The 55234-nt window shown below is 70.2% G+C and carries 60 protein-coding genes, 2 tRNA genes and 1 pseudogene (2 of these 63 only partly in view); 44 read left to right on the top strand and 19 right to left on the bottom strand.

Annotated elements, in window-relative coordinates:
- A protein-coding gene (locus HJG52_RS06560) for a 3-methyladenine DNA glycosylase (protein ID WP_171242660.1) crosses the window boundary here: on the bottom strand, positions 1-344 show its start. The gene continues 544 nt to the left of window position 1, outside the view; 344 of the gene's 888 nt are visible here — the first part of the coding sequence; its start codon is at positions 342-344; its stop codon lies beyond the left edge, outside the window.
- Positions 345-387: 43 nt separating this feature from the next.
- Positions 388-564, bottom strand: coding sequence for a hypothetical protein (locus HJG52_RS06555; RefSeq protein ID WP_171242659.1), 177 nt, complete (start codon positions 562-564; stop codon positions 388-390).
- 94 nt (positions 565-658) lie between these two features.
- On the opposite strand from HJG52_RS06555, the gene HJG52_RS06550 reads away from it, so the two are divergent.
- From HJG52_RS06550 to HJG52_RS06525, 6 genes are all read left to right on the top strand, one after another.
- Positions 659-1612 carry a GlxA family transcriptional regulator gene (locus HJG52_RS06550; protein ID WP_171242658.1) on the top strand — a complete coding sequence of 318 codons (954 nt, stop codon included), beginning with the start codon at positions 659-661 and terminating at the stop codon, positions 1610-1612.
- Positions 1613-1685: 73 nt separating this feature from the next.
- Complete coding sequence (locus tag HJG52_RS06545) at positions 1686-2462, top strand: fumarylacetoacetate hydrolase family protein (RefSeq protein ID WP_171242657.1); 777 nt, start codon at positions 1686-1688, stop codon at positions 2460-2462.
- Between the two features lie 73 nt (positions 2463-2535).
- Positions 2536-4077: a glutamate--tRNA ligase gene (gltX, locus tag HJG52_RS06540; protein ID WP_171242656.1), complete on the top strand. Its 1542-nt coding sequence runs from the start codon at positions 2536-2538 to the stop codon at positions 4075-4077.
- 6 nt (positions 4078-4083) lie between these two features.
- Positions 4084-4842: an HAD-IA family hydrolase gene (locus HJG52_RS06535; protein ID WP_171242655.1), complete on the top strand. Its 759-nt coding sequence runs from the start codon at positions 4084-4086 to the stop codon at positions 4840-4842.
- A 59-nt stretch (positions 4843-4901) separates the two neighbouring features.
- Positions 4902-4976 (top strand) — tRNA-Gln (locus HJG52_RS06530).
- Between the two features lie 118 nt (positions 4977-5094).
- Positions 5095-5170, top strand: a tRNA-Glu gene (locus HJG52_RS06525).
- 189 nt (positions 5171-5359) lie between these two features.
- On the opposite strand, the gene HJG52_RS06520 is transcribed toward HJG52_RS06525, so the two are convergent.
- The gene (locus HJG52_RS06520) at positions 5360-6103 is read right to left on the bottom strand and encodes an IclR family transcriptional regulator (protein WP_171242654.1); all 744 of its coding nucleotides are present in this window, start codon (positions 6101-6103) and stop codon (positions 5360-5362) included.
- A 131-nt stretch (positions 6104-6234) separates the two neighbouring features.
- Here HJG52_RS06520 and leuC point away from each other — a divergent pair, with 131 nt between their 5' ends.
- The 4 genes from leuC (at position 6235) to murA (ending at position 10762) form a co-directional block, all read left to right on the top strand.
- On the top strand, positions 6235-7677 hold the full coding sequence (leuC, locus tag HJG52_RS06515) for a 3-isopropylmalate dehydratase large subunit (RefSeq protein WP_171242653.1): 1443 nt from the start codon (positions 6235-6237) through the stop codon (positions 7675-7677).
- Positions 7677-8270 (top strand): 3-isopropylmalate dehydratase small subunit, encoded by a 594-nt coding sequence (gene leuD / locus HJG52_RS06510; protein WP_171242652.1) that lies wholly within the window; start codon positions 7677-7679, stop codon positions 8268-8270. Before leuC ends, leuD begins: the two co-directional genes overlap by 1 nt.
- 448 nt (positions 8271-8718) lie before the next feature.
- The gene (locus HJG52_RS06505) at positions 8719-9366 is read left to right on the top strand and encodes an HU family DNA-binding protein (RefSeq protein WP_171242651.1); all 648 of its coding nucleotides are present in this window, start codon (positions 8719-8721) and stop codon (positions 9364-9366) included.
- 79 nt (positions 9367-9445) lie between these two features.
- Positions 9446-10762 (top strand): UDP-N-acetylglucosamine 1-carboxyvinyltransferase, encoded by a 1317-nt coding sequence (gene murA / locus HJG52_RS06500; protein ID WP_171242650.1) that lies wholly within the window; start codon positions 9446-9448, stop codon positions 10760-10762.
- A 21-nt stretch (positions 10763-10783) separates the two neighbouring features.
- On the opposite strand, the gene HJG52_RS06495 is transcribed toward murA, so the two are convergent.
- Both HJG52_RS06495 and HJG52_RS06490 read right to left on the bottom strand, forming a co-directional pair.
- Positions 10784-11026 (bottom strand): hypothetical protein, encoded by a 243-nt coding sequence (locus tag HJG52_RS06495; RefSeq protein ID WP_171242649.1) that lies wholly within the window; start codon positions 11024-11026, stop codon positions 10784-10786.
- Between the two features lie 10 nt (positions 11027-11036).
- Complete coding sequence (locus tag HJG52_RS06490; protein ID WP_171242648.1) at positions 11037-11726, bottom strand: CofC family guanylyltransferase; 690 nt, start codon at positions 11724-11726, stop codon at positions 11037-11039.
- Positions 11727-11824: 98 nt separating this feature from the next.
- Between HJG52_RS06490 and HJG52_RS06485 the strand changes: the two genes are divergently transcribed.
- A complete protein-coding gene (locus HJG52_RS06485; protein ID WP_346767598.1) occupies positions 11825-12595 on the top strand; it encodes a lysophospholipid acyltransferase family protein in 771 nt (256 codons plus the stop codon).
- Positions 12592-13590 carry an NAD(P)H-dependent glycerol-3-phosphate dehydrogenase gene (locus tag HJG52_RS06480; RefSeq protein ID WP_171242647.1) on the top strand — a complete coding sequence of 333 codons (999 nt, stop codon included), beginning with the start codon at positions 12592-12594 and terminating at the stop codon, positions 13588-13590. The genes HJG52_RS06485 and HJG52_RS06480 overlap by 4 nt, the downstream gene beginning before the upstream one ends.
- A 151-nt stretch (positions 13591-13741) precedes the next feature.
- Here HJG52_RS06480 and HJG52_RS06475 read toward each other — a convergent pair whose 3' ends face one another.
- Positions 13742-14830 carry an aminotransferase class I/II-fold pyridoxal phosphate-dependent enzyme gene (locus HJG52_RS06475; protein WP_171242646.1) on the bottom strand — a complete coding sequence of 363 codons (1089 nt, stop codon included), beginning with the start codon at positions 14828-14830 and terminating at the stop codon, positions 13742-13744.
- Between the two features lie 69 nt (positions 14831-14899).
- On the opposite strand from HJG52_RS06475, the gene HJG52_RS06470 reads away from it, so the two are divergent.
- The 6 genes from HJG52_RS06470 (at position 14900) to HJG52_RS06445 (ending at position 19718) form a co-directional block, all read left to right on the top strand.
- Complete coding sequence (locus HJG52_RS06470; RefSeq protein WP_171242645.1) at positions 14900-16048, top strand: D-alanine--D-alanine ligase family protein; 1149 nt, start codon at positions 14900-14902, stop codon at positions 16046-16048.
- A 144-nt stretch (positions 16049-16192) separates the two neighbouring features.
- Positions 16193-16711: a GIY-YIG nuclease family protein gene (locus HJG52_RS06465; protein ID WP_171242644.1), complete on the top strand. Its 519-nt coding sequence runs from the start codon at positions 16193-16195 to the stop codon at positions 16709-16711.
- 84 nt (positions 16712-16795) lie between these two features.
- A complete protein-coding gene (locus HJG52_RS06460) occupies positions 16796-17257 on the top strand; it encodes a MerR family transcriptional regulator (protein WP_171242643.1) in 462 nt (153 codons plus the stop codon).
- A 163-nt stretch (positions 17258-17420) separates the two neighbouring features.
- Entirely contained in the window at positions 17421-17816 is a 396-nt protein-coding gene (locus tag HJG52_RS06455) for a (R)-mandelonitrile lyase (RefSeq protein WP_171242642.1), read from the top strand.
- Positions 17817-17861: 45 nt separating this feature from the next.
- A complete protein-coding gene (locus HJG52_RS06450) occupies positions 17862-18902 on the top strand; it encodes an NAD(P)-dependent alcohol dehydrogenase (RefSeq protein WP_171242641.1) in 1041 nt (346 codons plus the stop codon).
- Positions 18903-19028: 126 nt separating this feature from the next.
- Positions 19029-19718: a DUF3885 domain-containing protein gene (locus HJG52_RS06445; RefSeq protein ID WP_171242640.1), complete on the top strand. Its 690-nt coding sequence runs from the start codon at positions 19029-19031 to the stop codon at positions 19716-19718.
- 99 nt (positions 19719-19817) lie between these two features.
- Here HJG52_RS06445 and HJG52_RS06440 read toward each other — a convergent pair whose 3' ends face one another.
- Positions 19818-19958 (bottom strand): YciI family protein, encoded by a 141-nt coding sequence (locus HJG52_RS06440; protein ID WP_171242639.1) that lies wholly within the window; start codon positions 19956-19958, stop codon positions 19818-19820.
- 98 nt (positions 19959-20056) lie between these two features.
- Here HJG52_RS06440 and HJG52_RS06435 point away from each other — a divergent pair, with 98 nt between their 5' ends.
- On the top strand, positions 20057-20272 hold the full coding sequence (locus tag HJG52_RS06435; RefSeq protein WP_171242638.1) for a ribonuclease PH: 216 nt from the start codon (positions 20057-20059) through the stop codon (positions 20270-20272).
- Positions 20269-20751 carry a type II toxin-antitoxin system HicB family antitoxin gene (locus HJG52_RS06430; protein ID WP_171242637.1) on the top strand — a complete coding sequence of 161 codons (483 nt, stop codon included), beginning with the start codon at positions 20269-20271 and terminating at the stop codon, positions 20749-20751. The genes HJG52_RS06435 and HJG52_RS06430 overlap by 4 nt, the downstream gene beginning before the upstream one ends.
- A gap of 13 nt (positions 20752-20764) precedes the next feature.
- Here the strand turns inward: HJG52_RS06430 and HJG52_RS21225 are convergent, their stop codons facing one another.
- On the bottom strand, positions 20765-21235 hold the full coding sequence (locus tag HJG52_RS21225) for a DUF3515 family protein (RefSeq protein WP_346767597.1): 471 nt from the start codon (positions 21233-21235) through the stop codon (positions 20765-20767).
- A 4-nt stretch (positions 21236-21239) separates the two neighbouring features.
- Positions 21240-21473 (bottom strand): Lrp/AsnC ligand binding domain-containing protein, encoded by a 234-nt coding sequence (locus HJG52_RS06420; RefSeq protein ID WP_171243124.1) that lies wholly within the window; start codon positions 21471-21473, stop codon positions 21240-21242.
- A gap of 115 nt (positions 21474-21588) precedes the next feature.
- Between HJG52_RS06420 and thiL the strand changes: the two genes are divergently transcribed.
- Positions 21589-22563, top strand: coding sequence for a thiamine-phosphate kinase (thiL, locus tag HJG52_RS06415; RefSeq protein WP_171242636.1), 975 nt, complete (start codon positions 21589-21591; stop codon positions 22561-22563).
- 127 nt (positions 22564-22690) lie between these two features.
- Here thiL and rpmB read toward each other — a convergent pair whose 3' ends face one another.
- Positions 22691-22885: a 50S ribosomal protein L28 gene (rpmB, locus tag HJG52_RS06410; RefSeq protein WP_055814433.1), complete on the bottom strand. Its 195-nt coding sequence runs from the start codon at positions 22883-22885 to the stop codon at positions 22691-22693.
- 179 nt (positions 22886-23064) lie between these two features.
- On the opposite strand from rpmB, the gene HJG52_RS06405 reads away from it, so the two are divergent.
- Both HJG52_RS06405 and HJG52_RS06400 read left to right on the top strand, forming a co-directional pair.
- A complete protein-coding gene (locus HJG52_RS06405; protein WP_171242635.1) occupies positions 23065-24756 on the top strand; it encodes a DAK2 domain-containing protein in 1692 nt (563 codons plus the stop codon).
- Positions 24757-24758: 2 nt separating this feature from the next.
- On the top strand, positions 24759-26957 hold the full coding sequence (locus HJG52_RS06400) for a DEAD/DEAH box helicase (RefSeq protein ID WP_171242634.1): 2199 nt from the start codon (positions 24759-24761) through the stop codon (positions 26955-26957).
- Positions 26958-27041: 84 nt separating this feature from the next.
- Here HJG52_RS06400 and HJG52_RS06395 read toward each other — a convergent pair whose 3' ends face one another.
- Entirely contained in the window at positions 27042-27953 is a 912-nt protein-coding gene (locus HJG52_RS06395) for a LysR family transcriptional regulator (protein WP_171242633.1), read from the bottom strand.
- Positions 27954-28092: 139 nt separating this feature from the next.
- Between HJG52_RS06395 and HJG52_RS06390 the strand changes: the two genes are divergently transcribed.
- The 8 genes from HJG52_RS06390 (at position 28093) to rsmD (ending at position 35385) form a co-directional block, all read left to right on the top strand.
- Positions 28093-28863, top strand: coding sequence for a 5-oxoprolinase subunit PxpA (locus HJG52_RS06390; RefSeq protein ID WP_171242632.1), 771 nt, complete (start codon positions 28093-28095; stop codon positions 28861-28863).
- Between the two features lie 8 nt (positions 28864-28871).
- Positions 28872-30293, top strand: coding sequence for a purine-cytosine permease family protein (locus HJG52_RS06385; RefSeq protein WP_171242631.1), 1422 nt, complete (start codon positions 28872-28874; stop codon positions 30291-30293).
- A gap of 117 nt (positions 30294-30410) precedes the next feature.
- Positions 30411-30659, top strand: coding sequence for an acetyl-CoA carboxylase (locus tag HJG52_RS06380; protein WP_171242630.1), 249 nt, complete (start codon positions 30411-30413; stop codon positions 30657-30659).
- 5 nt (positions 30660-30664) lie between these two features.
- Positions 30665-32020: an acetyl-CoA carboxylase biotin carboxylase subunit gene (locus tag HJG52_RS06375; protein ID WP_171242629.1), complete on the top strand. Its 1356-nt coding sequence runs from the start codon at positions 30665-30667 to the stop codon at positions 32018-32020.
- Positions 32020-32898 carry a 5-oxoprolinase subunit B family protein gene (locus HJG52_RS06370; RefSeq protein ID WP_171242628.1) on the top strand — a complete coding sequence of 293 codons (879 nt, stop codon included), beginning with the start codon at positions 32020-32022 and terminating at the stop codon, positions 32896-32898. The genes HJG52_RS06375 and HJG52_RS06370 overlap by 1 nt, the downstream gene beginning before the upstream one ends.
- Positions 32885-33898, top strand: coding sequence for a 5-oxoprolinase subunit C family protein (locus HJG52_RS06365; RefSeq protein WP_171242627.1), 1014 nt, complete (start codon positions 32885-32887; stop codon positions 33896-33898). The genes HJG52_RS06370 and HJG52_RS06365 overlap by 14 nt, the downstream gene beginning before the upstream one ends.
- A gap of 112 nt (positions 33899-34010) precedes the next feature.
- Complete coding sequence (locus tag HJG52_RS06360; RefSeq protein WP_171242626.1) at positions 34011-34790, top strand: alpha/beta fold hydrolase; 780 nt, start codon at positions 34011-34013, stop codon at positions 34788-34790.
- A 19-nt stretch (positions 34791-34809) separates the two neighbouring features.
- Positions 34810-35385, top strand: a complete 576-nt coding sequence (gene rsmD, locus HJG52_RS06355) for a 16S rRNA (guanine(966)-N(2))-methyltransferase RsmD (RefSeq protein ID WP_171242625.1) — start codon at positions 34810-34812, stop codon at positions 35383-35385.
- A 1-nt stretch (position 35386) separates the two neighbouring features.
- Here rsmD and HJG52_RS06350 read toward each other — a convergent pair whose 3' ends face one another.
- Positions 35387-36166, bottom strand: coding sequence for a VOC family protein (locus tag HJG52_RS06350; protein ID WP_171242624.1), 780 nt, complete (start codon positions 36164-36166; stop codon positions 35387-35389).
- A gap of 134 nt (positions 36167-36300) precedes the next feature.
- Positions 36301-36627, bottom strand: a complete 327-nt coding sequence (locus HJG52_RS06345; RefSeq protein ID WP_171242623.1) for a Fe-S cluster assembly protein HesB — start codon at positions 36625-36627, stop codon at positions 36301-36303.
- 146 nt (positions 36628-36773) lie between these two features.
- Between HJG52_RS06345 and HJG52_RS06340 the strand changes: the two genes are divergently transcribed.
- The 12 genes from HJG52_RS06340 (at position 36774) to HJG52_RS06285 (ending at position 47832) form a co-directional block, all read left to right on the top strand.
- Entirely contained in the window at positions 36774-37322 is a 549-nt protein-coding gene (locus HJG52_RS06340) for a hemerythrin domain-containing protein (RefSeq protein WP_171242622.1), read from the top strand.
- Between the two features lie 74 nt (positions 37323-37396).
- Entirely contained in the window at positions 37397-37891 is a 495-nt protein-coding gene (gene coaD, locus HJG52_RS06335; RefSeq protein ID WP_171242621.1) for a pantetheine-phosphate adenylyltransferase, read from the top strand.
- Positions 37888-40089, top strand: coding sequence for an acyltransferase family protein (locus HJG52_RS21550; RefSeq protein WP_171242620.1), 2202 nt, complete (start codon positions 37888-37890; stop codon positions 40087-40089). Before coaD ends, HJG52_RS21550 begins: the two co-directional genes overlap by 4 nt.
- 115 nt (positions 40090-40204) lie before the next feature.
- Positions 40205-40777, top strand: a complete 573-nt coding sequence (locus tag HJG52_RS06325) for a YceD family protein (RefSeq protein ID WP_171242619.1) — start codon at positions 40205-40207, stop codon at positions 40775-40777.
- Position 40778: 1 nt separating this feature from the next.
- A complete protein-coding gene (rpmF, locus tag HJG52_RS06320; RefSeq protein ID WP_171242618.1) occupies positions 40779-40973 on the top strand; it encodes a 50S ribosomal protein L32 in 195 nt (64 codons plus the stop codon).
- 40 nt (positions 40974-41013) lie between these two features.
- Entirely contained in the window at positions 41014-41811 is a 798-nt protein-coding gene (gene rnc, locus HJG52_RS06315) for a ribonuclease III (protein WP_171243123.1), read from the top strand.
- 23 nt (positions 41812-41834) lie between these two features.
- Positions 41835-42719 (top strand): bifunctional DNA-formamidopyrimidine glycosylase/DNA-(apurinic or apyrimidinic site) lyase, encoded by an 885-nt coding sequence (gene mutM / locus HJG52_RS06310; protein ID WP_171242617.1) that lies wholly within the window; start codon positions 41835-41837, stop codon positions 42717-42719.
- A gap of 103 nt (positions 42720-42822) precedes the next feature.
- Complete coding sequence (locus HJG52_RS06305; RefSeq protein ID WP_171242616.1) at positions 42823-43119, top strand: acylphosphatase; 297 nt, start codon at positions 42823-42825, stop codon at positions 43117-43119.
- A gap of 127 nt (positions 43120-43246) precedes the next feature.
- Positions 43247-43438: a hypothetical protein gene (locus tag HJG52_RS06300; RefSeq protein WP_171242615.1), complete on the top strand. Its 192-nt coding sequence runs from the start codon at positions 43247-43249 to the stop codon at positions 43436-43438.
- Entirely contained in the window at positions 43435-43755 is a 321-nt protein-coding gene (locus tag HJG52_RS06295) for a chorismate mutase (RefSeq protein WP_171242614.1), read from the top strand. The genes HJG52_RS06300 and HJG52_RS06295 overlap by 4 nt, the downstream gene beginning before the upstream one ends.
- A gap of 182 nt (positions 43756-43937) precedes the next feature.
- Positions 43938-47510 carry a chromosome segregation protein SMC gene (gene smc, locus HJG52_RS06290; RefSeq protein WP_171242613.1) on the top strand — a complete coding sequence of 1191 codons (3573 nt, stop codon included), beginning with the start codon at positions 43938-43940 and terminating at the stop codon, positions 47508-47510.
- Positions 47511-47562: 52 nt separating this feature from the next.
- Positions 47563-47832 (top strand): hypothetical protein, encoded by a 270-nt coding sequence (locus HJG52_RS06285; RefSeq protein WP_171241549.1) that lies wholly within the window; start codon positions 47563-47565, stop codon positions 47830-47832.
- A 78-nt stretch (positions 47833-47910) separates the two neighbouring features.
- Here HJG52_RS06285 and HJG52_RS06280 read toward each other — a convergent pair whose 3' ends face one another.
- From HJG52_RS06280 to HJG52_RS06250, 6 genes are all read right to left on the bottom strand, one after another.
- Positions 47911-50733, bottom strand: a complete 2823-nt coding sequence (locus HJG52_RS06280; RefSeq protein ID WP_240977183.1) for a PEP/pyruvate-binding domain-containing protein — start codon at positions 50731-50733, stop codon at positions 47911-47913.
- 118 nt (positions 50734-50851) lie between these two features.
- Positions 50852-51874: a 4-hydroxy-2-oxovalerate aldolase gene (gene dmpG / locus HJG52_RS06270; RefSeq protein ID WP_171242612.1), complete on the bottom strand. Its 1023-nt coding sequence runs from the start codon at positions 51872-51874 to the stop codon at positions 50852-50854.
- Positions 51874-52821 (bottom strand): acetaldehyde dehydrogenase (acetylating), encoded by a 948-nt coding sequence (locus tag HJG52_RS06265; protein ID WP_171242611.1) that lies wholly within the window; start codon positions 52819-52821, stop codon positions 51874-51876. Before HJG52_RS06265 ends, dmpG begins: the two co-directional genes overlap by 1 nt.
- On the bottom strand, positions 52818-53612 hold the full coding sequence (locus HJG52_RS06260) for a 2-keto-4-pentenoate hydratase (RefSeq protein WP_206069938.1): 795 nt from the start codon (positions 53610-53612) through the stop codon (positions 52818-52820). Before HJG52_RS06260 ends, HJG52_RS06265 begins: the two co-directional genes overlap by 4 nt.
- Positions 53609-54466 carry an alpha/beta fold hydrolase gene (locus tag HJG52_RS06255; protein ID WP_171242610.1) on the bottom strand — a complete coding sequence of 286 codons (858 nt, stop codon included), beginning with the start codon at positions 54464-54466 and terminating at the stop codon, positions 53609-53611. The genes HJG52_RS06260 and HJG52_RS06255 overlap by 4 nt, the downstream gene beginning before the upstream one ends.
- Entirely contained in the window at positions 54463-54894 is a 432-nt protein-coding gene (locus tag HJG52_RS06250; RefSeq protein WP_171242609.1) for a hypothetical protein, read from the bottom strand. The genes HJG52_RS06255 and HJG52_RS06250 overlap by 4 nt, the downstream gene beginning before the upstream one ends.
- A gap of 163 nt (positions 54895-55057) precedes the next feature.
- Here HJG52_RS06250 and HJG52_RS20650 point away from each other — a divergent pair.
- A pseudogene (locus tag HJG52_RS20650) lies at positions 55058-55234 on the top strand (ferritin family protein) (its annotated part continues 300 nt past the right edge of the window); the annotation flags it as partial.

Genomic DNA, 55234 nt, shown 5'->3' with positions numbered 1-55234 from the left:
GGCCGCCCAGCCGTGGCAGTCAGCAGCGCCCGCACGAATTCGACTGTCCCACCACGTTTTTCGAGGTATGCCGCGTGGTCCAGCTCCACGTTCCCACCCACCTGGCGGTAGAAGCGCCAGTCTGCACGCGGCATACCTGCGGCGTCTGCGAGCCGGATGGATGCGCCGGGGTGCCAGCGACGAAGCTGGCCCGGCGAGAAGCGGTAGTAGGTGAAGAGGAAGTCCTCGACCGGGTGGGCGCGGCCATCGGCCCGGCGAGCCCGGTGTGCGGCGGTGAGCCGGTCGGCGCGCGCCGCATGGGCCGCCTCCCGCGTCTGCCAGTCCTCGCGCGCCAACGTCTCCACGGGCACCGAGGCTAACCCGCCACGGTGGGCGCGCGGGCGGCGGTCAGCGGCGGGCGGTCGCGTCGTGCCAGACGCGGTCCCAGTCGTGGTCGAGGTCGGTGAAGGCGATGGTGGAGTCGGCGCCGTGGGGTGCGCGGGGCAGTCCCCAGGTGCGGCGGTGGTGTCGCTCGAGCGAGACGACGAGGGCGGTCACGAGGGCGATGAGGATGAGTGCGGTCATGGCAACAATGCTGCGCCCGCAGCGATCCCGCCACGAGTGGCAGAACTGACGCGTGGGGCAGATTTTCTGCCAGATCCGCGGCATACTGACCGACATGGCTCTCTCCACCATCGCGGCGCTCGTCGCCAACCCCATGGCCATGTTCGAGATGGCGCTCGTCTGTGAGGTGTTCGGGCTCGACCGCACCGACGACGGGGTGCCGCCGTTCACCTTCATCACCTGCGGCGAGGTGGCGGGGGAGCCGGTGCCGACGACCAGCGGCGGCCACTACGTGCCGAGCCACCAGTGGCAGGACGCCATCGACGCCGATCTCGTCGTCATGCCGGCCGGTGGCATCCGCGACGAGTACCCCGCCGAGCTGCTCGACGTGATCCGCGAGGCACACCGCCGCGGTGCGACGATCCTGTCGATCTGCACGGGCGCGTTCGTCCTCGGCGAGACCGGGCTGCTCGACGGCAAGTGCGCGGTGACGCACTGGAGGTATGCCGAGCAGTTCACCCGCCGCTTCCCGCGCACCCGGGTGTCGATGGACGTCCTGTTCATCGACGAGGGCTCGATCATCACCGGCGCCGGGACCGCCGCGGGCATCGATGCGTGCCTCCACCTCGTGCGCCGCGAGCTCGGATCCGCTGTCGCCACAAGGATTGCGCGCCGCATGGTGGTTCCACCGCAGCGCGACGGAGGTCAGCGGCAGTACGTCGAGACGCCCATCCCCGTGACCGAGTGCGAGAGCATGCAACCGGTCCTGGCGCACATCGCCGACAACCTCGACACCCAGCACACCGTGCCCGACCTGGCCCGGCTGGCGATGATGTCCGAGCGCACGTTCGCGCGGCGGTTCGTCGCCGAGACCGGGACGACGCCGCACCGGTGGATCGTCCAGCAGCGGGTGCTGCGCGCGCGTGAGCTGCTCGAGCAGACCGACCTGCCGGTGGAGAAGGTCGCAGCCCACAGCGGGTTCGGGTCGGCGTCGTTGCTGCGCACCCACTTCCAGAGCGTCGTCGGCACCAGCCCGCAGCGCTACCGACGCGAGTTCACCTGCCGCTGAGCTCGAGTTGAGTGCCTGAGAGCGACCTCTGGGGAGTTCTCAGGCACTCGACGTGGGTGGGTATGGTCGAGACGTGCGCATCGCGAGATACACGACAGGTGACGACCCGACGTTCGGTGTGGTCGAGGGCGACCCGGGGCAGGAGGTCATCGCCGAGATCCAGGGCGACCCGCTCTACCAACCCGTCGTCTTCACCGGCCAGCGCGTGCCGCTCGAGGACGCGCGCCTGCTCGCGCCGGTCATCCCGCGCAGCAAGGTGATCGGCATCGGTCGCAACTACGCCGACCACGCCAAGGAGATGGGCGGCGAGCCACCCACGAGCCCGATGATGTTTCTCATCCCCAACACCGCCGTCGTCGGCCCGGGCGATCCCGTCGTGATGCCGGCCGGTGCGCGCGAGATCTCCTACGAGGGCGAGCTCGCCGTCGTCATCGGCCGCATCTCCAAGGACGTCCCCAAGGAGCGCGTCCCCGAGGTCGTCTTCGGCTACACCTGCGCCAACGACGCGACTGCCCGTGACTGGCAGCGTGATGACGGGCAGTGGTCCAGGGCAAAGGGATTCGACACCTCGACGCCGCTCGGACCGTGGGTCAACACCGACCTCGACGTCAGCGACCTGCGCATCACCACCCGGCTCGAGGGCGAGACGGTGCAGGACGGCCGCACGTCGCAGATGATCTTCGACGTGCCGACCCTCGTGTCGTTCGTCAGCTCGGCGTTCACGCTGCTGCCGGGTGACGTCATCCTCACCGGCACCCCCGCGGGCGTCGGCCTCGTCGACCCCGGCCAGCGGGTCGAGGTCGAGATCGAGGGCATCGGGACCCTCACCAACACCTTCGTCCGACGCTGACGAGAGGTATGCCGCGTGGCCCGGCCACGCGGCATACCTCACCATCGCTCGGGGTCCCTAGAATCGGCGCATCATGAGCGAGCAGCCCGCCACCCCCGCGCCCACCTCCACGTCGCCGCGCCTGCGCGTCGCGCCGTCGCCGACCGGCGACCCGCACGTCGGCACGGCGTACATGTCGCTGTTCAACCTGGCGTTCGCGCGCCAGCAGGACGGCAAGTTCGTGCTGCGGATCGAGGACACCGACCGCACCCGGTTCCGCGAGGACAGCGAGCAGCAGGTCTTCGACACGCTGCACTGGCTCGGGCTCGACTGGGACGAGGGGCCGGACATCGGCGGGCCCTACGCGCCGTACCGGCAGAGCGAGCGGCTCGACACCTACCGCCCCTACGTCGAGCGGCTGCTGGCTGAGGGCAAGGCCTACCACTGCTGGTGCACGCCGGAGCGGCTGGCGCAGATGCGCGAGATCCAGCAGAAGACCAAGCAGCCCACCGGGTACGACCGGCTCTGCTACGGCAAGACGCGCGAGGAGCGGGCCGAGCTGCCCGGGTTCAGCGAGACGCCGGTCGTGCGGATGCTCATCCCCGACGACGTGGAGCTGACCTTCGAGGACCTCATCCGCGGGCGCGTGTCGGCGCCGCGACCCGACGACCAGGTGATCCTCAAGGCCGACGGGTTCCCGACCTACCACCTCGCCGTCGTCGTCGACGACCACGAGATGGGCATCACCCACGTCGTGCGCGGCGAGGAGTGGATCTCCAGCACCCCCAAGCACATCCTGCTCTACCAGTGGTTCGGGCTGGAGCCGCCGAAGTGGGCGCACATGCCGCTGCTGCGCAACACCGACAAGTCCAAGATCTCCAAGCGCAAGAACCCCGCGGCCCGGCTGACGTGGTTCCGCGAGCAGGGCTACCTGCCCGAGGCGCTCGTGAACTTCCTTGCGCTGCTTGCCTATCCGCCGGCCCAAGGCGCCGAGGGCGAGGATGTCGAGGTCTTCACGTTCGACGAGTTCAGCAAGGACTTCGACTGGCGCAAGGTCAACCCGGTCGGCCCGATCTTCGACCTCAAGAAGTTCGAGTGGCTCAATGGCGTCTACGTGCGCAAGCTGTCGGTCGACGAGCTCGCGTCGCGGCTGCTGCCCTACCTCGAGGCCGAGGGCGTGCTCTCCGGCAACTCCTCGCTCGGCGAACTGGCGCGGCTGCGCAAGGTCACTGAGCTCATCCAGACCCGCATGGCGCTGCTCACCGAGGCGGCGCCGCTGGTGCGCCCCTTCTTCGTCGGCGACGACGAGTTCGAGTACGCCGAGGACGCGCTGGGCCAGCTCAAGGAGGACGCGCCGGCGGTGCTCGACGCGGCCATCTCCGCCCTCGGTGACGTGAGCGACGAGCGGTCGGGTGTGCTCGGGTCGGAGTCGGCGTGGCAGGCCGCGGCGATCGAGGCCGCGCTGCGTTCGGCCATCGTGGAAGGCATGGGCATCAAGCCGAAGTTCGCGTTCGGCCCGTTGCGCACGGCGGTGTCGGGTGCGCGGGTCAGCCCGCCGCTGTTCGAGTCGATGGAGATCCTCGGCAAGACCGCGACGCTGAACCGCCTCCAGCGGCTGCGCGACCACCTCGGCTGAGCGCCCGTGGCAGACGTGGCGGCCGTCCTGCTCGACCTCGACGGCACGCTCATCACGACCGCCGACGCCATGCGGGTCGGCGGTCTTGCCGCGTTCCGGCAGACGTGGCCGGAGCTCGACCACGAGCGAGCGGCCGCCGCGGGGGAGCGCTTCCGGCGCGACCCGCAGGCGTGGTTCGGCCGGTATGCCGCGGGCGACGTCGACTTCGTGACCATGCGTCGCGAGCGGCTGGGCGAGGTCGTGCGCTGGCTGGGTCTGGAGTGGGACCCGGCGCGGTACGAGTCGTTCGAGGCGGCGTACGAGCCGGCGTTCACCGGGGCGTTGCGCGTCTTCGACGACGTGCTGCCGGGCGTCGAGCGGTGGCGGGCCGCGGGGCTGCCGGTCGGTATCCTCACCAACTCATCGCGCACCTACACGCGCGCCAAGCTCGAGGCGAGCGGCCTGGCGTCGGTGTTCGAGGTCGTTGTCACCACTGACGACCTCGGCATCGGCAAGCCTGATCCCCGGGTGTTCCGGCACGCCTGCGGTGAGCTGGGGAGCAGGCCCGAGCACACGGCATACGTCGGCGACGAGCTGGCCGCGGACGCCATGGGGAGCCGCGACGCGGGGCTCGTCTCGCACTGGCTGCTGCGCTCGGGGGAGGTGCCCGACGGAGCGCCCGTGCCCGACGACGTGAGGCTGGTGACATCGCTCGACGAGGTGCTGGCCGGTGCGGGCGAGCAGACCGGGGCAGCCGATTTGGGAACGCGCCGGGGCGACCGGTAGCATCGCTCCTCGGTTCACTCCGCTGAAGGCCTCCGGGCGCGCAGCGGGTGATACCCCCTTGGGGTATGGTGTAATTGGCAGCACGACTGATTCTGGTTCAGTTAGTCTAGGTTCGAGTCCTGGTACCCCAGCCATCGTCGGCTCCCGTGCGAAATGCTGTGCAGGAACCGCCGATTCGGAGAAACCCACCCACTGCCGGTATGGTTCACTCCGCTGCCCGGGCTTCGCGCGAGGACCAGGCAGACCAGCTAGGGCCCCGTTGTGTAGCGGCCTAGCACGCCGCCCTCTCAAGGCGGTAGCGCGGGTTCGAATCCCGTCGGGGCTACCACGCGAAAAGCGCCCCCGTCCGATCCGGACGGGGGCGCTTTGCCGTGCACGCGGCATACCCGGGTCGGTGCCCTCGCGAACTTTGGCCCAAAGTTTGCGAGCGCCCGGAAGGTTCCAAGCGCACGCGAACTTTGACCCAAAGTTCAAGGCGGGGGTATGCCGCGTGGCCGGCTCGGTGAGCCGGGTCGCCTCAGGCGTCGTTCTGCTGTTGCTGCTGCGCGTGGTGGCGGGCGAGCACCTCGGTGAGCTTGTTGGCGCCGGCGATCACGGTCGCGGCGTGCAGGCGACCGGGCTGGCGCGAGAGCCGCTCGATCGGGCCGGAGATGGAGACGGCGGCGACGACGCGACCGCTCGGGCCGCGCACCGGCGCCGACACCGACGCGACGCCGGCCTCGCGCTCGCCGACGCTCTGCGCCCAGCCGCGGCGGCGGACGCCGGAGAGCGTGGTCGCGGTGAACTTGGCGCCGTGCAGGCCGCGGTGGAGGCGGTCGGGCTCCTCCCAGGCGAGCAGCACCTGGGCGGCCGAGCCGGCGAGCATCGACAGGGTTGCGCCGACCGGGATCGAGTCGCGCAGCCCCACCGGGCGCTCGGCGGCCGACACGCAGATGCGGTGGTCGCCCTGGCGGCGGAAGAGCTGGGCGCTTTCGTTGGTGTGGTCGCGCAGCGCGCCGAGGACGGGGCCGGCGGCGGCCAGCAGGCGGTCCTCTCCGGCGGCCGCGGCGAGCTCGGCGAGACGCGGCCCGAGGACGAACCGGCCCTGGAGGTCGCGCGTCACGAGCCGGTGGTGCTCGAGCGCGACGGCCAGACGGTGTGCGGTGGGGCGGGCCAGTCCGGTCGCGGTGACCAGCTGGGCAAGGGTCGACGGCCCGGCCTCGAGGGCGCCGAGGACGATGGCTGCCTTGTCGAGAACGCCGACTCCACTGGTGTTGTCCATGCACTGATATTGACGTCTCATTGCCTGAGACGCAAATCCACGGGCGTGTCCCAGGTGCGAACCTCGACGAAGGCGCGCTGCCGCACCGGTTGCGGGGGCGCGACGCGACGGTTCGAAGGAGTGTGCAGACGGTGGCTGGAACGCTGGCCGAGAAGCTGTGGGAGTCCCACGTGGTCCATCGGGCGGAGGGCGAGCCCGACCTGCTCTACATCGACCTGCACCTCATCCACGAGGTGACCTCGCCGCAGGCCTTCGACGGGCTGCGGCTCGCGGGCCGGCCGGTGCGCCGTCCCGACCTCACCCTCGCGACCGAGGACCACAACGTCCCCACGACGCCCGGACCCATCACCGACATCGTCAGCAAGACCCAGGTCGAGACCCTGCGCAGGAACTGCGAGGAGTTCGGCGTCCGGCTCTACCCCATGGGTGACGCCGAGCAGGGCATCGTCCACGTCGTCGGCCCGCAGCTGGGCCTGACCCAGCCGGGCATGACCGTCGTCTGCGGCGACTCCCACACCTCGACCCACGGCGCGTTCGGGGCGCTGGCGTTCGGCATCGGCACGTCCGAGGTCGAGCACGTCCTCGCGACGCAGACCCTGCCGCTCAAGCCGTTCCGGACGATGGCGATCACCGTCGAGGGCGAGCTCCAGCCGGGCGTCACCGCCAAGGACATCGTGCTGGCGGTCATCGCCAAGATCGGCACCGGCGGCGGCCAGGGCTACGTCCTGGAGTACCGCGGCAGCGCCATCCGCGCACTCTCCATGGAGGCGCGGATGACCGTGTGCAACATGTCGATCGAGGCCGGCGCCCGCGCGGGGATGATCGCGCCGGACCAGACCACCTTCGACTACCTCCAGGGCCGCGACCACGCACCGCAGGGTGCCGACTGGGACGCCGCGGTCGCCGAGTGGTCGCAGCTGAAGAGCGACGACGACGCGGTCTTCGACGAGGAGGTCGTGCTCGACGCCACGACCCTCACGCCGTTCGTCACCTGGGGCACCAACCCCGGGCAGGGCCTGCCGCTCGGTGAGTCGGTGCCCGACCCGGAGACCCTCGGCGACGACAACGCCAAGGCCGCCGCCCAGCACGCGTTGGAGTACATGGGCCTCACGCCCGGCACTCCGCTGCGTGAGATCAAGGTCGACACCGTCTTCGTCGGCTCGTGCACCAACGGGCGCATCGAGGACCTGCGGGCGGCCGCCGAGGTCGTCAAGGGCCGCAAGGTCGCCGACGGCGTACGGATGCTCGTCGTGCCCGGCTCGGCTCGGGTGCGGCTCCAGGCCGAGCAGGAGGGGCTCGACCAGGTCTTCACGGCCGCCGGTGCGGAGTGGCGCCTGCCCGGCTGCTCGATGTGCCTCGGCATGAACCCCGACCAGCTCGCGCCGGGAGAGCGCAGCGCGTCGACGTCCAACCGCAACTTCGAGGGACGCCAGGGCAAGGGCGGGCGCACCCACCTCGTCAGCCCCCTCGTCGCCGCCGCCACCGCGTTGCGTGGCACGTTGTCGAGCCCAGCCGACCTCGACGCCGCCGACCAGTCCGACGAGCTCGTCGGCACGAGTGAGGGGAGCCGCTGATGCAGCAGTTCACGACGCACACCGGCATCGGTGTCCCGCTGCGCCGCAGCAACGTCGACACCGACCAGATCATCCCGGCCGTCTACCTCAAGCGGGTGACCCGCACCGGCTTCGAGGACGGCCTGTTCGCCGCGTGGCGCAAGGACGAGACGTTCGTCCTCAACAAGGACGAGTATGCCGCGGGGTCGGTCCTCGTGGCCGGGCCCGACTTCGGGACCGGTTCGTCGCGGGAGCACGCGGTCTGGGCGTTGATGGACTACGGCTTTCGGGTGGTCCTGTCGTCACGGTTCGCCGACATCTTCCGCGGCAACAGCGGCAAGCAGGGGCTGCTCACGGCCCAGCTCGCCCAGGACGACATCGAGCTGATCTGGAAGTACCTCGAGAACAACCCGGGCGCCTCGGTGACCGTCGACCTGGTGTCCCGCACCGTCACCGCGGGCGACATCGTCGCGTCGTTCGACGTCGACGACTACACCCGCTGGCGGCTGCTCGAGGGCCTCGACGACATCAGCCTCACGCTCCGCCACGAGGACGCCATCACGGAGTTCGAGGCCAAGCGGCCGGCCTACAAGCCCACCACGGTGCCTGCCTGACCCGGGTCGTCGGCCACCCGCCGAAAGCCCTTCCGAAAGCCCCCACCCGGCCCGCAACACGCCGAGTGGCGGGCAAATTCGGCGTGTTGCGGCAATCTTTCTGCCAGGAGCGCCGAGGGGGTCGTCCGCAAGGGCTGCCAAGCCCCTGACCTGCGGCTTTGTCTTCTGCATCAGTGGTCACACTTTGCGAAAACCACTGTGCCGCAACGGATTTCGTTGCCAATGCGGCGACCCGGCGCGTGAGGTGACTGGCGCGCAGGAGGTGCGCAGGCGGCATACCTGACCCGCCGGAGGCGCCTGAATCCGTTGCGACACAAGGGTTCGAGGCCCAGACATGGTGGACTCGCGTGCTCAACCGCCCTAACGTCGGTCCCAAGTCGGGCAGCGGCTCGACCTCCACCAGTCGGGCTAAGGGAGCCCGACGTCCCAACCCTCTGGAGGGGAAGACGTGAACAAGGCAGAACTGATCAAGGAGCTCGAGGCCCGCCTCGGCAGCCGCAAGGCCGCCAGCGACGCGCTCACCAACGTCGTCGACGTGATCATCCGCGAGGTCGCCAAGGGTGGCAGCGTCGCGATCACCGGCTTCGGCACCTTCGAGCAGGCGGCCCGCGCCGCGCGCACCGGCCGCAACCCGCGCACCGGCGCCACGGTGAAGATCAAGAAGACCACCGTGCCGAAGTTCCGCGCCGGCTCGGCCTTCAAGGAGGTCGTGAAGAACCCGCGCTCGCTGCCGAAGGCTGCTGTCGCCGGCGCCCGCGCTGCCGCGGGTACCGCCACCAAGTCGGCTGCCCCGGCCAAGAAGGCTGCGGCGAAGAAGACCACCACCGCGAAGAAGACCACGGCCAAGAAGGCGGCTCCCGCCAAGAAGGCCGCGGCGAAGAAGACCACCACGAAGAAGGCGGCACCCGCCAAGAAGGCTGCGGTCAAGAAGACCACGGCGGCGAAGAAGACGACCGCCAAGAAGGTCGCACCCGCGAAGAAGGCGGCGGTCAAGAAGACCACGGCGGCGAAGAAGACGACCGCCGCGAAGAAGACGACCGCCAAGAAGACCACGGCGAAGAAGACCGCGACGCGGCGCACGGCCAAGAAGGCCTGACCCACCCGCGAGCACCGCGCACGGAGGTCGGCACCCCTCGGGGTGTCGACCTCCGTCGTCGTTTGGGATGCTTCTCCCCATGGCCAACATCCTCACCGTCAACGGCGGTTCCCCCCTGGTGGGCGACATCGAGGTGCGCGGCGCCAAGAACCTCGTCTCCAAGGCGATGGTCGCCGCGCTGCTCGCCGAGGACCGCTGCCGCCTGCGCGGCGTCCCCGAGATCTCCGACGTCAAGATCGTCTCCGGCCTGCTCGAGCTGCACGGCGTCAAGATCGACTCGACCGACCGCGACGGCGAGCTGCTGCTCGACCCCACCAACGTCGAGCAGGCGCACGTCGCCGACATCGACGCCCACGCCGGCACCTCCCGGGTACCCGTGCTGCTGTGCGGGCCGCTACTGCACCGGCTGGGGGAGGCGTTCATCCCCGACCTCGGTGGCTGCCGCATCGGTGACCGCCCGATCAACTACCACCTCGACGTGCTGCGCGAGTTCGGCGCCGACGTCCAGAAGCGGCCCGAGGGCCTGCGGCTGACCGCGCCCAACGGCCTCAGCGGCACCCGGATCAAGCTGCCCTACCCCAGCGTCGGCGCCACGGAGCAGGTGCTGCTGACGGCGGTGCGGGCCAAGGGCGTCACCGAGCTGCGCAACGCCGCCGTCGAGCCCGAGATCCTCGACCTCATCGCGATCCTGCAGAAGATGGGCGCGATCATCTCGGTCGAGACCGACCGCGTCATCAAGATCGAGGGCGTCGACCGGCTGGGCGGCTACGACCACCTGGCGATCCCGGACCGCATCGAGGCCGGCTCGTGGGCCTGCGCGGCGCTCGCGACCAAGGGCGACATCTACGTCCGGGGCGCGCAGCAGCAGGCGATGATGCCGTTCCTCAACGTGTTCCGGAAGATCGGTGGCCAGTTCGACATCGACGACGAGGGCATCCGCTTCTGGCACACCGGCGACCAGCTGTCCTCGCTGGTGCTCGAGACCGACGTGCACCCCGGCTTCATGACCGACTGGCAGCAGCCGCTGGTCGTCGCGCTGACCCAGACCGGTGGCCTGTCGATCGTCCACGAGACGGTCTACGAGAACCGGCTCGGGTTCACCGAAGCCCTGGGGGAGATGGGTGCGGTCATCCAGCTCTACCGCGAGTGCCTCGGCGGGTCGCCGTGCCGGTTCGGGCGGGCGAACTTCCTGCACTCGGCCGTGATCTCGGGCCCCACGCCGCTGAAGGGCGCGGAGATCACCGTGCCCGACCTGCGGGGCGGGTTCAGCTACCTCATCGCGGCGCTCGCCGCCGAGGGGCAGTCGAAGGTGCACGGCATCGAGCTGATCTACCGCGGCTACGAGCGGTTCAGCGACAAGCTCGACGCGCTCGGCGCCGACTACGAGGTCGGCTGACGCGCTCAGGTTGCGGAGGGGTCAGCCGATGGTCTGGTCGTCGCCGATGCCGACGATCCAGAGCTTGGTGATGGTGCCGCGGGCGTCGTCGCCGGTTTCCGGGCCGGGATCGGCGAGGTCGATGCTGATCCGCTGACCGGGGCGGACGTGCCGCAGCGCGCTGGCCGCGAACACCTCGGCGCTGAACGGCACCTCACGCCCGTCGTCGAGCAGCACCGACCCGGCGCCGGTCTCGTCGTCGAAGGTGTGCACGCTCGCCTGCATGGCCGTCACCCTAGTGCGCGCGCCGGGCCAGGATCGCGGCCGTCGCCGGGCCCACCCCGAGGGCGAGGGCGTGCTCGAGGTCGCCGGAGTCGTCGACGTCGGTGCGCAGCCGGGGCAGGTCGAGGTCGAGCCGGGTGTGCCCCGCCGCCTCGTGCCGCGCAGCCGAGCCCTCGCCGAAGCGCGGCTCCAGCTGCCGGCCGTCGGTCGCCGTGAGCAGGACCGTGCCGGTGCCGTCGGCGTCGGGGACAAAGGCGAGGGGGTATGCCGCGGCGGCAGGGAGTGCCTCCGTCAGGTCTCCGGGTCGCAGCGCCGGCAGGTCACCCAGCAGGAACGCAACCGGCACCGGACTGCTTGCGTCTGCGTGAGTGGTGGCTATGGCAACCGTTGACGCAGACGCAAGCGGGGCGCCCGAGGCGAGGGCGGCATCGCGACCGGCTGCGACCGCAGCATTGAGCCCGCCGCCGGGGTCCGCGACGACCCGGGCGCCGAGTCCCGCGGCCAACGCCACCGCGTCGGGATGGGAGGTCACGACGAAGACCCGGCCACGCGGCATACCGGAGACGACTGCCGCAAGGCAGTCTGCAGCGAACGCCAACGCAAGTGCCGCGCGGTCCACGCCCTCGGGCGGCTGGAGGCGCGACTTGGCGCCGTTGCCGCCCTTGACGGGCACGACGAGGTGCCACGGCTGGTCGCTGGTCATCGCGTCCGATCGTCCCAGCCGTGGCGGGCCTGCTCGACACCGACCCCGGCGAACCGCGAGGATGCTCAGGCACCCGACCCGCTCGAGATGGAGACCACGTGGCATCCCCCGGCCGCCGAGACCTGCCGTTCGCCTATCGGGCTGTCGTCGCGATCCTGCGGCCGATCCTCATGGTGCTGACCAAGCGCGACTGGCACGGGGCCGAGAACCTGCCGAAGACGGGTGGGTTCGTGGCGACGCCGAACCACCTGTCGTACACCGACCCGATCGTTTTCGCGCACTTCATGGTCGACAACGGGCGGCCGCCGTTCTTCCTGGGCAAGGAGGGCGTGTTCCGGGTGCCGGTGCTGGGGGCGATCCTGCGGGGGGCGCAGCAGATCCCGGTCTACCGCAACACGGGGCAGGCGGCCGATGCGTTCCGCGCGGCGGTGGCGGCGGTGCAGGAGGGCAAGGCCGTCGGCGTCTACCCGGAGGGGACGCTGACGCGCGACCCGGACCTGTGGCCGATGGTGGGCAAGACCGGTGCGGCGCGGATCGCGCTGGCGACCAAGTGCCCGGTGATCCCCGTCGCGCAGTGGGGTCCGGAGAAGCTGCTGGCGCCGTACTCGAAGAAGGTCGGCTTCCTGCCGCGCAAGACGATGCAGGTGACGGCCGGACGGCCGGTCGACCTCAGCGACCTCTACGACCAGCCGGTCACGGCCGCGCTGCTGCGCGAGGCGACGGCGCGGATCATGGCCGCGCTCACCGCGCAGCTCGAGGAGATCCGTGGTGAGAAGGCGCCGGCCGAGCGGTTCGACCCGCGCAAGGCGGGGGTGTCGGAGACGGGGAACTTCCGCAAGCAGGCGCGTGGCCAGAAGGAGGCGTCGTGACGACCGCGGCGGTCTTCGGGACGGGCTCGTGGGGCACGGCGTATGCCGCGGTGCTGGCTGACGGGGGCACCGACGTTCGCATGTGGGGGCGTCGGCAGGAGGTCGTCGACCAGGTCAACGCCGGGTCGAACGAGGACTACCTGCCGGGTATCCCTCTGCCGCAAGGGATCTCGGCGACGACGGATCCTGCCGAGGCAGCGGCCGGTGCAGACATCGTGGTGCTGGCGGTGCCGTCGCAGACGCTGCGGGCGAACCTGACGGACTGGGGCTCGGTGATTCCGTCGTCGGCCGCGGTGGTGTCGCTCATGAAGGGCGTCGAACTCGGGACGACCAAGCGGATGAGCGAGGTCATCGCCGAGGTCGGGGGGGTGGCGCCGGAGCGGATCGTGGTGCTGTCGGGTCCGAACCTGGCCAAGGAGATCGCCCAGAAGCAGCCGGCGGCCAGTGTGGCTGCGTGCGTCGACGAGTCCGTGGCCGAGCTGGTGGCCAAGGCGTCGAACCCGCCGTACTTCCGGCCGTACACGAACACCGATGTGGTGGGCACGGAGCTGTCGGGGGCGGTCAAGAACGTCATCGCGCTCGCGGTCGGCATGGCCGAGGGGCTCGGGATGGGCGACAACTCCAAGGCGTCGATCATCACGCGCGGCCTGGCCGAGACGACCCGGCTCGGGATGGCGTTGGGGGCGGACCAGATGACATTTGCGGGGCTGGCGGGCGTCGGTGACTTGATCGCCACGTGCATGTCGCCGCTGTCGCGGAACCGGACCTTTGGCTTGAACCTGGGGCGCGGGATGTCGGTTGAGGAGGTCGTGGCGGTGACCAAGCAGACCGCCGAGGGTGTGAAGTCGTGCGAGTCGATCCTCCAGCTTGCCGAGGATCACGGGGTCAGGGTGCCGATCATCGAGCAGGTGGCCGCGGTCGTGCACGACGGACGTGCCCCCAAGGACGTCGTCGGCGCCCTCATGCTCCGCGAGCTCAAGAACGAGACCGACTGACCCGCGCGCCTCAGCTTTTCCGCGTCAAGCGGGAAATGCAGCTTCGCTCGGGCTACTGACCCGAGCGAACCTCAAGCTTCCCGTGTGAAGTCGCCAGACGCCGGGGTATGCCGCAGCGTCACCGGAGCGCGGACGTGCAGGAGCGCGCCGGTCAGGCCTGGCCCAGGGCTCGGTCGAGGTCGCGCCAGAGGTCGTCGACGTCCTCGATGCCGACGGAGAGGCGCAGCAGGTTGTCGGGGGTCGTCTCGGGCTCGAGCTCGTGCCGGCGGCGGCGTTCGATCTGGGACTCCACACCGCCGAGGCTGGTCGAGTGGCTCCACAGCCGCACCGCACCGGTGACCCGCTCGGCCGCGTCGGCGTCACCGGCCACCTCGATCGAGACCATCGCCCCGAACCCGGGGTATCGAAGCCGCGCCACCGCGGAGTGGCCGTCGAGACGCGAGGCGAGCTCCGCGGCATTCGCGCTGGCTCGTTCGAGCCGGATCGCCAAGGTGCGCAGGCCACGCAGGGCCAGCCATGTCTCGACCGGGCCGGCGATGGCGCCACCCAGAAGTCGTTGGTGCGCGAGGCGATCGCGGAGGGCCCGCCCGGCGTCGGTGGCCGCGGTGACGGTGGCGCCGAGGATGAGGTCGCTGTGGCCGCTGAGGTACTTCGTGACCGAGTGGACGACGACGCCGACGCCGAACTCGAGCGGTCGCTGGCCCAGGGGAGTGGCAAACGTGTTGTCGCACACCGAGATCACGCCGTGGGCGCGCGCAGCCGCGGCCAGGGCGGGCAGGTCGGCGACCTCGAGCAGCGGGTTACTCGGCGACTCGAGCCAGACGAGCGCGGCGCCGGGCAGGGCCGCGATGACGGCGTCGGTGTCGGTTAGGTCGACCCAGCGGACTTCGTGCGAACCGTCGGCTTTCGCGTCGAGCAGCCGGGCGACGGTGCCGTTGTATGCCGTCTTGCTGGCGACGATGGGCGTCCCGTGGGGTGCCAACGACAGGGCGGCGGTGACGGCGGCCATGCCGGAGGAGAAGACGAGCGCGTCGCCGCCCTCGAGTGAGCCGAGTGCCTCTTCAAACGCCAGCCACGTCGGGTTCCCGGCGCGGGCGTAACCCACGGCGCCGTCCGCGGCATACGTCGACGTCAGCTCGATGGAGGGGTTGACCGGGGCGCCCGGGTCGCGCGGCGGGCGGCCCAGGGCGACGACGCGGGTGGCGGGGGAGAGGTCCTCGGGGAGGTCGTGCGTGCTCACCGGGCCAGCGTAGGGGCGGGGCGTGCCGTGGCCGGGGTGAGGTCGCAGGTCGGGATACGCTCGGCGGCGATGACCACTGAGAACTCGCCCCAGCCCGTGCGCACCGACGGCAAGGTGCGCGTCGCCATCGTCTTCGGCGGCCGCTCGTCCGAGCACGCCGTGTCGTGCGCGACCGCGGCCGGGGTGATGCGCGCGATCGACCGCGACAAGTACGACGTGATCCCGATCGGCATCTCGCGCGACGGGCACTGGGTGCTGACCGACGGAGACCCGTCGCGGCTGGAGCTGACCTCGGGGCACACGCCGGAGGTCGGGGCGGACTCGGGAGCCGGCGTCGTCGTGCCGATGGCGACGACCGAGCGGACACTGACGACGCTGTCGCCGGGTTCGGTGCCGGACGTGATTGGTGAGGTCGACGTCGTCTTTCCGTTGCTACACGGGCCTTTTGGCGAGGACGGCACCATCCAGGGCATGCTCGAGCTCGCGGACATCCGCTACGTCGGATCGGGCGTGTTCGCGTCGGCGGCGGGGATGGACAAGCACTACATGAAGGTCCTGTTTGCGGGGGCGGGGCTCCCCGTCGGGCCGTATGCCGTGATCACCGATCGCGAGTGGCAGCGGGATCCAGCCGCGGCGATGGAGGCCGTGGGGGCGCTCAAGTACCCGGTGTTCGTCAAGCCGGCGCGGGCGGGGTCGAGCATGGGGATCACCAAGGTCGAAACGCCTGGGGGGCTCGAGGCGGCGATCGAGTTCGCCCGGCAGCACGACCGGAAGGTGATCGTCGAGCAGGGGATCGCCGGGCGCGAGATCGAGTGCGCGGTGCTGCAGGGACGCGGTGTCGACGGGCCGCGGGTGTCGCATGTCGGCGAGATCGCCGTGCAGGCGGGGAGCGGGCACGAGTTCTACGACTTCGAGGCGAAGTACCTGGACGACGGGGCAGTCTTGTCGTGCCCGGCGGAGGTGCCGCCGGCGGTCTCGGCGGAGGTGCAGCGTCTGGCGGGGGCGGCCTTTGAGTCGCTGGGGTGTGAGGGGCTGGCGCGGGTCGACTGCTTCTACACCGACACCGGTGACGTGATCATCAACGAGATCAACACGATGCCCGGGTTCACGCCGCGGTCGATGTACTCGATGATGTGGGAAGCCACCGGGCTGAGCTATCCCGACCTGATCGATGAGCTGATCCAGCTCGCCCTGACCCGCCCCGTGGGACTCCGTTAGCGGTTCGTCAGGCGGGTCACGACGGCCGCACCGATGAACGCATTTGTGAAGCGATTCGAGTTCCTGAGTTGTTACTGTGAACTAAGAGCCACCTGGTGGCTCTCATGCTTCATTACAGTAGGGGCCTCAAGGAGGGGAGCCACGATGCTGGTAGGTGCTTACGGGGTCTTCTGGGACGCCTCGCTGGTCGACTGGAACGCATACAGCTGGCGACTGCTCGGGCGGCAAGGCCTCAACGCTTCGACGATCCAGATCGCGGACTTCCGCAAGGCCAGGGGCGTATACGTTCTATACAGCGACACAGGCATCTACTACGTCGGACTTGCAACCGGTCTTGGGGGGATCGGAGGTCGACTAAAGGACCACCGGACCGATGAGCATGGGGGTCGCTGGTCACGCTTCTCCTGGTTCGCTTTCGACGGTCCTTCAGACACAGAGATGTACCCAGACGGCGTGCTTAAACACGACGAGTGGGCTGGGATCGAGGAGGCTTCCGACAAGTTGCTCATCCGCGAGATGGAAGCCCTGCTTCTCGCGGTGACCGCCCCACCGGGCAACGTCCAACGTACGAAGTTCCAGGAGGGCACGCCTTGGCTACAGGTGGCAGACCACCCACCAACCGTGCGCACCTTCTCAAGTCTGAAGTCCAAGTTAGAACGGTGAATTTGATACTCGTTCCGATTTCCGAGGGCGGGTTTGTTTCTAGGCTTTGACTTCAAGTACTTGAAGTTCTTAGCGTTGTTGCACATGAGCGCGAACACGACCTCGCGGGAGTACACGATCAAGGAGACGGCGGCCCTGACGGGGCTGCCGGCCAGCACACTGCGGTACTACGAGTCGATCGGGGTGATTGCCCCGATCGAACGCGGTGCGAGCAGCGGGCACCGCGTCTATGGCGAGGACGACATCGACCGGCTGATGTCGGTGGCGTGCCTGGCTGCGACAGGGATGTCGGTGAGCGACATGCGCAAGTACGTCGCGAACGTCCCGCTCGGCTGCTCCGCAGCGCAGGACCAGATCGAGTTGCTCACGGCACAGAAGGACCGACTGGCCAAGGAGGCCAAGCAAATCGCGCTGCGTCGGCGGTACGTCGCGCTCAAGATCGACTACTGGCACGCGGTTGAAGCCGGCGACGACGAGCGTGCCGAGCTGATCGGCGCCAGCGCGCTCGAGCTCGCCGACGAGATGAAGAAGATCGGCAAGGCGTAGGCGACAGGGTCCCACCCGAAGCACACCGTCGAGACGACTCGCGACCGCCGAGCGCCTCACGACACCAACCCCAGCCGCGCGCCGAACCGGCGCCCGACAGACCAAGCCAGGCACGCGGCATACCCACGTGTCTTGAAAACCCACCTCACGAAGGAGGCGCACCATGAAACTCACCCGCAGCGGTGGTCAGTCCGCGCCGGGACCGGCGGACTGGTTCACCGGCACGGTCTTCCTCGACAGCATCCGCAACCCCGACGAGCAGACGGCGATCGGCGCCGCGCACGTGCGGTTCACGCCCGGCGCGCGGACCGCGTGGCACAGCCACCCCAAGGGGCAGACGCTCTATGTCACCGACGGCATCGGACTCGTCGCGCGCCGCGGTGGTGAGGTGCAGGAGATCCGCCCCGGCGACGTCGTCTACATCGAGCCGGGGGAGGAGCACTGGCACGGTGCGGCGCCGGACCGGTTCATGGCGCACGTCGCCATGCAGGAGGCCGACGAAACCGGCCAGGTCGTGACGTGGCTCGACCACGTGACCGACGACGAGTACACCGCCTGACCCACTAGCCACCCAACCAAGAACCCCAACAGGAAGCGAAATCCCATGCAGGTCAACGCTTATGCAGCACCGGCGGCTGGCGAGCCGCTGGCTCCCATCGTCATCGAGCGCCGCGAGGTCGGGCCGAACGACGTGCTCATCCAGATCGAGTGGGCGGGCATCTGCCACTCCGACATCCACACCGTGAACGGTGACTGGGGGCCGCAGCCGTTCCCGGTCGTGCCCGGCCACGAGATCGTCGGCAAGGTCGTCGAGGTCGGCAGCGACGTGAGCAGCCACCAAGTCGGTGACCGCGTCGGTGTCGGGTGCATGGTCAACTCGTGCGGCGAGTGCGCCAACTGCGTGAAGGGCGACGAGCAGTACTGCCTCAAGGGCATGGTCGGCACGTATGCCGCGACGGACCGTGACGGGACGACGACCCAGGGCGGGTATTCGACGCACGTCGTCGTCGACGCCGACTTCGTCCTGCGGGTTCCGGACGGCATTGACGCGGCGGCCGCGGCGCCCTTGCTGTGCGCGGGGATCACGACCTATGCGCCGCTGAAGAACTGGGGCGCCGGCCCCGGTAAGAAGGTCGCCATCGTCGGCCTCGGCGGACTCGGGCACATGGGAGTCAAGCTCGCCCACGCGCTCGGCGCGGAGGTCACCGTGCTGTCGCAGTCGCTCAAGAAGCAGGAGGACGGGCTGCGGCTTGGCGCCGACCACTACTACGCGACGTCGGACCCGGCGACGTTCGAGGAGCTTGCGGGTCAGTTCGACCTCATCGTCAACACGGTGAGCGCGCCGATCGACGTCGACGCCTACCTCGGCCTGCTCGCCGCGGGTGGCACGCTGGTCAACGTCGGTGCGCCGCCAGAGCCCTTGAGCCTCAACGTTTTCTCGCTCATCGGTGGCGGGAAGTCGTTTGCCGGTTCGATGATCGGCGGGATCGCGCAGACGCAGGAGATGCTCGACTTCTGCGCCGAGCACGGCATCGGCGCCGAGATCGAGGTCATCTCGGCCGACAAGGTGAACGAGGCTTACGAGCGGGTGCTCGCGTCGGATGTGCGGTACCGGTTCGTGATCGACGCCTCCACCCTGGCCTGACGGTCAGTCGTCCTGCACGACGGTCGCGCCCGGTGTCTCGGCACCGGGCGCGATCTCTATCTCGGTGCGATCCCACCGAGTGCAAAGGTGTGGCGGTCGTGGTCGTGCTGGGCTAACAATGCGTGCGTGGCGGAGAGAGAGGTGCGCACGTTGCTGGCCGACGCGACACGAGATATCGGCTTCGGTGTGAGGAATTCACTTCGTTGGCGCATTCTTCGACTTCGGGGTTTGGCGGGCGATTCTCAGCGGCCGGAACGAAGCGAGCGCGCTGCGCAAATGACCAAAGACTGGGACCGCGTCTGGGGTGGAGTGCCGCCGCGCGCCTGGCACGTCGGCAGAGGCCAGAGCGATCGCTGGGTGCGGTTTCACAGCCTGCCAGGTGGGAAGCGATATGCCGACACCTCGGCGGAGTATGCCGAGATACTCGCGAGGCACCGCACCCTCTTGGCCGCACTCCAAGGGGAGACGGGGTCCCGCAATCTCTTGGTGATTGCGGTGGACTTCGCGCATCGGGACTTGGCATCTGGGCGATCGAGGCGCGCCCTACCAACGGCCTGGCCGTGGCGGCGTTTCGAGGAGCCGGACGACCCCGATGCACCGGTGTACTGCTGGGTCAAGGAGGGTCTCACGAGCGAAGAACTCGATGCCGTCCTCATCTCCGCTGCCGATGACGTGGGACAGTTCGTGATCTGCGCTGAGAGCCTCGCCTGGTTGTACATCCCCTACGACGGCGGCGTCGATGTCGTCGCCAGTTCGCGAGAAGGGCGGTTGGAGCTCGAGTCGCGCTTTCGTGCCTGGCTACCCGGCGACTCCTGAACGGCTCGAAATGGAGGATGAGGCTGGCTATTCGGTGGGCTGCTCCTGGAAGGCGCGGACCTCGATCCGGCCACCAAGGGCCCTGGATGCCCTGGCAGCCTACTCGAGGGCGGTCGCCTCGTCGGCCACGTGGTTCACCCAGAAGCCGCCGAGGTACTCGGGCGCCTCGACGAACGGCCCCGGGGTGTTGCTCAGCGCGTCACCCGTGGTGTCGACGGTGATCGCGCTCGACGGCGGCATGGGGCCGCAGTAGACGGGGCGCGCGAGCCAAACGCATCGCTGTCGCCCGCGTCTAGTAGCCCTAGAGCATTGTCATCTATGGGGGATAGACTTACACTGTGAAGCGCGGTGATGTCATCAAGAAAATCAAGAAGGCGGCCAAGGCCGCCAGCCTTGAATTCGAGCAGTACGAGCTGACGCGGCACACGGGCATTCGGGTTGGAGGCACCAGCACCACTATCAGCAGGTCGTCGTCGGACATGCCGGACGTCTTCGCAGAGACGATCTTCAAACAGCTGGAGTCCGAGTTGGGGAAAGGATGGTGGCGGTCATGAGCCGACCGACGTACCGCGTCGACGCGCTCAAGCGCGAGGGTTGGTGGTTGCTCACCTCACCCGATGCGCCCGGAGCCGTGTCCCAGGTCCGCACGCTCGGACAGGCGGACGAGCATGCGCGGGAGGCGATTGCCTTCGTCCTGGGCTTGGCCGAAGACTCCTTCGACCTGACCGTCGTCCCCGAGCTGCCCAAGGCTCTCCAAGCGAAGGTGTCGAAGGCAAAGCAAGGGATCCGCGACCTTGAGGCGCTGCAGCGCGAGGCGGGGGCCATGTCCCGCGAGGCCGTGCAGGAACTCGCCGCCGCTGGATTCAAGGGTCGCGAGATCGCGGTGGTCCTCGGGGTGAGTCCACAACGGGTCTCCCAACTTGCCAAGAGCAGTGGCGGACCCCAGCAAAGAGTCACGGCGAGGGCCACGCCACGCAGTCGGGCGGCCTCGATGCCGGCGGCGACCAAGAACGGAGCCGCGAGGAGGAAGTAGCTCCGAAGACTGCCTAGGAGCAGCGGCGGCCGGTGTCGGGTAACGCCTTGGCAGCGTCGGCGAACGCGGGCAGCAGCAACGGTTCCGGCGCATACGCCTTGGGCACCAACACCACGATCGCCGGGTCCCTGCCGTACGTCGTGAACTTCGCCCCGTCCGACAACGGCTGCACCACCCAGTAGACCCCGTCGACATCGATGCACTCGTCCGACGTGGGCCCCAACGCCGGCCACCCACACGAGGCGATCACCGCCGGATCCCCCCACGCCGCCGTCCGCTCCGACCGCGGGTCGGTCGCCACCGCCTTCTCCCCAGCCACCTCCGATGGCCACCGGACCGAAGAGCACCCCGACCCGGCATACGACGGCACGGTGACCTCGACCCCCCGGTCGGACCACGCGGAATACAAGACGACGCCGGCCGTCCCCATCAAGAGGAGGCCGGCGACGCTGGCGACGAGGTCGCGCCGACTGACGGCGCGCACGTCCTCAGACGTGGACGACGGTGCAGGTGAGCGTCCGGGTGATGCCCTGCACGTCCTGGATCTTGGCGATGACGAGCTTGCCCAGCTCGTCGACGGTGTTGGCCTCGACGCGGGCGATCACGTCGTAGGGCCCGGTGACGTCCTCGGCCTGGACCACACCGGCGATCCCGGCGATGGTCTCGGCGACGGTCGCCGCCTTGCCGACTTCGGTCTGGATCAGGATGTAGGCCTGGACCACCACGTGACACCTCAGCTCTCGGGATAGCGACCGCGGCACTCACCGCGGCCACGCCAGACGCTACCGTGCCCGTGTCCCGCCCGTCTCCCCGGTCCAGTCACGAGGAGGTCAAGTCATGGTCACAGACCCCCGCACTCTCGCGGACGTCTCCGAGGGTGCCCTCCTCGCCGAGATCTTTCCCCTGCTCCAGGGCGGGCCGCGTATGCCGGTGGGTCCCGGCGACGACGCCGCCGTCCTCGCGACGGGGCCGGCGTCGGTCGTGACGACCGACTCGATGGTGCGCGGGCTCGACTGGCTCGACGAGTGGTCGACGCCCGCCGACGTCGCGACCAAGCTGCTCACCCAGAACCTCGCCGACGTCGCCGCCATGGGTGCCACCCCGACGGCGGTGCTGGTGTCGCTGATGGCGGACCCGCAGGTGCCGGTGGAGTGGGTGCTGGAGTTCGCGCGGGGACTGGGGGAGTCGGCGCGCCTGTCCGGGCCGCAGGGTGTGGCGGTCGCGGGCGGTGACCTGTCGTCGGCGCCGCCGGGGGTGCTGGTGCTGTCGATGACGGCGTTCGGTGACCTGGACGGACGGGAACCGGTGCTGCGCAGCGGCGCCCGTCCGGGCGACGTGGTCACGGTCTACGGCACGCTCGGGCGGTCCGGGGCCGGACTCGCCATGCTCCTCGCGGGAGCCGACCCGGGGAGCCAGCCACCCGGCATACGCGCCGAATGCATTGCGCACCACCTGCGGCCGGTCGCGCCAATCCCGGAAGGCGCCCACGCGGCCGACGCGGGCGCGACCTCGATGATCGACATCAGCGACGGGCTGCTGCGCGACGGGCACCGCATCGCCGCGGCGAGCGGCGTGCGGTTGGCGCTCACGACCGAGGGGCTGGAGCCGCACGTCCGGTCGATCGCTGGGGCGGTCGGGGACGACGCACTCGAGCAGGTGCTCACCGGGGGCGAGGAGCACTCGCTGCTGGCGACGTTCGCGGGTGAGCCGCCGCGCGGGTGGTGGCCGATCGGTCGCGTCGAGGAAGGGGACGGCGTCACCCTCGACGGCGAACCGCAGCAGCCCCGCGGCTGGGACCACTTCTCCGGCTGACCCCGCCGCTGGTTCGAGGTAAAAACGCCGGGGATCACCGGCGTTTTTACCTCGAACCGGGAGGCCGGGGCACCAAAAAGCCGGCCCCGAACGCGGGACCGGCTTGTCGGTGCGGAAGGTCAGCGGGTCAGCGCTTGACCTTGCCGGCCTTGAGGCACGAGGTGCAGACGTTGAGCCGCTTCGGGGTCACGCCCGCGTCGCCCACCAGCGCCTTGACGCGCTGGATGTTCGGGTTCCAGCGACGCTTGGTGCGGCGGTGCGAGTGCGAGATGTTGTGACCGAAGCTCGGTCCCTTGCCGCAGACGTCGCAGTTGGCAGCCACGGGTGTTCTCCTGATTTCGCGGGTTAACAAGTCGAAGGCCCCGGCCCTCACGGCTCACGGCATGCAGCAGCGACACGAGAGTTACGGGAACCGGTCAAGAATAGCCGAGCACCGCCCGAACGACCAAAACGGCACCGGACCTCCCCACCGGCGACCGCCACGCAGACTAGCCTGCCACCGTGCTCGAAGCCCTCAACGCCGTGGACGCGCGGCGCTGGGCCGTGCTCACCCGCACCGCGTTCGCCGCCCGCCGGGCCGAGATCGACGCGCTCAACGTCTACCCCGTGCCCGACGGCGACACCGGCACCAACCTCTACCTCACCCTCGACGCCGCGCTTGATGCGGTGCGCGTCGAGCACGAGCGCGACGGGCTGCTCGACAGCGCCACGCTCGAGCAGGAGTGCACCGGCCTGGCCCGCGCCATGCTGCTCACCGCGCGCGGCAACTCCGGGGTGATCCTCAGCCAGCTCGTGCGCGGGTTTGCCGAGGCGATCGCCGAGGCCGGGGTCGACGAGGCGGATGCGCACGTCATGGCCGACGGGTTGCGCCGCGCCAGCGACCGGGCCCGGCAGAGCGTCACCCGGCCGGTCGAGGGCACGATCCTCACCGTCGCGCAGGCGGCGGCCGATGCGGGCGGGTATGCCGCGGAGCGCGGCCTCGTGGCCGTGGCCGAAGCTGCGCTCGACGCGGCATCGGAGGCGCTCGCCGCGACGACGTCACAGCTGGAGGCGCTCGAGCGAGCCGGGGTGGTCGACGCGGGGGCTGCCGGGTACGTGCTGATGCTCGAGGCCCTGGCGCGAGTCGTCCACCAGGACGCCGCGCACGTGGGGATGCGGATGGAGCCGTTCGCCGACGACCCGTCGCTACGGCGGCGCGAGGAGTGGAGTCCGGTCGGTCGCGCGGTCGACCCGATGGGTGCCCACGGTGGCGGTCCCACGGGCGAGGCAGACCTGACGCCCGACGGACCGGCATACGAGGTCATGTATCTCCTGCGCGACAGCGACGAGGAGCGGGCGGCGCAGCTGCGGGCCACCCTCGACGAGCTCGGCGACTCGCTGCTCGTGGTCGGCGGGCCCGACCTGTGGAACGTCCACGTGCACGTCGACGACGTCGGGGCCGCGATCGAGGCGGGGCTGGAGGCCGGGCGCCCCTACCGCGTACGGGTTACGCATTTCGCGGAACAGGTTGCGGCACACCGGCGTCCGGCGACTGCGGTCGCTGTGGTGGCGTGCGCTGCCGGGCCCGGGCTGGCTGGCGTCTTCGAGGAGGCTGGGGCGGTCGTGGTGTCCAGCGGACCCGGCCGCCGGGCGTCGGCGGGGCAGATGCTCGACGCCGTGCGGGCCTCGCACGCGGCGTCGGTGATCTTGCTGCCCAACGACCGCGACACCGAAATGGCGGCCCAGGCGGCGGCCACGGCCGCGGCGCAGGAGGACATCGACGTGCACCTCGTGCGCTCGCGGACGGCGGTGCAGGGGCTGGCGGCGATGGCGGTGTTCGATGCGTCGGCGACGGCGGCCCGCAACGCGACCGAGATGAGCCATGCGTCGGCGGCGACGCGGCACGGCGCCGTGGCGGTGGCGAGCAAGGAGGCGCTGACGAGTGCCGGCCGGTGCGCGCCGGGGGACGTGCTGGGTGCGGTCGCCGGCGACGTCGTGGTCGTGGGGTCCGACCTGGCGACGGTCGCCGGTGAGGTGCTGACGCGGCTGCTCGCCGGGGGCGGCGAGCTCGTGACCCTCGTTGCAGGAGAAGGAGCTCCGACCGGCCTGGGCGAGACGGTGTGGGAGTCGGTGCGCCGCGACCACCGCGACGTCGACGTGACGGTCATCGACGGCGGGCAGCCGCACTACCCCCTGCTGGTGGGAGTCGAGTAGGCGTGGTCACCGAGGACACCAGGCTGAAGTCCGTCGTCTCCAAGGCGGGCGAGAAGCTCGAGAAGGCGCGCGGGCTGAGGACGGTCGGCGACCTGCTGCGGTACTGGCCACGGCGGTACACGTCGTTCGACGCCAACCTCGGCGAGCTGCACGAGGGGCAGTACGCCGTGGTGGTCGCCGACGTGAAACAGGCGGTTACCAAGGAGATTCGCCGCAGGAACCTCCCGGCGCACAAGGCCAAGAGCACGATGCTGACCGTCACCATCACCGACGGCACCCGTGACATGGAGGTCACCTTCTTCAAGCACTGGGGGCACATCGACCGGCTCGTGCCGGGAGCGCGTGGCATCTTCGCCGGGCAGGTGGGGAAGTACGGCCGCAAGTGGCAGCTGACCCACCCCGACTACCAGATCCTGCCGCCGGACTCCGACGGGCTGGATGCGCGACGCAAGCTGCTGCCGATCTACCTGCAGACCAAGGGCGTCCAGAACTGGACTGTCGTCGACAGCCTCAACCTCGTCTTCGACCAGCTCGACGAGGTGCGCGACGTCGTGCCGCCCGAGGTGGCGCGCGCGCGACGGCTCCCCTCGCGCCTGGCCGCCCTGCGCGGCATACATCAGCCGCAGCGCTGGGCCGACGTGGAAGCCGCGCGCGAACGTCTCCGCTACGAGGAGGCGTTCATCCTCCAGACCGCACTCGCGCAGCGGCGGCACCGGCAGTCGCTCGAGAAGACGCAGGGGCGTATGCCGCGTGAGGGTGGGTTGCTCGCGGCGTTCGACGAGCGGCTGCCCTTCGAGCTGACGACGGGGCAGGTCGAGGTGGGGGAGACGCTCGCCCGCGAGATGGCGCGCGACACCCCGATGCACCGGCTGCTCCAGGGCGAGGTCGGTTCGGGCAAGACGGTGATCGCGCTGCGCGCGATGCTGGCGGCGGTCGACGCGGGCGGCCAGGCTGCGTTGCTCGCCCCCACGGAAGTCCTTGCGGCACAGCACTATCGGTCGATCACGGCCATGCTGGGCGACCTGGCCGAGGGCGGTCTGCTCGGCGGGTCGGACATCGGCACGCGAGTGGCGTTGCTGACCGGCTCGCAGTCGACGGCTTCGCGCAAGCAGGCACTGCTCGACGCAGCGTCCGGCGACGCCGGCATCGTCATCGGCACGCACGCGCTCATCCAGGACAACGTGCAGTTCTTCGACCTCGCCCTGGTGGTGGTCGACGAGCAGCACCGGTTTGGTGTCGAGCAGCGAGATGCGTTGCGCGAGAAGGGGAAGCAGCCACCGCACGTCCTCGTCATGACCGCGACGCCGATCCCGCGCACGGTGGCGATGACGGTATTCGGCGACATGGAGACCTCGACGCTGCGCGAGCTGCCCCGGGGGCGCTCGCCGATTGCCACCCATGTCGTGCCCAGCGACAAACCGCACTGGATGGACCGCACCTGGCAACGCGTCGCCGAGGAGGTGCGCGCCGGCCGCCAGGCCTACGTGGTGTGCCCGCGCATCGGCGGCGACGAGAAGGCCGGCGCCGACGAGGAGCCGTTCCTGCCGCCCGAGGTCGACGAGGACGGCAACCCGGTCGAGGCGCCGCGCGAGATGGCGAGCGTGTATGCCGTCGAGGAGCAGCTGCGCGAGACGCCGGCACTGGCGGGCCTGCGGATCGAGGTGCTGCACGGGCGGATGGCGCCTGAGGACAAGGACGCCGTCATGGCCCGGTTCACTCGGGGCGAGGTCGACGTCCTCGTGTCGACGACGGTCATCGAGGTCGGTGTCGACGTGCCGAACGCGACCGTGATGGTCGTGATGGACGCCGACCGGTTCGGGGTGTCCCAGCTGCACCAGCTGCGTGGACGCGTCGGCCGTGGCCAGTACCCAGGGCTGTGCCTGCTCGTCACCGGCTCCGACGCCGAACCCGCTGTGACCCGGCTCAACGCGGTCGCCGGCACCAACGACGGGTTCGAGCTCGCGCGGGTCGACCTCGAGCAGCGGCGAGAGGGTGACGTGCTCGGTGCGCGGCAGTCCGGTGGCCGCAACCAGCTCGAGTGGCTGCGGGTACTCAATGACGAGAAGGTGATCGACGCCGCGCGCGAGGACGCCGTCGCGCTCGTGGCCGACGACCCCGAGCTGACGCAGCACCCAGAGCTGGCCGCCGCCGTCGCCGAACGGCTCGACGAGGAGCAGGCAGCGTTCCTCGAGCGCGGCTGACCCACCCAGCCGCGCGGCATACCTGCCACGTCTGCGAACTTGCCCCGCTGGTGGGCAGAAGCGCAGACGCAAGCACGCGCCGGGTCAGGTGCCCGGGGCGGGGAGCTGCGGCATGAGGAGCGTGCTGGAGAAGTAGTCGTGCAGCACCGCCATGGTGGGGGTGAGGGGCGTGCCGCGGCGCCAGGCGAGCCCCACGCTCATGTCGGGCACGGGGTCCGCGAGCACCGAGGTCTCGATCCGTCGGCCCTCCAGCGACCACGGTCGGTAGACCATGTCCGACAGGATGGTGATCGCGTTGCCGTTGGCGACCAGGCTGCGGCAGGCCTCGATCGAGGAGGTTCGCACGAACACCTGCGGCTGGAGCGGGCCCCAGTAGGCCTGGGTGGTGCGCGCGGCCTCGTCGACGGTGAGCATGGCGTAGGGGTGCTCGGCGACGTCCGCCAGGCGCAGTCCTTCCCGGCCGGCGAGGGGGTGCGTCGGCGCCATCCAGAGCCGGCGCCGGGAGTGGACAAACGTCTCTCGTTCGATTCGGTCATCGGTCACGTTGGACGTGAGGATGAGGCCGAAATCCAGTGAGCCGTCAAGGATCTGGCGTTCGATCGCGGTTCGGCTGAGCTCGCGCCAGTGGATGCGCAGGCTGGGGTAGCGGGTCGACAGCTGGTGGACGTGGTGGGGAAGGAAGTAGGAGAAGACGGTGTAGCTCACCCCGATGCGCAGCTCGCCCTCGACGGCGTCGTCGCCCGCCGTGGTGGTCTCGGCGTCGCCCACCATCTCGAGGATCTGGCGGGCCTTGGGCAGGAGTGCGCGCCCCGTGGGGGTGAGGGAGACGCCGTACGCCTGGCGTTCGAAGACGGTGTGGCCCAGCTGGCGCTCGATGCCCTGAACGGCCGTCGTCACCGCTGACTGCGAGACATAGAGCTCGCGCGCGGCGGCGCTGATCTGGCCGGCCTCGGCGACGGCGACGAAGTAGCGCAGCTGACGCAGGGAGAAGCCCATGGCCCCCACCCTAGGCTCAGGTATCGGGAAAATCGATAATGTCGAATCGAATACGCGTTCTTCCCAATACCTCCGGGTCGGCCTAGCGTCTCGGGACACCGCAGCAGCCGCTCGCGGGAGACCGGCCAAGGAGGGCCCGATGCGCACCGCCGTCGACGTCAACTGCGACATGAGCGAGGGCTTCGGGTCCTGGACGTTCGGTGACGACATCGACTCCCGGATCATGCCCTTGGTCAGCTCGATCAACGTCGCCTGCGGGTTCCACGCGGGCGACCCGACCACCATCACCCGCACTCTCGCCCGCGCTGTCGAGCTCGGCGTCGGAGTCGGGGTGCACCCCGGTTTCCGCGACCTGGTCGGCTTCGGCCGCAGGCACATCGACTCGTCGGCGGCCGAGCTCGTCGCCGATGCGGTCTACCAGCTCGGTGCCGTCCGCGAGCTCGCGGTGCTGCACGGCGTCGAGCTCCAGCACTTCAAGCTCCACGGTGCGCTCTACATGCACGCCGCGCGCGACGACGAGTTCGCCACCGCGCTCGTCGAGGCGCTGCGCGTCGTCGCGCCGTCGCTGCCGGTGCTCGTCATGGCGGGCACGGCCATCCACCGGGCCTGCCTCGACGTGGGGCAACCGGTGGTGCGTGAGTTCTACGCCGATCGTCACTACGGCGCGGACGGTCACATCGTCTTCACCCGTGACGTGGGAGCCCTGGACGCTGAAGCCGTTGCGGCCAAAGTGATCCAGGCCTGCCAGGACGGCACTGTCGAGACCGTCGACGGGCAGACCATCCCCATCGAGTTCGACTCGATCTGCATCCACAGCGACACCCATGGCGCCTACGAGCTCATGTCGAGCGCGCGCGCCGCACTGGACGAGGCCGGCATCACCGTCCGGTCCTTCGCCACCCACTCCTAGGAGCCCCCATGCCCAGCGCACCCCAGCAACGTCTCGACGTCGACGACGTCGCCTCCCACGAGGGCGTCGACGCCGCCACCCACGCGATCCCCGACTCGGCCCGATCCGGCCGGCTGTCCCTCACGATGGCCTGGTGGGGCGTGTGCAGTGCCCTGTTCTACATCTTCCTCGCGGCCACGCTCGCCACGGCGTACGGGACGGTCAACACGGTCATCGCGATGGTCCTCACCGTCATCACGTATGGGCTCGTCAACGGGCTGCTCGCCCGCTACGCCGTCGGCACCGGGCTCTCGGTCGCGCTCTTCTCGCGTGTCCTCTTCGGCCGGGTAGGCGCCCTGCTCGCCACCGCGATCTTCTCGCTGACCGCCATCTACTACGCCATCTTCGAGGGTTCGGTCATCGCCGTCGCCGCGAGCAAGGTCGTCGGCGGACTCGACTACGGCACCGCCTGCATCATCGTCGTCGCCTACTCCGTGCTGCTCGTCTTCGGTTCGGTACAACGCTTCCTCGACAAGCTCAACGGGGTCCTGCTGCCGCTCTACCTGCTCGGTCTCGTCGCGGCCGTCGTCGCGACCGTGGTGAAGTACGGCTACAGCAACGCCTGGCTCACCTTCGAGCCGGCAGGTGGGGCGTCGAGCACCGGCTGGCTCCAGGCCTACGTCGCCTACATGGGTGTCTGGGTGCTGATGATGTTCACCTTCGACTACGCCCGGTTCGGCGCGCGCAAGGACGTCGACTACCACGCGCGCATCAACTTCGGAGTCCCGTTCTACGTCGTCACGTTCCTGGTCAACGGGCTCGTCGGGATCTTCCTCATCACGTCCGGCGAGGTCGCCGAGGTCTCCGAGACAGGGGTCGTCGACCAGCTGCTGACCGTGCTGGGTGGCTGGGTCGCACTCGCGTTCATCTGGGCCACGCAGACCCGCATCAACAGCGCCAACTACTACCTCGCCACCGTCAACATGCAGGCGTTCTTCCAGCGACTCGGCCTCAGCCTGGCCAAGGGGGTGTGGGCGGTCGTCGTCGGCGTCGTCGTCCTCGTGCTGATGCGGGCCACCGACGTCTTCAGCTACATCCTCAACGCCCTGAACTACCAAGGGATCTTCGTCACCGGCTGGGTCGCGATCGCGGTCACGCACATCCTCTCGCCGGCCTACCGCCGCCTCTTCGGTGACCGGGTCGTCTACCGCGCGGAGGACGTGCCCGGCCTCAACCCGGCCGGCCTCGCGGCGTGGATCGCCGGCGCGGGACTCGGCCTGCTCATGGTGCTCACCGGAGTGGGCGCCACGTGGGCGCCCGTCGTCACGGTGGTCGTCTCGGCCGGACTGTATGCCGCGTTGCTGCGGTTTGGGCGTCGCTCCTGGTTCGAGCGGGTCGCCGTCGACGACCAGCGGCTCGCCGACCGACCGGAGGAGCCCGCCCCCGCATGAGGCCCTCGACCGACGCCACAGCCAGCACCAGAGTCCTTCCCGGCGGGGGCCGCGACCAGCACGATGAACCGACCAGCAGGACCGGCACCGAGGTCCGCACAGTCAGGAGGAACAGTCATGAGTGAGATCCACGAGGTCACCGCCCCCATCCCCGGCACCTTCTACACCCGGGAGTCGCCCGCGTCGGACCCCTATGTATCCGTGGGGGACACCATCGCCGCGGGCGACACCGTCGGCCTCATCGAGGTGATGAAGATGTTCAACCCGGTGACGACCGAGGTCGGTGGCACGGTCGTCGAGGTCGTCGTCGAGGCCGAGGACGCCGTCGACGTCGGTGACGTCCTCGTGCGGATCGAGGCGGGCTGATCGGCATGGGTGGAATCTCTCGACTGTTCGTCGTGAGCCGCGGTGAGATCGCGGTCCGGACCATCCGCGCGGCGCAGGAGATGGGCATCACGGCCATCGCGGCATACAGCGACGCGGACGAGGACTCGCTCGCGGTCCGCCTCGCCGACGAGTCGGTCAACGTCGGTGGCGCGCATGCGAAGAAGAGCTATCTCAACGCCGACGCCCTGCTCGCGGCAGCGGCGCAGGTGGACGCGGACGCGGTGCACCCGGGCTACGGCTTCCTCAGCGAGAACGCCGCGTTCGCGCGGCGCGTGGCCGACGCCGGGCTGGTCTGGATCGGCCCGGACGCCGACACGATCGAGAAGATGGGTGACAAGGCCCGAGCGATCGAGACGGCCAAGGCTGCGGGCGTGCCGGTTGTGCCCGGCAGCGACGGACTCGTGGCCGACGCCGACGCGGGTGTGGCGGCTGCCGAGACCATCGGCTACCCCGTCCTCATCAAGGCGTCCGCCGGAGGCGGCGGACGCGGCATACGCATCGCTCGTGACCCTGAGGAGCTGCGCTCGGGAATTGTCGCGGCGCAACAGGAAGCGGAGGCCGCCTTCGGTGACGGCGGGGTCTATCTCGAGCGCTTCATCGCGAGGGCCCGCCACATCGAGGTGCAGGTGCTGGGCGACGGCGTCGACGCGATCCACCTCTTCGAGCGCGACTGCTCACTGCAACGACGACGACAGAAGATCTGGGAGGAGGCGCCGGCTGCGGTGCTGGATCCCGCTGTGCGAGAAGCGATCTGCGCCTCAGCAGTCGATCTTGCCCGGTCGGTCGGCTACCGCGGTGCCGGCACGGTGGAGTACCTCTACGACGCCGACACCCACGAGTTCTTCTTCATCGAGATGAACACGCGGATCCAGGTCGAGCACCCGATCACCGAGGAGATCTGCGGTGTCGACCTCATCGCCGCCATGATCCGGGTCTGCCGGGGCGAGTCGCTGCCCTGGCGGCAGGAGGACATCCGGCCTCGCGGGCACGCGATCGAGGTGCGGATCAACGCCGAGGACCCCGCCCGCGGCTTCCTGCCGGCGCCGGGCGAGATCACCACCCTCACCTGGCCGCTCGGGCCGGGGGTGCGGGTCGACTCGATGGCCTACGCCGGCTACGGCATCCCGCCGTTCTACGACTCGCTCATCGGCAAGCTCATCGTGTGGGGTGAGGACCGCGAGCGGGCACTGGCCCGGCTTCGGCGCGCGCTGCACGAGATCGAGATCGACGCGCCCGCAACGACGCTGCCGTTCTTCGGGACGCTGCTGGAGCAGGACGCGATCGTCGCCAATGACGTCCACACCACGTGGATCGAGGAATGGATGGAGGGGCAGGACTGATGCCCAGTCGATACACCCTTGGCGGGGACGAGCACCTGTTCGTCGAGGTGTCCGAGTCGATGTCGCTGGACGCGTTCTTCACCAGCATCCTCGTCACCAAGGAGCTCGCCGACCGGGCGATCCCGGGGGTGACGGAGATCTGTCCGGCCAACGCGTCCTACCAGGTGCGGTTCGACCCGGACGTCATCAGCGTCGCCGACCTGCGCGCCGAGCTCGAGGAGATCGAGGCGGGCATCGGTGACCATGACGCGACCCTGGAGACACGCGTCATCGAGTTCCCCGTGTACTACGGCGACCCGTGGACGCACGAGACCCTGATGCGATTCCGAGACCGCCACCAGGACCCGGACTCGACGGACCTCGAGTTCGCGGCGCGGGCCAACGGCTACGCCGACGTCGAGCAGTTCATCGAGGCACACTCCGCCACACCGTGGTTCGTGTCGATGGTCGGCTTCGTGGCAGGGCTGCCTTTCATGTACCAGATGGTCGAGCGCAGCAAGCAGATCCAGGTGCCGAAGTACCTGCGTCCGCGCACGGACACACCACGGCTCACGGTCGGCTACGGCGGCTGCTTCAGCTGCATCTACTCGGTGCGGGGCGCCGGTGGCTACCAGATGTTCGGCATCACGCCGGTGCCGATCTACGACCCGGAGCAGCAGCCCGCGCACCTGCGCGACTTCATGATCTTCTTCAAGCCGGGCGACATCGTGAAGTTCCGGCCCGTCGACCGCGCCGAGTACGACGCGATCGTCGAGGCCGTGGACCGGAACGAGTACCAGCTGCCGACGGCGCCGGTCACGTTCTCCCTCAAGGAGTTCGAGGCCGACCCCGCGGCATACCCGACGACCATCCTGGAGGCACTCGATGGCACCCGCTGACCCGACCCGCCAGGGCGGCACCACGATCGAGGTGGTCAAGCCCGGGCTCGTGACGACCGTGCAGGACCAGGGACGCCAGGGCTTCTACCACCTCGGCATCCCGCCGGCCGGCGCGATGGACCAGTTGTCGTTCCGCGCGGCAAACCTGTTGCTGGGCAACGAGGAAACGGCCGCCGTCCTCGAATGCGCCCTCATGGGTCCAGAGCTGCGGTTCAGCGCGCCGACGCGCGTCGCAGTCACCGGTGCCGCGATGACGCCCACCGTCGACGGCGAGCCGCGGTCGGGGAACACGGTGATCGAGGTCGGTGCCGGGCAGACGCTGGGCTTCGGGTTCGCGACGGCCGGGGCGCGCGCCTACGTCGCGGTCGAGGGAGGCATCGACGTGCCCGAGGTGCTCGGCAGTCGTTCGACCTACGGCCTCGGCGGTCTCGGCGGGCACGAGGGCCGGGCGCTCAAGGCGGGTGACGTGCTGCGCACCGGATCCTCGGTCGGCGCGGGCGGGGTGGCTGACGTCGGGCGTGAGCTGCCGGAGTCGCTGCGCATGCCGCTCGGCAAGGAGCGGGAGCTGCGGATGATCCCGGGTCTGTACGACTACCGCGTGGTGCCGGAGTCGTTGAAGCGGTTCCTGACGGAGACCTGGACCGTGGGGTCTGAGGCCGACCGGGTGGGGTATCGGCTCAAGGGGGGCACGCCCTTGGAGTTCGTCGACCGGGAGCCGCCGTTCGGTGCCGGCGACGACCCGTCCAACATCACCGATGCGTGCTACCCGATCGGCTCGATCCAGGTCCCCTCGGGCAAGGAGCCGATCATCCTGCACCGCGACGCCGTCTCTGGCGGCGGGTACATGATGGTCGGGACGGTCATCAGCGCCGACATGGACGTCATCGGCCAGCTGCCGCCGAACACCAAGGTCACCTTCACCGAGGTCACCCTGGACGAGGCCCTGCAGGCGCGGGCCGACCGGGCCGCCCACCTGGAGCGGCTGCGCACCGCTTGGTGACCACGCGGCATACCTCCTCGCTAGCCCGGGGCGGGACGTCTGCGTGAACGGTTGCCATAGCCGCCAGAAACGCAGACGCAAGCAAGGGGCGGGGGGCGCTAGCGTTCGCGGCATGGTGCTCGCTCATGACGTCGAGGGCTCGGGCCCGCCCGTGCTGCTGCTGCACTCCGGTGCCACCGACCGCCGGATGTGGGAGCCGCTGCTGCCCGCCCTTGGCCACGCCTTCACCGTCGTACGGCCAGATCTGCGCGGCTGGGGTGACAGCGCCCTGCCGGGCGGCCCCTACGCCGACGCCGACGACCTCGACGAGCTGCTCGCGCACCTCGGCATCGACCACGTCCGTGTCGTCGGCTCGTCGATGGGTGGCCGCGTGGCGATGGAGCTCGCGACCAGGCACCCCGGGCGGGTCGAGGAGCTGGTACTCCTCTGCGCGGCATACCGCGGGCTCGACGTCGACGACCCGGAGCAGGAGGCGTTCGGCACCAAGGAGGATGAGCTCCTCGAGGCGGGCGACGTCGACGGGGCGGTCGAGCTCAACGTCGAGCAGCTGCTCGGCCCCGACGCCGATCACGACGCCCGCGAGCGGCTGCGGTTGATGCAGCGTCGGGCGTTCGAAGTCCAGCTGGCCGCCGACGAGCTCGACCCGCCGCCGCAGCCCGAACGCGTCGAGGTCGACCCGGCTGCCATCGCCGTGCCGACCCTCGTCGTCAGCGGCGGGCACGACTTCGCGCACTTCACCGCGGTCGCCGACCACCTGGCCGCGCAGATCCCCGGCGCCGAGCGGCTCCAACTCGACTGGGCCGGCCACCTGCCGGCGATGGAGCGTCCCGACGCGGTCCTCGCCCTCCTGCTCGACACCCTGCGCGACGACCCCGACGTCCACCGGCCCTGAGGCGCGCTAGGTTGCCGCCGTGACGCGGATCATCAGTGGGCGCGCAGGCGGTCGGCCGCTCGCGACACCGTCGGGGCAGGGGACGCGCCCGACGAGCGACCGGGTGCGCGAGGCGCTGTTCTCCCGGCTCGAGCACCTCGACGTGCTCGTGGGCGCACACGTGCTCGACCTCTATGCCGGGTCGGGCGCCTTGGGGTTGGAGGCCGCCAGCCGGGGTGCGGCGAACGTGCTGCTCGTCGAGGCCGACCGGGGCGCCGCGAAGGTGACCAAGCAGAACGCGGCCGCACTCGGCATACCCGGCATCACGGTGCGCCAGGCCCAGGTGGCCCGCGTCCTCGCCAGTCCGCCCACCCAGCCGTACACGCTCGTCTTCAGCGACCCGCCCTACGAGCTGTCCGAGGACGCGCTCGCCACCGACCTCCAGCTGCTCGACGAGCACGGCTGGCTCACGCCCGATGCGCTCGTCGTCGTCGAGCGGTCGGCGCGCACGCCACAGCCGCGCTGGCCCGCCGACTGGGAGCTCGAGGGGGAGCGGCGCTACGGCGAGACGGCGGTCTGGTTCGCCGGGCCGTTGCACCCGGACGGCGTCGCCTGAGTCACGCGGATCCCGTTGGCATCACACAGAACTCGGTGCCATCAGGGTCGAGCATGACGGCCCACCCGTCGGCGCAGGGCGTCACTCCCGAGTCCGGTCCGGCCAGCGTGGCGCCGAGGGCGGTCAGTCGCTCCACCTCGGTGTCGAGGTCGCTGTCGGCGCTGGTCGCGAGGTCGAAGTGCAGGCGGTTGGGCCGGACCTGCGGGTCGAGCGGCGGCCCACCCCAGTTGATCTTGGTGCCGCCACGCGGCGACTGGATCGCGGTCTCCTCGTCCTGGTCCCAGACCAGCGGCCAGTCGAGCGCCGCGCTCCAGAACCGTCCGACCGCCTCCGACCCGTCGCACGCCAGCGCGCCGGTGAACCCCGTCTCCTTCAGGAAGGTCCCACGCCCCGCCGGCAGCACATCCACCTCGTTGCCCTCGGGATCGGCGAGGACCGTGTGCCCCTCCTCGGGCGTCTGACCGACGTCGATGTGCTTGGCGCCCAAGCGAATTGCGCGCGCCACACTCTCGGCCTGCTCGTCCGGATAGCCGCTCGTGAGGTCGAAGTGCATCCGGTTGGCCGTCACCTTGGGCCGGTCGCTGGGCACGAGACGCAGCCGGTATGCCGGCCTGTCGCCTCCGTCGGGCGCGGTGTCGCCGTAGGTGGCGTCCCCGACCTCCAGGGCGAGCCCGTCACCCGCGTCGTCGACCGGGCGCCAGCCCAGCAGCTCGGCCCAGAACCGCGCCTGCGCGGCAGGGTCGAGGGCGCGGAAGGTGATCGCGTGCAGCTCCGTTGCCATGCTCTCGACCGTAGGAGCGGTGCCGGTGGCGAGCAACGGAGTTTCCGCCGCCCACACGCAAAACCCCCGTTGCGCGGCATACCTCGGGTTGGTAACCCGGCGGAAACCGCGCAACGAGGGTTGTGCGAAACGGGTCAGGCGGTGGGGGAGCCGTTCTGGGCACCCAGGTCGCCCGCGCCGCCCGCCGGTGCGATCGCGAACTGGACGCTGCCCTGCTCGTCGACGCTGGCGTCGAGCACCTGGTCGGCGAGGGCCACGGCTGCGGTCTCGTCGAGGTAGACCTTCGCGCCGTCCTGCTCGACGAGCGCGTCGCCGGGCTGGCCCGACTCGGCGGTGGTGACGGTGAGGCCGCCGGACTCGGCGCCCTCCTGGCTGAAGCGGAGCCCTGAGTCGTCGCCCGGGAGGTTCTGGTCGACGAGGGTCTTGACGATCGTGCTGGCGTTGTCGGTGAGGGTGAGCACGGTGCTCTTCCTTCCCATGGAGGTCAGTGCCATTCCACCGTCACAAACGCCGGCGAAGGACACAAACCGGGTGTCCGCTGCGTGGGACGGGCAGCGAGGGCCACCCACGGCGTGCTGGGAAAGGGCAGGTCAGCCATCATGGGCGCATGACGACATACGAGATTCCGCGCCCGACCGAAGGCGACGTCGTGGACCTCATCCTCGACGACCACCGGCTGTTCGAGACCCTGCTGCGCGACCTGCGCGACTCCACCGCCGACCGCGAGGCCGCCCGCGCCGCGCTGTCGGCCGTCCTCATCGCCCATGGTGAGGCCGAGGAGGAGAAGGTCTACACCCAGCTGCGCCGCAAGGACGCCATCACCGAGCACGAGGCCGAGCACGGCGAGGAGGAGCACGCCGAGGGCAACGAGGCCCTGCTCGCCCTCCTGGAGTGCAAGGGCACCGACACCCAGAAGTTCGACGACGCCGTCGAGGAGCTCGCCACCGCCCTCAACCACCACATCGGCGAGGAGGAGCAGACGATCCTCAACCCGGCCCGCACCGACGTGTCCGAAGACGTCCGCCTGAAGCTGGGCAAGGAGTGGGCCAAGCGACGCAGCGAGCTGCTCGACGAAGACTGCGGCGACATCGAGAACGTCCGCCGCATCGTCAAGAAGGCCGAGCGCGAGGGCCTGCTCGACGACGACGAGGACTGACCCACCGAGTTGAGTGCCTGAGACCGACCCATGGGTAGGTCTCAGGCACTCAACTCGCTGCTAGCGTGCCTGCCGTGAGCGCCAACCCCCGCCGCGCCGTCTGCCCCGGCTCCTTCGACCCGATCACGCTCGGGCACCTGGACGTGGTCCGGCGGGCGGCCGCGCTCTACGACGAGGTCGTCGTGGCGGTGCTGCACAACCCCGCGAAGCAGGGCGTGTTCACACCCGAGGAGCGTCGCGACCTCGTCCTCGACACCTGCTCGGGGGTCGACGGCGTGCGCGCCGAGGTGTTCGCCAACCGTCTGCTCGTCGACGTCGCCCGCGACCTGGACGCCGGCGTGATCCTCAAGGGGCTGCGCAGCGGCAACGACTACGCCTACGAGCTGCCGATGGCGATGATGAACCGGCACCTGTCTGGCGTGGAGACCGTGTTCCTGCCGGCGGCGCCGGAGTTCGAGCACGTCTCGAGCTCGCTGGTCAAGGAGGTCGTGCGCTACGGCGGCGACGTCAGCGGCCTCGTCTCGGACCGCGTGCGCGACGCGCTGACGGAGCGCCTCCGCCCCCAGTGACGCCCGCAGCCACCCCAGCGGCGACCTCGACCAAGGGCGCGAAAACCTCACGGGCACAACGCTTTCGGCCCGACATCGAGGGCCTGCGAGCTGTTGCGGTGCTCCTTGTCCTGATCTACCACGCGGGCCTGCCCCTGCCGAACGGCTACTTCGGCGTGGACGTCTTCTTCGTGATCTCCGGCTTTCTCATCACGGGTCTGCTCGTCCGCGAGCTCACCACCACGGGCACCATCTCGTGGACCCGGTTCGTCGGCCGGCGCATTCGGCGCCTGCTGCCCGCGGCCGTGCTCGTCCTGGCCGTGACGGCGGCGGTCGGCTGGTTCGTCGTGCCCGGCCTGCGTCGCCGTGAGCTCGGTGGTGACATCGCCGCGGCGGCCCTCTACGTCGTCAACTGGAGGTTCGCCGCCAAGGACGTCGACCCACCCACCCTCGAGGTGCGCCAGTCGGCGGTGCAGCACTTCTGGAGCCTCGCGGTCGAGGAGCAGTTCTACGTCGTGTGGCCGCTGGCGCTCATCGCACTCGCCCTGGTCCTGCGCCGCCTCGGTCGCCGCCCCACGGTCGGCTGGGTCGCGGCGGTCCTCGCCGTGGTCGCCATCCCGTCGTTCGCGTATGCCGTGTGGCTGGCCCCGCTGGAGCCGTCGCGCGCCTACGTGGTCACCACGACCCGCGCCTGGGAGCTCGGCCTCGGGTGCGCCCTGGCGTTGTGGTGCGCTGTGGGACAAGGCAACTGGGGGAGTGGGCGCGTTGCGACGCTCACCCGTGCCGGCGTCGGCTGGGCGGGGCTCGCTGCCGTCGTCGCCAGCGCCCTGTGGCTGCCGAAGACCGGTGGGTACCCCGGGCCGCTCACCCTCGTCCCGACGGTCGGTGCCGCCGCCGTGATCTGGTCAGGCACCACCGGTGACCGCTGGGGACCGGTCCGGCTGCTCGGCACCGCGCCGATGGTGTGGATCGGCGGCCTGTCCTACTCCCTCTACCTCTGGCACTGGCCGGCCGTGATCCTCACCGAGTGGTGGCACCGCGGCCTGACCGGCCCGGAGAAGGTCGCGGTCGTCGTCGCCTCGGTGGTGCCGGCGTGGGCGTCCCACCGCTTCGTCGAGGCACCGATCCACCACAGCCGCGCCCTGGCCCGGCGGGCGCGACCGGTGCTGGCGCTCGGGCTGGGCCTGTCGCTGGCGGGAGTGGCGGTCGCCGCGCCGCTGCTGCTCGTGCCCTCGGCATTCCGCACCGCACCCGCGTCCGCCGCACGCCCGCCCGTCACCGAGCTCGGGGCCGCCACCCTCGGCACCCCTGCGCCCGGGCAACAGGGGGCCGGAACAGGAGCAGGTGACCCTGCGGCATACGACGTCGACGCCTGGGACTGGGTCGCCCCCGACCCGCAGCTCGCGGGCCGCGACCGCACCGACGCGGAGACGACACGCTGCCTCGCGAGCCCTGCCACCGTGCGGGCCAAGCGCTGCGACTTCGGCGACCCGACCGGGTCCGTAACGGTCGCCCTTGTCGGCGACTCGACGACGCTGCAGTGGCTGCCGGCGCTCCAGGAGCTTGCGGCACAGCGCGGCTGGCGGGTCGAGACCTACGCCAAGTCCGGGTGCGAGCTCGCCGCCGGCCGGGCGCAGCGGCGGGGCCTGGCCTACCCGCAGTGCGACCGCTGGAACGACGCCGTGATGGCGCGGCTGCGCGCCGAACCACCAGACCTCGTCGTCACCTCCGGCCACGCCACCACCGCGTGGGACGGGCGCCGACCGACGACCGCAGCCATGACCGCCGGGTGGGCGCAGCGCTGGCGCGAGCTGGCGGCGGCCGGCATACCCGTCGCGGTGCTGGGGGACAGCCCCGCCTCGCCCGGCGACGTCGATGTCTGCGCCGCCCGCAACGCCACCTCCCTGCGCCGCTGCGCCTTCGACCGCGACGCCGCGGTCACCGCCACCGCCCTGCCCCAGCAGCGTGAGGCCGTCGCTGCGGCCGCGACACCAGCAGTGCGGCTCGTCGACCTCACCGACTGGATCTGCCCGGGGGAGCGGTGCCCCCTGGTGGTCGGCAACGTCGCGGTCCACCGGCCCGCCGACCACCTCACCGCCACCTACGTCCGCACGCTCGCGCCCGTGCTCGGCCGCGCCCTCGACGAGCAGCTCACCGACCCAGCCGCCGACCCCGCCACCGGCCAGGTCGCGGGCCCGGGTGGTGCCGGGGCAGACTGACGGCAGCACGCGGCATACCTGCATTTGGGAAGGTGACCCGTGCTCAGGTAATCTCGTGCGTCGGTCTGCGTCTCATCCGAGGCCGGATCCGAGTCACTCGACGTCTGCTGGAGCCATGAACCACCTCGACCCCCGGTCCCCCTTGGTCTTCGACACCAAGAGCCTGGGTCGTCGTCCCGGTTCGATGGAGCAGGTCCAGCGCGTCGTCGAGGCACCCGCCGACCTCGGCACGGACGTCATCGCGGTGCCGCAGGGCGCCCCGATCGACTTGGACCTGCGGTTCGAGTCCGTCGTGGAGGGCGTGCTGGTCACCGGCTCGGCGAAGGCAGTCGCGACCGGCGCATGCGTGCGGTGCCTGGACCCCGTCGAGATCCCTCTCGAGGTGCGGTTCCAGGAGCTGTTCGCGTACGCCGAGCGCACCGCACACCACCGCGAGGTGGCGTCGGAGGACGACGAGGCAGACGAGCACCACCTCGAGGGCGACCTGCTCGACCTCGAACCGGTGCTCCGGGACGCGATGGTGCCTGCACTGCCGTTCCAGCCGGTGTGCCGGGAAGACTGCCCAGGGTTGTGCTCCGAGTGCGGAGCGCGGCTGGCGGACGACCCGGACCACCACCACGAAGTGATCGACCCCAGGTGGTCCGCGCTCCAGGCGCTGGCTGCCGACACCGAAGAGAAGAGGAACTGACGTGGCTGTCCCGAAGCGGAAGATGTCGCGCTCCAACACCCGTTCGCGCCGTGCGAACTGGAAGGCGACCGCGACCACGCTGACCACGTGCCCGCAGTGCAAGCAGCCGACGCAGCCCCACGTGGCCTGCCCGTCGTGCGGCTACTACAAGGGTCGTCACTACACGACCGCCGAGCGCACCGAGCACCAGGGCTGACCCCCTTGGGCTGCGCGTGAGTCCCTCCGGTCCGACTGGTATGCCGGACAGCGCGTCGCAGCGACCCGTCGCCGAGTTCGCCGCTCACCTCGTCGAGGTGACCGGGGCGCCCGTCGACGAGTCGCTGCTTTTGCGTGCCCTCACGCACCGCTCGTACGCCTACGAGAACGGTGGCCTGCCCAACAACGAGCGCCTCGAGTTCCTCGGCGACTCGGTGCTGGGTCTCGTGGTCACCGACACGCTCTACACCGCGCACCCCGACCTCGCGGAGGGGCAGCTGGCCAAGCTGCGCGCCGCCGTGGTGAACATGCGGGCGCTCGCCGACGTCGCCCGCACCCTCGGGCTGGGTGACCACGTCCGGCTCGGCCGCGGCGAGGAGGCGACCGGTGGCCGCGACAAGGCCTCGATCCTCGCCGACACGATGGAGGCCGTCATCGGCACCGTCTACCTGTCGGCGGGCATGGACCCGGCGGCCGTGCTGGTGCACCACCTGCTCGACCCGCTGATGGCCGAGTCGGCCACCCTCGGCGCCGGGCTCGACTGGAAGACCTCGCTGCAGGAGCTCGCCGCTGCCTCGACCCTCGGTGTCCCGGACTACCGGGTCGACGAGGAGGGCCCCGACCACGAGAAGACCTTCACCGCCCGCGCCGTCGTCGGCGATGAGGTGCTCGGTGAGGGCACCGGGCGGTCGAAGAAGGAGGCCGAGCAGCGCGCCGCCGAGCTGGCCTGGCGCTCGTTGTCGGCGCGCAGCCAGAAGCTCGGGACCGCCGGCTCCGACGGCAGCTCGGCCGCGGCCGACGACGGTGAGGACGACGTTCCCGCCGGGTCGCCCTCCTAGGCGACCACGCGGCATACCGACTCATGCCTGAGCTGCCCGAGGTCGAGGTGGTCCGTCGCGGCCTCGCCGACCACGTCGCGGGACGCACCATCGAGCGCGCCACCTTTCGCGGGACGCGCGTCGCGCGCCGCCACCTGGCCGGGCCCGAGGACCTGGGTGCGCGGCTGGCCGGCAACCGCGTCGAGCGGGTATGCCGTCGCGGCAAGTACCTCTGGCTGGTGCTCTCCGAGCCGGGTGGGGGTCGGCAGGGGCTCATCGCACACTTGGGGATGAGCGGGCAGCTGCTTGTCGAGGCGGCGGACGCACCGGACGAGAAGCACCTGCACGCGCGGTTCGTCTTCGCCGATGGTGGGCCGGAGCTGAGGTTCGTCGACCAGCGGACGTTCGGTGGGATGGCGCTGGCCGAGCTGACCTCCGACGACGTGCCGGAGACGATCGCGCACATCGCGCCGGACCCGTTCGAGGCGTCGTTCGACCAGGCCGCGGTGGTGAAGCGGATGAAGGGCAAGGACGTCGCCGTCAAGCGCGCGCTGCTCGACCAGACGCTCGTCGCGGGCATCGGCAACATCTATGCCGACGAGGCCCTGTGGCGCGCGCAGGTGCACGGGGAGCGGCTGTGCTCCTCGATCACCAAGCCGACGCTGTCGCGGGTGCTCGACCATGCGCGCGAGGTGATGGCGGCGGCGCTCGTCGCGGGCGGGACGAGCTTCGACTCGTTGTACGTCAACGTCAACGGGGCGTCGGGCTACTTCGACCGGTCGCTGCACGCCTATGGGCGCGAGGGGGAGCCGTGCGACCGGTGCGGCACCCCGATGCGGCGCGAGGCGTTCATGAACCGCTCGTCGTTCTCGTGCCCCCGCTGCCAGCCGCGCCCGCGTCCCCGCCCCCGACGCATCCAGACCCCCTGACTCGTTGCGTCTGCGTGAATGGCGGCTATGGCAACCATTGACGCAGACGCAAGCAGGCGCGAGGTGGCTGACACCGCGCGCCTGCCGGCGTACAACTGAAGGTATGGACGAGAACTCTCCGGCGCGGGCAGTCATCTGGGTGCACGGACGGGTGCAGGGCGTGGGGTTCCGCTGGTGGACCCGCGCCCGCGCGCTCGAGCTGGGCCTGGAGGGGCATGCCCGCAACGCCGGCGACGGCCGCGTCGAGGTCGTCGCCCAAGGGACGCCGGCCCAGATCCGCGAGCTCGTGGCGCTGCTCGAGGAGAAGCCGACCACCAAGCTGCGCCCCGGTGAGGTGCACACCTGCGTCACCACATGGGGTGTCGCCCGCGACGACGTGGAGGGCTTCGTCGAGAAGTGAGCTCCGCGGCATACCCGCCCCGCCTCCTCCATTGACCCCACCGAGGTGCCCTGTCACTCTGAGAGGTGGCCCCGTTCGGGGTGAGCCGCAGGTCATGACCCCGCCACCTGCGGATGAAGGAGTCGACATGGCCAAGGCCCTGGTGGGCTATCGCGTTGCTGTGGACCCGCGGCGCGAGCTCGAGACCGTGGAACTGCGCCGCCGGGTGCGTGACCTGGAGGCGCTGGTCGACCGGCTGCAACGCGACAACGACCAGCTGCGTGAGGATCTGAGACAGCCGGACGTCGTCGCCGCGGCCGCACCTACGATTGCCGGGTGAGTTCCCCCGCCTCCGAGCCGAACGCCACACCGACGCCGGCCGAGCTGCTGAGCCTGCGCGCCAGCATCGACAACATCGACGCCGCGCTCGTGCACCTGCTCGCCGAGCGCTTCAAGTGCACCCAGCGCGTGGGCGAGCTCAAGGCGCGCGAGGGTATGCCGCCCGCCGACCCCGCGCGCGAGGAGCGCCAGATCGCGCGGTTGCGGGCGTTGGCGGACGAGAGCGGGCTCGACCCCGAGTTCGCCGAGAAGTTCATCAACTTCGTCATCGCCGAGGTCATCCACCACCACGAAGCCATCGCCGACTCCACCGACTGACGCCGGGCGTCTCCCACGTACCCAGCGCCCCGACTCAGGCGTCACTTCAGTCACACGAGGCACAGGCAACGCAGGGGCGGGCGAGGTGCGTGGACCGGCTCACGCGCGCGGGTAGGGTTGCCCCGATCCACCGGGAGCCGCCCGCCGGCACCGGCCGCCACACCCGAGGAGCGACCCCGCTCGTGTACGTCAAGAGCCTGACCCTGAAGGGCTTCAAGTCCTTCGCCTCGGCGACCTCGATGCGCCTCGAGCCCGGCATCACGTGCATCGTCGGCCCCAACGGCTCCGGCAAGTCCAACGTCGTCGACGCGCTCGCCTGGGTCATGGGTGAGCAGGGTGCCAAGAGCCTGCGCGGCGGCAAGATGGAGGACGTCATCTTCGCCGGCACCGCCGGCCGCGCGCCGCTCGGTCGCGCCGAGGTCAGCCTCACCATCGACAACACCGACGGCGCCCTGCCGATCGACTACACCGAGGTCACCATCAGCCGGACGATGTTCCGCAACGGTGGCTCGGAGTACGCCATCAACGGCACCTCCTGCCGACTGCTCGACGTCCAGGAACTGTTGTCCGACAGCGGAATCGGCCGCGAGATGCACGTCATCGTCGGCCAGGGCCAGCTCGACACCGTGCTGCGCGCCACCCCCGAGGAGCGCCGCGGGTTCATCGAGGAGGCCGCCGGGGTCCTCAAGCACCGCAAGCGCAAGGAGAAGGCGCTGCGCAAGCTCGAGGCGATGGAGGCCAACCTCACCCGCGTCACCGACCTCACCGGTGAGATCCGGCGCCAGCTCGGCCCGCTCGGGCGCCAGGCCGAGGCCGCGCGCAAGGCCGCGATGGTGCAGGCCGATGCCCGCGACGCCCGGTTGCGCCTGCTCGCCGACGACCTGGTCCAGCTCACCTCCACCCTCGAGCAGGAGGTCGCCGACGAGACCGCCCTGATCGCCAAGCGCACCGAGGTCGAGGAGGGGCTCGCGGACGCCCGGTCCCGCCTCCAGACCCTCGAGCAGCGCGCCGCGGAGGCCGCGCCCGAGCTCAACCGCGCGCAGGAGCGCTGGTTCGCCCTCCAGCAGCTGCGCGACAAGCTCACCTCGACCGAGTCCCTCGCCGCCGAGCGCGTGCGCCTCCTCTCCCAGGACACCCAGGACGAGCAGACCACCGGCCGTGACCCCGAGGAGCTGCGCGCGCAGGCCGCCGAGGCGCGCAAGCAGGAGGAGAACCTGCTCGCCGAGGTGCGCGACGCCAAGGCCGCACTCGAGGCGGCCGTCGCCGGCCGCGAAGAGCTCGAGCGGGCGTATGCCGCGGAGCAGCAGCGCCTCCAGCGCCTCGCCCGTGCCGCCGCCGACCGTCGCGAAGGGTTGGCCAAGCTCGCCGGACAGGTCGGAGCGCGCAAGAGCCGGATCGAGGCCGGGGAGGCCGAGATCGGGCGCCTGCGGGGCATCGTGGAGCAGTCGCTCGAGCGTGCCCGTGTCGCCGAGAAGGAGTTCGCCGGGCTCGAGGCCTCGGTGGCCGTCGACGAGGAGGGCGAGGAGGGGCTGGACTCGACCTACGAGACCGCCGCCGCCAAGCTCGAGGAGATCGAGGCCGAGGTCGAGCAGCTCCGGGAGGCCGAGCGCACCGCCGAGCGTGACCGCACCACCGCCGCCGCCCGGCTCGAGGCGCTCGAGCTGAGCCTGTCGCGCAAGGACGGAGCCGCCACACTCCTGGCCGCAGCCGACTCCCGCCACGGCATCGTCGGGTCCGTCGCCTCGCTGCTGCAGGTCAGTGGTGGGCACGAGGTCGCCATCTCCGCCGCGCTCGGTTGGGCCGGCGACGCGCTCGCGGTCGAGTCGGTCGATGCGGCTGCTGCCGCCATCACCACCCTGCGTGACGACGACGCCGGACGGGCCGCCTTCCTGGTCGGCCAGACCGCCGTCACCTCCGACCCGGGTTCGTGGCCGGCCCTCGACGGCAGCGCCGTGTGGGCCCGCGAGGTCGTCGAGGCCCCCACCACCGTCCGTCCCGCGGTCGAGCAGCTGCTCGACCGGGTCGCCCTGGTGCCGGATGCCGCAGCCGCTGCGGCGCTCGCCGCCCGCGGGGAGGGCATCACCGCCGTCACCTCAGACGGCGACGTGTTCGCGCCTGGCTGGGTCCGTGGTGGCAGCACGAGCGCACCCAGCCTCATCGAGATCCAGTCGGCGGTCGACGAGACACGCGACCGGGTCGCCGACGCCACTCGCCGCGGGGAGCAGGCGCGCTTCGCGCTCAACGCGGCCCAGGAGAAGCACCGCACCATCAACGACGAGGTCGAGAGCGCCCTCGAGGCGCTGCACGAGTCCGACGCGAAGATGGCCGCCGTGGCCGAGCGGCTCGGCCACCTCGGCGCAACCGTCCGCTCCGCCAAGGCCGAGGCCGAGCGCACCGAGCGCGCGATCGCCGACGCCGAGGCGGCGCTGGAGAACGACCGCACCGAGCTGGCCGCCCTCACCGAGCGGCTCGACGAGGCCAGCACCGAGCCGGCCGAGGCCGAGGAGCCCAGCACCGACGAGCGTGACCGGCTCGAGCTGGAGGCCAGCCGGGCCCGCACCGGCGAGACCGAGCTGCGGCTCACGCTGCGCACCAAGGAGGAGCGGGCCCGCGCCCTCAAGGGTCGCGCCGACTCCCTCGAGGGTGCCGCCCGCAACGAGCTCGCCGCCCGGGAACGGTTGGCCGCTCGCCAGGAGCGCCGCAAGCGCGAGGCGACCGTGGCCCAGGCAGTCGCCCACGGGGCGGCATACGCGGCCACTGTCATCGCGGACGCCCTCGACACGGCCGCCCGACAGCGCGCGGCGGCCGAGCGGGAGCGCACCGAACGCGACACCGAGCTGGCGCAGGTGCGACGTGGCGTCGCCGCCCTCCAGGACGAGCTGCGCGACCTCACCGACACCGTCCACCGTGACGAGGTCGCCCGCACCCAGCAGCGGCTGCGGATCGAGGCGATGCAGGCCAAGGCGGTCGAGGAGCTCGGCATCGAGCCCGAGGTGCTGATGGAAGACTTCGGTCCGCACCAGCTCGTGCCGCACGTGCCGGGTCCCGACGACGACCCCGAGGTCGAGGTCGAGCCGGTGGCCTACGTGCGCGAGGTGCAGGAGAAGCGGCTGCGCAAGGCCGAGCGGGCGCTCAATGCGCTCGGCCGCGTCAACCCGTTGGCGCTGGAGGAGTATGCCGCGCTGGAGGAGCGCCACAAGTTCCTCACCGAGCAGCTCGAGGACCTGAAGAAGTCCAAGCGCGACCTGCTGGACATCGTCCGCGAGGTCGACGAGCGGGTGGAGCGGGTCTTCACCGAGGCATACCACGACACGGCGGCGCAGTTCGAGCAGGTGTTCTCACGGCTGTTCCCCGGCGGTGAGGGGCGGCTCACGCTCACCGACCCGGCCAACATGCTCACCACCGGCATCGAGGTCGAGGCCCGCCCGCCCGGCAAGAAGATCAAGCGCCTGTCGCTGCTCTCCGGTGGCGAGCGGTCGCTGGTGGCGGTCGCGCTGCTGGTCTCGATCTTCAAGGCCCGGCCCAGCCCGTTCTACATCATGGACGAGGTCGAGGCCGCGCTCGACGATGCCAACCTCGGCCGCCTCATCACGCTGTTCGAGGAGCTGCGCGACTCCAGCCAGCTCATCGTCATCACCCACCAGAAGCGCACGATGGAGGTCGCGGACGCGCTCTATGGCGTCTCGATGCGTGGTGACGGCGTGACGACCGTGGTGTCGCAGCGGATCCGGGACGTGGCTGCGCAAAGCGCGTAGCAGACGGCGCGCCCGATTTGGGCAAACGCCCTGCGCAAGGCACCCTAGTGCCATGGTCGCGCTCATCATCGGCATGCTCATCTGCATCGCGCTGGCTGTTGCCGTCGTTGCGCTGGTGGCCATCCCCGCCCGCCGTGAGGGCCGCGACATCCTCACCCCGCAGGGCGAGGAGCTCATGACGCTGGCCAAGGAGAAGACCGAGTCGGCCATCGGCCGGACCGGTGACGCCCTGTCCACCGCCAAGGACAAGGTGTCCGACACCGTCGGGTCCGTCGGGTCCGACAGCAGCGCCGGCGACGCCGGCCGCCACCGCGCCGGCTGAGCGCCCGCGGACGCCAGCCCGCGGCATACCTGGTCCCTCACGTCTGCGCTGGCCGCGCGGCAATCTCGGGGCCGGTCGTCAGTTCTCCAGGACCTCGACCCGGCCGGTGTTGCCATCCACCCGGATCAGCTGTCCGGTCCGGATCGTCGTGGACCCGTCACCCGTGCCGGTGACGGCCGGGAGGCCGTACTCGCGGCAGACGATGGCTGCGTGGCTCATCATGCCGCCGATGTCCGTGACGGTCGCCGTGATCCTGCCGAAGATCGGACCCCACGACGGCGCGGTGTAGGTGGTGACGAGGACCTCACCGTCCTGCACCTCGCTCAGCTGGTCGGCGTGGTGGACCACTCGCGCCCGCGCCTCGACGACCCCCGGGGAGGCAGCCAGGCCCGTGATGGCGAGGTCGTCGCGGTCGTCAGCGAGCCACTGCCGGACCTGTTCGGGGGTGATGCCCCAGAGCATCTGCGTCAACGGCTCGGTGATCTGTTCCGGCGGGGTGTTGAGCGCAGGCTGCGGACGTCGGGCGTCCAACGCCTCGAAGATCCTCCTGCGTCGCTCGATCTCCGTCGGCCAATAGGTCGGGCCGCTCGCCGGCGCGCCGACGGCCCACCCCGCCACCAGGTCGAAGATGGCGTCGCGCACCTCCCCACGGTCCAGGTAGAGCAGGTCCCCCTCGTCCTGCCAGAACCCCGCCGCCACGAAGAGGCGGGACAGCTCCCGCACCTTGCGCCAGAAGACGCCCATGGTCCAGTGCTCGATGTAGAAGTTGTGGTTCTCGACGTACGGGTAGGCGGTGGTGGCCAGGGCGAGCTTGGCGTCGAACTCCGCGGTCTGATCCGCGTCCAGCAGTGCGCGGTACTCCGCGATGATGCGGTCTCGCTCGGCCGTCAGCTGGTCGAGGGGACGTTGGATCTGCTGCCCCTCGTCCACCCGGCGGATGTAGTCCTTGATGTAGGCCAACGGGATCTCCTGGTGCTCCAGCCAGTACTTGTCATGGCCGTAGAAGCCGTTGCCGACCGTGAAGTTGAACCACGGGTCCTGGGCGGCCTCGTAAGCCGCGAGCCACTCTTCGCCGCCGGCGTCGCGGATGGCCTGGAGCGTCCCGTCGACGTCGTCAGTGTCGGTGAAGGCGGACTGGAGCTCGGACTCGACCGCCATGAGCGCCAAGCGTTTCAGCTCGTCATCCGGTCGGAAGAGCTCCATGTCGACTCCCTGCACCATCTTGGCGACGGCCTGCTCGGGAATGTCCGGGAAGGCATCCTTGGCGAAGGTGAACAAGTCGAGGTAGGCGAGGTAGTCGAGGTTGAGGAACTCGAAGTGGTACTGCCAGTTCTGGTAGGTCAGCTGGATCAGCCGGTCGTAGTTCTCCAGGAGGACTTCGGACCCGTCCGTCGCCTTGCCGGAGACGATGTCGTCGAACGGCATCATCTCCGGTAGTGGCGCGAAGCTCAGCCGCTCCATCTCGGCGATCGTCGAACGCACCTTGCCGCGCCACCGGTCCAGCAGGTCCTCCCAGTTGCGGTAGTAGTGCCCGGACCGCCTCTCGAACTCGGGTACGCGTGAAGTGATCTCGTCCTCGGGGACGGGCACGGGACTCATGTAGAGGTAGCCGAGGTGGATCTTGAACTCGATGCCGTTGGCCGGCGGGACCAGCAGGTGACGGGTGTTGTACTGCCCCAGGCACTTGAGGGCGAACTCCGCGACGCCGGTCTCGAACGGTTTGAACGCCGTCGGCCAGTGGTACCTGTCGCAGAACCAGAACTTCTCCTCGCTGCCGGGGGAGTTCGCGAAGAGCAGGTGGTAGGGGTACAGCTCGTCCCAGCCTTCGGCGCCCGGGGGGACCGTCAGCTCCGAGGGTCTGGGGAAGGACTTCAGGGCAGGAATGGGGTTCTGAGTCCTTTCGCCCGCCTTGGGTCCGGACGAGTGGACGGTCTCGGGACGTGACTGCAGGAGCAGCAGGTCAGAGCCCGCAGGCAGGTCGGCGTCGAAGGCGAACTCGATGTCTTGCGCACAGCCGTGGTGCTGCTCGGCCCTCTTGGCCAGGGTGGCGACCGCCATCAGCTCGTCGTCGGTGAGGCATCGGACCGATCGACGTTCGGGCCCCACCTCACGCTCGATGAGTGACCTCGACGCGGGGTCGGGCACGAGCTCGGCGCGCTTGTCACCGACCGTCTCCCGCACGACGGTGAGCATCACCTTGTCCAGGAGCATGTTGTCGGGGGTCACCTGGCCCGACACGACCAGCTCCCCGAGGCCCCACGAGGCTTCGACGACGATCTTGGAACGGTCGCCGTTGGCTGGGTCCACGGTCATCGCCACGCCCGCGATCCGGGCGTTGACCATCTTCTGCACGGCCACTGCCATCGACAGGTCGTCCTCGGCGATGCCGTTCGTGAGCCGGTAGGTGACAGCCCGGCTGGAGTAGAGCGACGCCCAGCAGCGGCGCAGGTGTTGCTGCACGGTGTCGTAGCGGGTCAGCCAGAGATAGGTGTCGTGCTGCCCGGCGAAGCTCGCGCCCGGCAGGTCCTCGGCCGTGGCAGACGACCGCACCGCAACCGGCACGTCCCCGTGGCAGCGGGCCATCAGCTCGTCGTAACCCGCCCGGAGGACGCGCTGCAGGTCGGCGGGGACGTCACGGGACTCGATCGACTCGCGAATGGAGGTGCAGACGGCGTCGATGCGCGTCAGGTCAGCTGCGTCGATCTCGGCGAGCTGGGCCTTGATCTGCGCCCGCAGCCCGGTGCCGTCCATGAAGTCGTCGAAAGCCCTCGTGGTCACGGCGAAGCCGGGTGGGACCGGCATACCCGCCGTTGTCGACGAGACGAGGGAGGCGCACTTGCCGCCGAGGAGCTGCGGGTCGGGGTCGCGGCCGCTGTCGAAGAAGACGACGTAGTCGTTCATGCGCACACTTCGCACGCAGGCAGGACGGCGGCGACCACGCCGCATGCTAACGCGCCCATCGGCTCAGCACCCGTGGCCCGACGGCCCGTTGGACCGCCGGGCCGTCGGGCCACGCATGTCAGTCGACGGCGGCCGGCGCGCGCACGGCGTCCAAAGCAATGTCGGTGAGCATGTCCTCCTGGCCGCCGACCAACCGCCGCTTGCCGGCTTCCATCAGCAAGGCCCTGGCGTCGATGCCATACCGCTCGCCCACAGCCTCCGCATGTCGCAGGAACGAGGAGTAGACCCCGGCATACCCGAGCGTCAGCGTCTCGCGGTCCACCTGGACGGGCCGATCCCGCAGGGGCCGCACCAAGTCGTCGGCCGCGTCCTGCAGGGCGAACAGGTCGCAGCCATGGTCCCAGCCGAGCAGGTCGGCGACGGCCACGAACGCCTCCAGCGGGCAGTTGCCCGCCCCGGCACCCTGACCCGCAAGGGCGGCATCGACGCGCGTGACGCCTTCCTCCACCGCAACGACGCTGTTGGCAACCGACAGCGACAGGTTCTCGTGGGCATGGATGCCGATCTGCGTGGCGTCGTCCAGGACGTCGCGATAGGCGCGCACCCTGTCGCGGACCCCGTCCATGGTGAGTCGGCCACCGGAGTCGGTGACGTAGACGCAGTGCGCGCCGTAGGACTCCATGAGCTTCGCCTGGGCGGCCAGCGCGGCCGGCTCGGCCATGTGGCTGAGCATGAGGAAGCCGGACACGTCCATGTCCAGCTCGCGAGCGGTCGCGATGTGCTGCGCCGACACGTCCGCCTCGGTGCAGTGGGTGGCCACCCGAACCGAGCGCACACCCAGCCGGTGGGCCTCTTTGAGGTCCTCGATGGTCCCGATGCCGGGCAGCAGCAAGGTGGTCAGGACGGCATTGCGGATGTTGGCAGCCGCTGCCTCGATCCACTCGGCGTCCGTGTGGCTGCCGGGTCCGTAGTTGACCGAGCCACCGGCGAGCCCGTCGCCATGCGCGACCTCGATCGCCGACACACCTGCTGCGTCGAGCGCAGCGACGATCGTGCCGACGTCCGCAGGGTCGACTCGGTGCCGGAGCGCGTGCATGCCGTCCCGGAGGGTCACGTCCTGGACGTACAGTGGGCCGCCCATCACGCACCCACCGGCTGCCGGGCGTCCATGCTCTCCGCGGCGCGGATCGCCGCCGAGGTCATGATGTCGAGATTGCCTGCATAGGCGGGCAGGTAGTGGGCGGCGCCCTCGACCTCCAGGTAGATGGCCACGCGGGTGCGGACCGGTCCGGCGCCGACACCCACGAGTGTGTGAACCGGCTCGTCGCTTCCGACCGACGTGAACTGGACCTCCTGCTTCACGCGGTAGCCGGGGACGTACTGCTGCACCCTTGCGGCCATCTCCCCGACGGAGGTCCTGATCTCCTCCAGCTGCGCCGGGTCCGCGGTGGCCACGAGGCAGTACACCGTGTCGCGCATGATCATCGGCGGATCGGCGGGATTGAGGATGATGACGGCCTTGCCACGCCGTGCACCCCCAACCTGCTCGATGGCGGCCGAGGTGGTCTCGGTGAACTCGTCGATGTTGGCACGCGTGCCGGGACCGGCGGACTTGGACGCGATGGAGGCGACGATCTCGGCATACGGCACGTCGACCACGCGCGACACCGCCGCGACCATGGGGATCGTCGCCTGGCCGCCACAGGTCACCATGTTCACGTTGGGGGCGCCGGCGTGCTGGGTGCCGTTGACCGCTGGCACGACGTAGGGGCCGAGGGCCGCGGGTGTGAGGTCCACGAGGCGCTTTCCGTGGGGCGCCAGAGCCTTCGCGTTCGCGACGTGAGCCTTGGCCGAGGTGGCGTCGAAGACCACCTCGATCTCGTCGAAGCCAGGCATCGCGATCAGCCCCTCGACGCCCTCGTGGGTGGTGGGGATGCCGAGGCGCGCAGCTCGTGCCAGCCCGTCGGACTGCGGGTCGATGCCGACCATGGCGCCCATCTCGAGCGCGGTGGTGGTGCGCAACACCTTGAACATCAGGTCGGTCCCGATGTTGCCGGAACCGATGATGGCAACCTTGGCCTTGTTCATCTCTCTCCCTCGCTCGCAAACGACACAGCTACTGATCCGAGTGGCTCGATGTCCGCGCGGATCGTCATGCCGGGAGTGACCGGCACCATCGGGCCGAGCGCCCCTGACAGCACGATCTGCCCGGCTCGGAGCGGGTCGCCGACATCGCGTGCCGTGCGTGCCAGCCAGACGAGTGCGTTGATGGGGTCACCCAGACATGCCGCCCCATTGCCTTGGGACACAAGGCGGTTGCCGTCGTACATCGACATCCGCACGTCGGCCGGGGTGAAGTTCTCGAGACTGCGCCGTGACTCGCCCAACACGAAGAGTCCACTGGAACCGTTGTCGGCGACGGTGTCGTAGATGCTGATGTCCCAGTCGGCGATCCGGCTGTCCACGATCTCCAGGGCCGGGGCTGCGTAGTCGATCGCGGCCCTCGCCTGTGCGTAGTCGAGGTCGCCGGCATCCAGGTCCGACTTCAGCACGAAGGCGACTTCGGCCTCCACCTTGGGGGCGATCAGGCGCCCGAACGGCACGGTGCGCCTGCCCGAGACGTCCATGTCGGCGAAGAGCACGCCGTAGTCGGGCTGGTCGACGCCGAGCTGCTGCTGTACGGCCGTTGACGTGAGCCCGACCTTCCGGCCCACCACCACGCCGCCCCTGGCCTCTCGTCGCCTGGCCAGGACCTGTTGGACCGCGTAGGCCATGGACAGGTCTTCGCCGATCATCGTGCGGATGGGTGGCACGGGCTCGTGGTTGCGCTCGGCCGTCTCCAGCACCGCCGCCAGGGCCTCGAATGCGCCGGTGGTCATCGTGCGTCCCGAGGTTCGGTGAGGAAGTCTTCGACCAGGCGGACGAACCGCGCCGTCTGCTCGATCTGCACCCAGTGTCCGCACCGCCCGAACACGTGCAGCTGCGAGTCGTCGATCAGCTCGTTGATGCGGATGCTGTTCGTCACGGGGATGACTTCGTCGTCCCTTCCGTGCACGACGAGCGTGGGAGTGCCGATGGCGCGGATCTGCTCCTCGGGGAGCGCGAGTCGGCCGATGCCTTCCTGTCGGGGGGCGGGGAACATCGCCGAGAACGACTCCTGCGCTCCTGGCCGAACCGACGCCCGGTAGCGCAGCTGCGCCAGCTCGTCGGTCGCGATCGACTTGTCGTAGGCGAAGATGTCGAGCAGCCTGCGCATCGCGGGGACCGATGGCTCGTAGCCCCAGACCGCGTCCAGACCAGCGGTGAGGGGAAAGTCGACGCCGACACTGCCCATCAACACCAGGCGGTCCACCCGCTCGGGGGCCCGCGCCGCGAGGTGCATTGCGAGGCCCCCACCGAAGCTGTTGCCGACGATGGACACCCGGTCCAGCCCGAGCGCATCGAGGAACCCGATGAGGTGGTTGAGCCACGCGTCGAGCGAGTAGTCGAAGCCGTCCGGCGCCTCGGTGTAACCGAAGCCCACGATGTCCGGTGCGATGGCACGCACCGACGTGCTGAGCTCGGGCAGCACGAGGCGCCAGTTGGCCCAGGCCGTGACGCCGGGCCCGGATCCGTGGATCAGCAGGACCGGGGTGCCGGTGCCGTAGTCGTGGTAGTTCGTCGCGATGCCGGCGACGTCGACGGTGTCGCCGACCTCCGGATTCGCTGTCGTGGTTTCGGCTTCGGCGCTCATGAGCGGGCTCCCGTTGTGTTCGTCGCTGCGACGTCGCCGCTGCCGGCGACCAGCCCGACGATGAAGTCCTCCAACGCCTCGGCGTCCATCAGCTTGTGCCGGGTCGCGGTCGGGTCGAGCGGGAGCGAGCTGCCCAGGAGCTCACCGATCGACCGGCCGTGATCGAAGCGGGTGGCAAAGCGAGCCCAGTGCTCGCCGACCCGGACGTCGAAGACCTGGTCGAGGCTGCCGCTGTGGTCCTCCAGCTCCAGGACCGGCCGGCCGGCGGCGGACAGCACTGCGTTCGCCTCGCACACCAGCTGCTCGGCATAGGCCCGGTTCTCGACCTGCTCGTGGGCGCCCTGGCCGGTGCTGAGGTAGTCGGACTCCACGACACGCACGGCCGGGACACTTCCGCCGGCACGCACCGCGTCCTCGATGCGATCCATGAATTCGGTCATCTTCATCCCAATCTCGACACGCCATCACTGTGTGCGCCCCACTGTGCGCCGACGCCCGGGGCCGGCGAAATCTCCGTTCCGCCCTCGGGAACACCGTTCCGCGATCGCGTGAGACGGCGCCCACAGTGGTGCTCGACCGAAGGAGGATCTCGTGCAATACGAATTGCGTCAGAACACGATTACCCCGCGACGCCAGACCTTTCAGGCGCTCATCGAGCGCTTCGGCGACGTGCCGGCCACCCGGTACCAGGAAGGAACGGTCGCGATCCAGCCGACCGAGAACTTCCACTACCGGCCGCAGTGGGATGCGACCCGCCAGATCTACGAC

The sequence above is a fragment of the Knoellia koreensis genome, from assembly GCF_013041615.1.
Taxonomy (GTDB): domain Bacteria; phylum Actinomycetota; class Actinomycetes; order Actinomycetales; family Dermatophilaceae; genus Pedococcus; species Pedococcus koreensis.
Note: the sequence above shows the minus strand (reverse complement) of the source record. Positions and strands in the feature narration are given on the sequence as shown.

Bases quoted from the DNA above. Each gene is read 5' to 3' on its own strand.
- HJG52_RS06255 (WP_171242610.1), bottom strand. From the start codon at position 54,466: ATGAGCGCCGAAGCCGAAACCACGACAGCGAATCCGGAGGTCGGCGAC.
- HJG52_RS06340 (WP_171242622.1), top strand. From the start codon at position 36,774: ATGACGACATACGAGATTCCGCGCCCGACCGAAGGCGACGTCGTGGAC.
- HJG52_RS06385 (WP_171242631.1), top strand. From the start codon at position 28,872: ATGCCCAGCGCACCCCAGCAACGTCTCGACGTCGACGACGTCGCCTCC.
- HJG52_RS06280 (WP_240977183.1), bottom strand. From the start codon at position 50,733: ATGAACGACTACGTCGTCTTCTTCGACAGCGGCCGCGACCCCGACCCG.
- HJG52_RS06455 (WP_171242642.1), top strand. From the start codon at position 17,421: ATGAAACTCACCCGCAGCGGTGGTCAGTCCGCGCCGGGACCGGCGGAC.
- HJG52_RS06450 (WP_171242641.1), top strand. From the start codon at position 17,862: ATGCAGGTCAACGCTTATGCAGCACCGGCGGCTGGCGAGCCGCTGGCT.
- HJG52_RS06360 (WP_171242626.1), top strand. From the start codon at position 34,011: ATGGTGCTCGCTCATGACGTCGAGGGCTCGGGCCCGCCCGTGCTGCTG.
- HJG52_RS06250 (WP_171242609.1), bottom strand. From the start codon at position 54,894: ATGGATCGCATCGAGGACGCGGTGCGTGCCGGCGGAAGTGTCCCGGCC.
- HJG52_RS06365 (WP_171242627.1), top strand. From the start codon at position 32,885: ATGGCACCCGCTGACCCGACCCGCCAGGGCGGCACCACGATCGAGGTG.
- thiL (WP_171242636.1), top strand. From the start codon at position 21,589: ATGGTCACAGACCCCCGCACTCTCGCGGACGTCTCCGAGGGTGCCCTC.
- HJG52_RS06285 (WP_171241549.1), top strand. From the start codon at position 47,563: ATGGTCGCGCTCATCATCGGCATGCTCATCTGCATCGCGCTGGCTGTT.
- HJG52_RS06390 (WP_171242632.1), top strand. From the start codon at position 28,093: ATGCGCACCGCCGTCGACGTCAACTGCGACATGAGCGAGGGCTTCGGG.
- HJG52_RS06375 (WP_171242629.1), top strand. From the start codon at position 30,665: ATGGGTGGAATCTCTCGACTGTTCGTCGTGAGCCGCGGTGAGATCGCG.
- HJG52_RS06300 (WP_171242615.1), top strand. From the start codon at position 43,247: ATGGCCAAGGCCCTGGTGGGCTATCGCGTTGCTGTGGACCCGCGGCGC.
- HJG52_RS06380 (WP_171242630.1), top strand. From the start codon at position 30,411: ATGAGTGAGATCCACGAGGTCACCGCCCCCATCCCCGGCACCTTCTAC.
- HJG52_RS06490 (WP_171242648.1), bottom strand. From the start codon at position 11,726: ATGACCAGCGACCAGCCGTGGCACCTCGTCGTGCCCGTCAAGGGCGGC.
- gltX (WP_171242656.1), top strand. From the start codon at position 2,536: ATGAGCGAGCAGCCCGCCACCCCCGCGCCCACCTCCACGTCGCCGCGC.
- HJG52_RS06430 (WP_171242637.1), top strand. From the start codon at position 20,269: ATGAGCCGACCGACGTACCGCGTCGACGCGCTCAAGCGCGAGGGTTGG.
- HJG52_RS06520 (WP_171242654.1), bottom strand. From the start codon at position 6,103: ATGGACAACACCAGTGGAGTCGGCGTTCTCGACAAGGCAGCCATCGTC.
- HJG52_RS06350 (WP_171242624.1), bottom strand. From the start codon at position 36,166: ATGGCAACGGAGCTGCACGCGATCACCTTCCGCGCCCTCGACCCTGCC.
- HJG52_RS06460 (WP_171242643.1), top strand. From the start codon at position 16,796: ATGAGCGCGAACACGACCTCGCGGGAGTACACGATCAAGGAGACGGCG.
- dmpG (WP_171242612.1), bottom strand. From the start codon at position 51,874: ATGGGCGGCCCACTGTACGTCCAGGACGTGACCCTCCGGGACGGCATG.
- HJG52_RS06395 (WP_171242633.1), bottom strand. From the start codon at position 27,953: ATGGGCTTCTCCCTGCGTCAGCTGCGCTACTTCGTCGCCGTCGCCGAG.
- HJG52_RS06265 (WP_171242611.1), bottom strand. From the start codon at position 52,821: ATGAACAAGGCCAAGGTTGCCATCATCGGTTCCGGCAACATCGGGACC.
- HJG52_RS06550 (WP_171242658.1), top strand. From the start codon at position 659: ATGGCTCTCTCCACCATCGCGGCGCTCGTCGCCAACCCCATGGCCATG.
- rnc (WP_171243123.1), top strand. From the start codon at position 41,014: ATGCCGGACAGCGCGTCGCAGCGACCCGTCGCCGAGTTCGCCGCTCAC.
- HJG52_RS06260 (WP_206069938.1), bottom strand. From the start codon at position 53,612: ATGACCACCGGCGCATTCGAGGCCCTGGCGGCGGTGCTGGAGACGGCC.
- HJG52_RS06370 (WP_171242628.1), top strand. From the start codon at position 32,020: ATGCCCAGTCGATACACCCTTGGCGGGGACGAGCACCTGTTCGTCGAG.
- leuD (WP_171242652.1), top strand. From the start codon at position 7,677: ATGCAGCAGTTCACGACGCACACCGGCATCGGTGTCCCGCTGCGCCGC.
- HJG52_RS06305 (WP_171242616.1), top strand. From the start codon at position 42,823: ATGGACGAGAACTCTCCGGCGCGGGCAGTCATCTGGGTGCACGGACGG.
- HJG52_RS06465 (WP_171242644.1), top strand. From the start codon at position 16,193: ATGCTGGTAGGTGCTTACGGGGTCTTCTGGGACGCCTCGCTGGTCGAC.
- HJG52_RS06555 (WP_171242659.1), bottom strand. From the start codon at position 564: ATGACCGCACTCATCCTCATCGCCCTCGTGACCGCCCTCGTCGTCTCG.
- murA (WP_171242650.1), top strand. From the start codon at position 9,446: ATGGCCAACATCCTCACCGTCAACGGCGGTTCCCCCCTGGTGGGCGAC.
- mutM (WP_171242617.1), top strand. From the start codon at position 41,835: ATGCCTGAGCTGCCCGAGGTCGAGGTGGTCCGTCGCGGCCTCGCCGAC.
- HJG52_RS06440 (WP_171242639.1), bottom strand. From the start codon at position 19,958: ATGCCGCCGTCGAGCGCGATCACCGTCGACACCACGGGTGACGCGCTG.
- HJG52_RS06325 (WP_171242619.1), top strand. From the start codon at position 40,205: ATGAACCACCTCGACCCCCGGTCCCCCTTGGTCTTCGACACCAAGAGC.
- HJG52_RS06470 (WP_171242645.1), top strand. From the start codon at position 14,900: ATGACCACTGAGAACTCGCCCCAGCCCGTGCGCACCGACGGCAAGGTG.
- HJG52_RS06495 (WP_171242649.1), bottom strand. From the start codon at position 11,026: ATGCAGGCGAGCGTGCACACCTTCGACGACGAGACCGGCGCCGGGTCG.